The organism is Lentzea sp. NPDC055074 (assembly GCF_053608005.1).
The window spans coordinates 1-57,671 of the sequence record NZ_JBSGUQ010000025.1; the positions used below are offsets into that span (position 1 = coordinate 1).

Here is a 57,671-nt window from a genome sequence, read left to right on the forward strand (position 1 = left end):
AAACACCCGGTCCCATTCCGAACCCGGTAGTTAAGCCCTTCTGCGCCGATGGTACTGCACTGGTTACGGTGTGGGAGAGTAGGTCGCCGCCGAACTTTACTTCCCTGAAGGGGCTTGTGATCGCGGGGCACAATTACAGTGCTTCGCTCACAGGCCCCTTTCAGCGTGTTCACAGTAGGAGGAATTGGTGTCTAGGTTCGGGGATCGTCCCGGCGACCGTCAGCGTGGCCAGGGAGACCGACCGCGCCGTTCCGAGGGTGGCCGTCCGGCAGGCGATCGGAAGTTCAGCAACAACTCCCAGCGCGGAGAAAGCTCCGGTGACCGCTCCACGAGCGGTGACCGTCGAGACAACCGCGCCGGCTCCAGCGACCGCGGTGGTTACCGTGGACAGGGTTCCAGCGACCGCAGCAGCTACCGCAAGGACGACTCCGGCGACCGCGGTGGCTACCGCGGAGACCGTTCGAGCGACCGCGGCGGCTCCAGCGATCGCGGCGGTTACCGCAAGAACGACTCGAGCGACCGCGGCGGCTACCGCGGGCAGGGTTCCGGCGAGCGCAGCGGTGGCTACCGGGGTTCCAGCGACCGTCCCGGCTACCGCAAGGACGACTCAGGTGACCGCGGTGGTTACCGAGGTCAGGGTTCGAGCGATCGCGGCGGCTTCCGGAAGAGCGAGTCCAGCGACCGTGGTGGTTACCGCGGTTCCAGTGACCGTCCCGGTTTCCGCAAGGACGACTCGGGCGATCGTGGTGGTTACCGCAAGAGCGAGTCCGGCGACCGCGGGGGCTTCCGCTCCGGCGAGCGCAGCGGATCGAGTGACCGTCCCGGCTACCGCAAGAGCGACTCGGGTGACCGTGGTGGGTACCGCGGTTCCAGCGATCGTGGCGGCTTCCGCAAGGACGACTCCGGTGACCGTGGCGGTTACCGCAAGAGCGACTCCGGCGACCGTGGTGGCTACCGGGGTTCCAGCGACCGTCCCGGTTTCCGCAAGGACGACTCGAACGACCGTGGCGGCTACCGTGGCCAGGGTTCGAGCGACCGTGGCGGTTACCGCAAGAGCGACTCCGGCGACCGTGGCGGGTACCGCGGTTCCAGCGACCGTCCTGGTTTCCGCAAGGACGACTCGGGCGATCGCGGTGGCTACCGCAAGAGCGAGTCCGGCGACCGTGGCGGCTTCCGCCGGGACGACTCCTCGGGTGACCGCGGTGGTTACCGGGGGCAGGGTTCCAGCGACCGCGGCGGGTTCCGCAAGAGCGAGTCCAGTGACCGTGGCGGTTACCGCAAGAGCGAGTCCAGCGACCGTGGCGGGTACCGGGGTTCCAGCGACCGTCCCGGTTTCCGCAAGGACGACTCGAACGACCGTGGCGGCTACCGCGGGCAGAGCTCGGGCGACCGCGGCGGTTACCGCAAGGACGACTCGGGTGACCGTGGTGGTCACCGGGGGCAGGGTTCCAGCGATCGTGGCGGTTACCGCAAGAGCGACTCGGGTGACCGTGGCGGGTACCGCCGCGACGACTCGAACAACCGCAACGACGAGCGGTCCGCTCCGCAGCGCGACGACCGTCGGGACGAGCGCAGCCGTGAGCGTGCGGCACGGTTCCAGGAGCGTCAGGCCGACCAGGAGAACACCGGCCAGGACGCCGTGACGCCGGCCGCCGAGCGCGCCGGGTACCGCCTGGGCGACGGTGCCGCGGCCACCCGTGCCGCCGCCGGCCGTGAGACGGCCGCCGACGACGCGGCCGCGGACGAGACCGCCGTCGAAGGCGACTCGGACGAGACCACGCCTGAGACGAAGACTGAGCCCCAGAGCGAGACCCAGGACGAGACCAAGGCCGAGGCCACGGTCGAGGCGGACGACGAGTCCCCTGCCCAGGGTGACGCGGTCGCCGTCGAGGCCGGCGGTGACGCCGAGCCGCGTGACGAGGCGCCCGCGCCCCGTGGCGGACGGCCCGAGCTTCCCGAGGAAGCCGACCTGTCGCTGCTCGACCCCGAGATCAAGCTCGAGCTGCGCAGCCTGCCCAAGGGGCTCGCGGAGATCATCGGCAGGCACCTGGCCGCGGCCGGGCTCCTGATCGACGAGGACCCGCAGCTGGCGCTGGAGCACGCCCGGTACGCGCGCAGCAAGGCGGCGCGGGTCGGTGTCGTGCGTGAGGCCGCCGGTCTGACCGCGTACTTCGCGGACGAGTGGGCCGAGGCGCTCAGCGAGCTGCGTGCCGCCCGCCGGATGATGACCGGCCCTGGACACCTGGCGATCATGGCCGACTGCGAGCGGGCCCTGGGCCGGCCGGAGCGGGCCATCGACCTCGCGAAGGACCCGGCGGTCAAGGACCTCAGCCAGGAGGACGAGATCGAGCTGCGGATCGTCGCGGCCGGTGCTCGCCGGGACATGGGGCAGCTCGACGCCGCCGTCGTGGCGTTGCAGGGGCCGGACCTCGACCCGGGGCAGCGTTCTCCCTACTCCGCGCGGCTCTTCTACGCTTATGCCGACAACCTGGCCGCGGCCGGCCGCATCGAGGAAGCCGTCAAGTGGTTCCTCAACGCCGCCGAGGCTGACGACGAAGGGGAGACGGACGCCGCCGAGCGCGCGTTCGAGCTGACCCAGGAGGAGACCCCGGAGCAGTGAGCGAGACGTTGGTCGACAGGTACGACGCGTTGCTGATCGATCTCGACGGCACCGTCTACCGCGGTGAAGAAGCCGTGCCCGGCGCTGCGGAAGCGATTGCGCAGGCCAGGAGCAAGGGCGTCGGCATCCGCTACGTCACCAACAACGCCTCCCGCTCACCGCAGATGGTCGCGGATCACCTCGTCGAGCTCGGGTTCGAGACGAACGTCGACGAGGTGAGCACCTCCTCCCAGGCGGGCGCGGCCATGCTGGCCGAACGCCTGCCGAAGCGCTCCACCGTGCTCGTGCTCGGCACCAAGGCCCTCGAGGCCGAGGTGTTCAAGCGCGGACTCATTCCGACCGACACCGCCGACGGCGCGGTGGCGGTCCTGCAGGGCCTGTCCATGGACCTCGGCTGGCGTGAGCTGGCCGAGGCAGCCGTGGCCATCCGCGGCGGCGCGCTGTGGGTGGCGTGCAACGTCGACGCCACCCTGCCCACCGAGCGCGGTCTGCTGCCCGGCAACGGCAGCCTCGTCGCGGCGCTCAAGGCCGCGACGGACCAGGAGCCGCTCGTCGCCGGCAAGCCCGCCACCCCGCTGCTGCAGCAGGCGGCGAAGGACCTCGGCGCGCACCGCCCGCTGGTGGTCGGCGACCGGCTCGACACCGACATCCTGGGCGCGGTCAACGCCGGGATGGACTCCCTGCTCGTGCTCACGGGTGTGTCGACCGAGCAGGAGGCGCAAGCGCTTCCGGATGAGCAAAAGCCCACGTATGTCGGCGCGGACCTGTCGGTCTTGCATCGGCTACCGTAAGACCGTGAGCTACCCCCTGCCCGGACCGCCGCCGAACCCGGCCGACGCCATCGAAGGCGCGCTGGAGCGGCTCGACGGGCTCGAGAACGTCCCCCTCGAGGAGCACGTGGGCCGGTTCGACGCCGTGCACGCGACGCTCACCGACGCGCTGTCGAGCATCGACAAGGTGTGATGCACAGTGCCTCGCAGGGTGCGGCTCGACGCCGAACTCGTGCGCAGGGGGCTCGCCAGGTCCCGTGAGCACGCAAGCCAGCTCGTCGCCGACGGACGCGTGAAGGTCCGCGGCACCGTCGCGACGAAACCCGCGACCGCCGTGGAGACCTCCGACGCGGTCGTCGTCAAGGACATCGGCAACGACCCGAACTGGGCCTCCCGCGGCGCGCACAAGCTCATCGGCGCGCTCGACGGCTTCCAGATCGACCCCACCGGCAGGCGTTGTCTCGACGCCGGCGCATCCACTGGCGGTTTCACCGACGTGCTGCTGCGCAAGGGCGCACGGCAGGTCGTCGCGGCCGACGTCGGCAGGGGTCTGCTCGACTGGAAGCTGCAGACCGACGACCGGGTCGTGGTGAAGGACAAGACCAACGTCCGCACCCTCACTCCCGAGGACATCGGCGGCAATGTTGAACTCGTGGTGGCCGATCTTTCGTTTATCTCGTTGAGGCTTGTGCTTCCCGCACTGGCCGCGTGCCTCGACGAGGAAGGCGATCTGCTGCCGATGGTCAAGCCGCAGTTCGAGGTCGGCAAGGAACGCCTGGGCTCCGGAGGCGTCGTGCGCGACCCGGAGCTGCGTGCCGAAGCCGTGCTCGACGTGACCAGGGCGGCGGCCGAACTGGGGCTGGCCGTGCACGGGGTCGTCGCGAGCCCGCTGCCCGGCCCGTCCGGCAACGTCGAATACTTCCTCTGGCTGCGCAAAGGCGATCCCGTCGATGCCGCAGAGATGGTGCGCACCGCCGTCGAAGAAGGGCCCCAATGAGGGAAGTCCTGCTGGTCGTCCACACCGGTCACCAGAGCAACATCGATCTCGCCCGTCAGGTGGCCGGCCGTCTCGCGGTCGGGGGCGTCACGACGAGGGTGCTCGACGACGAGGCGCGTGACCTCGGCCCGTCGTGCTGCACCAAGGTCGTGCCCGCCGACGACCACGCCGCCGAGGGCACCGAGCTGGTGCTGGTGCTGGGCGGTGACGGCACGCTGCTGCGCGGCGCCGAGCTCGCCCGCCCGGCACGGGTGCCGGTGCTGGGCGTGAACCTGGGCCGCGTCGGGTTCCTCGCGGAGGCCGACTCGGACGCGTTGCACGAGGCCGTCGGTCACGTGCTGGAACGCGACTACTTCGTGGAAGAGCGCATGACGCTCGACATCATCGCGAAGGTCAACGGCGACGTCGTCGCGCAGACGTGGGCGCTCAACGAGATCACCGTCGAGAAGCTGATCCGCGAACGCATCCTCGAGATCGTGGTCGAGGTCGACGGCCGGCCGGTGTCGGCGTTCGGCTGCGACGGCGTCATCTGTGCTACGCCGACGGGCTCGACGGCGTACGCGTTCTCGGCGGGCGGACCGGTCGTGTGGCCCGACGTGCAGGCGATCCTGGTGGTGCCGAGCAACGCGCACGCGCTGTTCGCCCGGCCGCTGGTCGTGTCGCCGAAGTCGCACGTGGCGTTCGAGATCGAGGCGACCGGGCACCCGGCGGCGCTGTCCGCGGACGGGCGGCGCACGTTCGAGCTGCCCGCGGGCGCGCGGATCGAGATCGTGGAGGGCGCGGTACCGCTCAAGGTCGTGCGGCTGCGCCAGGCACCGTTCACGGACCGGCTGGTCGAGAAGTTCGACCTACCGGTGAAGGGATGGCGGGGACCATCGGCAGGCTGACCGCGCCGCTCGGTGCGTCGGCACTCGCTCGTTATGGTGCCCGCGAGGAAATGTCGGACTCGACAAGTAAGGTTCGCCCTGTGCTGGCCGAGATGCGCATCAATGGCCTTGGCGTGATCGACGAGGCCACCCTTGAACTGGACCCCGGGTTCACCGTAGTCACCGGTGAGACGGGCGCGGGCAAGACCATGGTCGTGACCGGGTTGCACCTGCTGGGCGGTGGCCGAGCTGAGGCTTCGCGGGTCCGCACCGGAGCGGACAAGGCGGTGGTCGAGGGCCGCTTCCAGGCTCCGGCGGGCAGCCCTGCCGCGAAGGTGGCGGAGGAGGTCGGCGGAGAGGCGGACGAGGACGGGTCCCTGATCGCGATCCGCACCGTCGGCGCCGACGGCCGTTCGCGCGCCCACGTCGGTGGCCGCTCCGTGCCGGTCGGCGTGCTGTCCGAACTGGCGGAGCAGCTCATCGCCGTCCACGGGCAGAACGACCAGCTGCGGCTCATGCGGCCGACCGAGCAGCGCGGCGTGCTCGACCGCTTCGCCGGCGACGACGTGAGTTCTCCCCTGCGCGCCTATCAGGCCGTGCGCGAGGAGTGGCTGCGCGTCTCGGCCGAGCTGAAGGAACGCACGGAGCGTTCCCGCGAGCTGGCCAGAGAGGCCGACCTGCTGCGGCACGGCTTGACCGAGATCGACGCCGTCGACCCCAAGCTGGGCGAGGACGGCGAGCTCCACGACGAGGCCCGGCGGCTCGCGGACGCGGACCAGCTCCGCGAGGCGGCCCAGGGCGCGCAGTTCGCGGTGTCCGGCTCGCTGGAGGGCGACCCGGAGAACCCCGGCGCGCTCGGGCTGATCTCCGAGGCGGCGCGCAGGCTGTCCGCGTCGGAGGACCCGAAGCTGCGGGAGATGGAGCCGCGCCTGGTCGAGGCGGCGACGCTGCTGGCCGACGTCGGTGCGGAGATCTCCGGCTACCTCGACCACCTGGAAGCCGACCCCGGCCGGCTCGAGGCCGTGCTGCAGCGGCAGGCCGAGCTGAAGGCGCTGACCCGCAAGTACGCGGCCGACGTCGACGGCGTGATCGCCTGGGCCGAGGACGCGCGGACGAGGCTCGGCGGGCTGGACACGTCCGAAGAGGCGCTGACCGGCCTGGCCACCCGTCGCGACGAGCTGGCCGCCGAACTGGCGACGCTCGCCGGCCAGGTCACGGCCGCCCGTGTCGAGGCCGCGCTGGAGCTGGGCAAGGCCGTCACGGAGGAGCTCGACGGGCTCGCCATGCCGCACGCCTCGGTCGAGCTCGCGGTCCGTCCGCGGCACGCCGAGGCGGGCGACGCCCAGGCGCTGCCCGTCGGCCGGTCGATCCTGCACGCCGGGTCGTCCGGGGTGGACGACGTCGAGCTGCGGCTGATCTCGCACCCCGGCGCGCCCGCCCTGCCGGTGCACAAGGGTGCGTCCGGCGGTGAGCTGTCCCGGGTGATGCTGGCGCTCGAAGTGGTGCTGTCGCACTCGGATCCGGTGCCCACCCTGGTGTTCGACGAGGTCGACGCCGGTGTCGGTGGCCGGGCCGCGGTCGAGGTCGGCCGCAGGCTGGCTCGCCTCGCCCGGTCGCACCAGGTGATCGTGGTGACGCACCTGCCGCAGGTGGCCGCGTTCGCCGACCGGCACCTCGTGGTCGACAAGTCCGCGGACGGGACGTTCACGCGGTCCGCCGTGCGCAAGCTCGACGAGACGCAACGGGTCGTCGAGCTCGCCCGGATGCTCGCGGGCATGGACTCGACCGACACCGGCCGGGCCCACGCCGAGGAACTGCTCGCCGCGGCCAAGGCGGACAAGACCTCCGCTCCCGTGGTGCGGCGCCGCAAGAAGAAGAGCTGACCGGACCGGTCGCGTCCCTTCACGCCGAACCCGCCCAGGTTCGGCATGATGGGGACGTGACCGGATCACTGACCACGCGCCGGGTGTTCGGGGCGGTGCTCGTGTTCGTCGCGGCCGGTCTGGCCGTGGCGGCCACGTTCCTGACCTCCTTCTCCGTGCAGGTCGTGGCCAGAGGCCGGACGTTGCGCTTCGAGGCCAGCTCGTGGGCGGTCGGGCGGGACGACTTCCGCGAGTTCCTGGCGCTCGAAGCCCTGGAGCTCGGGGAGCCCGTGATCGGGGCCGCGCTCGTCCTGGCGCTGTCCGCGGTGCTCGCGTTCCGGGTTCCCGCGATGAGGCTCGGGTCGTTGCTCGGCGCCGGGTTGCTGGTCGGGGTCGCGTGGTCCTCCGTGGTCCGGGTGCAGGCGCTGGTGAAGGAGCTCGGCCGGCTCGACTCGCCCATCCCCATCGAGGTCCAGCAGGGCCCCGGTGTCACGCTGCTGATCGTGGCCGCCGGGATTGCCGTGGTGTCGGCCGTGCTGCACCAGGAACTGCCCAGGGCGGACCGGGCGGAACCCGCGGGGGACGGGGCCGTCATCCACCAGATCGACGACGAGCCGGACGACACGGACACCCCGCCGTACGGATATCCGGTGATCGTGGAGCCGAAGAGTGACTGATCGCCGCAAGATCGCGTGGGTGCTGCTGGCGCTGGGGGCCGTCCTGTCGGTGGTCGCGTCCCTCCAGGACGTGTTCAGCACGATCTACAAGGGGTTCGGGACCGACCTGATCTCCACCTCGACCCTGTGGGTCACCAACACCGAGCCCTCCGAGGCCGGCATCGGCCCGTCGGCGCTCTTCGCCGCCGGGTGGCCGGTGGTGCTGTCGGCGATCCTGATGGCCGTCGCGGTGGTGTTCCTGCTGCGGGAGCAGACCGCGTCCGTCGGACGGCCGCTCGCCATGGGCGCGGCCGGGATGCTGGCCGGGGTCGTGCTCCTCTTCACGGTCGAGGTGTGGGAGCTGAAGGAGATCATCGAATCCCAGTCGTCGAACGGTTCGACGAAGGACGAGGTGCACTTCCTCGGTGGCTTCTTCCTGCTGGTGATCGCGACCGTCGCCGGGCTCGCGGGTGCGGTGCTGGCGCAGAGGAGGAGCACGGAGCCGCTGGTCGAGGAAGACGACGAAGGGGACGGCGTGGTCGTGCACCAGCTCGACGGCGATGACGACACACCGCCGTTCGGCCTCGCGATCCCCCAGGACGAGCAGCGGGAGGCTCGGTGATCGGCAGACCGACGGCGATCGCGTTGATCGCGGCGGGAGTGGTGCTGACCGCCACAGCGATGGTGTTGCCGTGGTACTCGACGGCCTACGCGGGCGGTGTCGAGGTCGTGGTCCGGGCGTGGGGGACGGAGATCCTCAACAAACCCGGCGACTGGCCCGCCGGTGAGCTCTCGCCCTGGTACGGGGTGCCGGTCGTGGTGACGGCGCTGCTGCTCGTCGCCGGCGTGTGGATCACCCGCGCGGCGCTCGCGGGAGCGGCCGGGCAGATCGGTGCCGTGGGCGTGATCGCGGCGCTCGTGGTGTCGGAACGCGGGCACGCGCTCGAGCAGCAGGGCGACTTCGCGGTCGGGTTCGGGCTGGTGTTCCTCGCCGTCGGAACGCTGGTCGCACTCGCCGGAGCCGTTGCGGTGCAACGGGAGGCGGCGTGAGGAAGATCGTCGGACTGGTCCTGCTCGGACTCGCCGCCGCGGCCGCGGTCGGGGCCACGTTCCTGCCGTTCTCGGAACTGATGATCAGGCTCGCCCCGGGACAGCCGCAGACCGCGTACGTCACCACGGGGTGGAGTACGCAGTTCGGTGGCACGAAGGACGAGCACGGGCCGTTGTTCGCCATCCCGATCGTGCTGGCGGCCGCCGCGTTGCTCGTGGGGGCGCGGTGGCGAAAGGTCGCTTATGCCGGAGCCGCGGCACTCGCGGGTGTCACCGGAATGTTGTTCGTGTATTTGCTGAACGCGATCAGCTTTCACAAGGAGGGCAACATCGCGATCGACCCTGCGCTGGAAGCCGGGTTCGGCAACGGTATTTGGGTGCTGATAAGCGCAGTGGTCCTCGCGTTTGGAGCCGTAGTAGTTCACCCCGACGACTGACCACCTGGAATTGCACGGCGTGCCTCACCTGTCGCGTCCGCACCGTGAGTCACTATCGGCGCATGAAGCTTTCCGGGCTGCTGAGCCGCACCAACCACGAACTTCCCGGTGTCACGGGCGTCGCGCGGGTTGATCGGCGCGCGAGCGACCTGGTTCGGCGCGTCAGTGCCGGTGACGTCGCGGTCATGGACCTCGTCGACCTCGACCGGCGCACCGCCGAGGCGCTCGTCGCGGCCGAGGTCGTCGGCGTCGTGAACGCGTCGCCGTCCATTTCGGGGCGTTTTCCCAACCTCGGCCCGGAACTGCTCGTCGAGGCCGGCATTCCGCTGATCGACAACGTCGGCGCCGTCGCGCTGCGGGAGATCAAGGAAGGCGCGAAGATCCGGCTGCACGAAGGTGTGGTGTACGCCGGGGAACGCGAGCTCGCCACGGGGATCGAGCAGAACGCCGAAAGCATCGCCGACGCGATGATCGAGGCGAAGGCCGGCATGTCGGCACAACTGGAGGCGTTCTCCGCCAACACCATCGAGTTCCTGCGCCGCGAACGCGCGCTCGTCCTCGACGGCGTCGGCGTCCCCGAGGTGTACGTGCCGATGCGCGACCGGCAGGTGCTCGTCGTCGCCGGCGGCCCGTCGCACGCCGAGGAGCTGCGCAAGCTCCGCAAGTACATCCGCGAGTACCGGCCGGTGCTGATCGGCGTCGACACGGGCGCCGACACGCTGATCGACGCCGGGCTCAAGCCGGACATCATCGTCGGCGACCCCGACGGCATCGGCACCGCGTCACTGCGTGCGGCCGCCGAGGTCGTCGTCCCCGCGCAGACCGACGGCCACGCGCCGGGCCTGCAGCGGATCCAGGACCTCGGCATCGGCGCGGTGACCTTCCCCGCGTCGGGCAACGCGGAGGACCTCGCGTTGCTGCTCGCCGAAGCACACGGGGCGTCCCTGGTCGTCACGGTGGGGCTGCGCGCGACGCTGCGCGAGTTCCTCGACCGCGGGCACTCCGGTTCCAACCCCTCCACGTTCCTCACCCGGCTCAAGCTCGGCAGCAAGCTCGTCGACGGGGAGGCCGTCGCGACGTTGCACCGCAGCCGGGTCTCGCTGGGCGTGATCGTCCTGCTGGTGACCGCCGCGATCGTCGCCATGGCGGCGGCCCTCGCGGTGTCCGGCGTCGGTCACGTCTACGTCGACATCGTGGTCGACGGCTGGCACTCCGTCGTCAACTGGTTCAAGGGGTTGTTCTCGTGATCACGCTGCGCTACCACATAGTTTCGATCACCGCGGTGTTCCTCGCCCTGGCGGTCGGTGTCGTGCTGGGGTCGACCGCGATCAGCGGGCGGCTGCTCTCCGGGCTGAGCGACGAGAAGAACTCGTTGGCACAGCAGGTGAACGACCTCCAGAACGACCGCAACGCGTTGAACGCCAAGCTGACCGAGGCGGACAAGTTCGCCGCGTCCGTCGGCCCGCTCGCCGTCAACGACCGGCTCACCGACCGCACGGTCGTCATCGTGACCACGGCCGACGCCCGCCCGTCCGACCGCGACGCCCTCACCGGGCTGCTGAAGTCCGCGAGCGCCACCGTCACCGGCGAGATCCAGCTGACCGACGCGTTCGCCGACCCCTCGCGCGGTGACCAGCTGCGCGACCTCGTGGCACGGCTGCAGCCCGCCGGCTCGCAGCTGCCCACGGCCGCGGACCCCGGCACGCGCGCCGGTGGCCTCTTCGGGGCGTTGCTGCTGCTCAACTCGTCCACCAACGAGCCCCAGGCCACGGCCGACGAGACGGCGTCCGCCCTGTCAGGGCTGACGAACGCGGGGTTCGTGAAGGCGACCTCGGGCGTGAAGCCCGCGCAGCTCGCGATCGTGCTGACCGGCGGTGCCGCGATCGGTGACTCGGCCGCGGACCGGGCGTCGACCGTCGCGCGCTTCGCCACCCAGCTCGACCGGGCCGGCGCGGGCGTCGTGCTGGCCGGGGCGAACGGGTCCGCGAACGGCACGGGCGCGATCGGCGTGGTCCGCGCGGACACCGCCGCGACGTCGATCCTGTCGACGGTCGACAACTCCGACAGCCCGGCGGGCCAGGTCGTCGTGGTGATGGCGTTGCGCGAGCAGCTCGAGGGCCGATCCGGCCGGTACGGCGTCGCGGGCAACGCGGAGGCGTCCTCGCCGGGAATCGCGAGCTAGGCGCAGTCCTGCGAGTCTCGTCGGGCGAGAGCGGCGGCCGAGGGCCCCGGAAACGGCACCGCCGCAATGCCCGAACACGCCCGGTACGAGGTCATCGCGGCGGCACCGCTTCCGGGACTCTCACCCGCGTCTCTCACCTGACGAACTCGCGGGACAGCACCTAGTCGGTCGCCCAGTCGCCGGGAAGGCGCCGCGTCAGCAGTTCCAGCGCCTCCGGCGTGCGGGCCCGGGCCCAGAGCCACTCGCCGGCGTCCTCGCGCACGATCACGTCGTCGCTGACGAACCAGCGGGCGCCGGGACCGTGCAGCGGCAGCAGTGCGAAGTGCTCCTCCAGCAGGGAGATGTCCGCCTCGGACATCTCCCTGTCGGCTGTCACGGCCCCGTCGCGGAACAGGGCCTCGGACAGCACCAGCTCCACGCAGGCCGACGAGAAGTGCGGGAGCCAGGGTTCCCAGCCGCGTTCCGTCTCGTGCACGACGGCCGGGTCCGGGTCGTCGAGCGCCGCTCCCCACGACGTGACGGCGTGGACCTCGCGGCGGAAGACGACGACCTCGCCGGCCAGGCGGAGCTCGCTCGGGGTGAGCAGCCAGTCCTGGTTGCTCGTGAGGTCGGGGCGCTTGCCGAACAACGCGTAGGCGTCGCGCACCGCGCCCGGCAGCCGCACCCCGAGGCGGTCCTCGGCGGCGTCCAGGTCGGCGTGGTTCCAGCCGTCCCTCGCCTCGATCGGCTCGGCCCACGCGGCCGCGAAACCCTCGATGAACCGCCATGCGCCGGAGCGGTCGCGCACGGCTTTGGCGGCTGCCCCTGCCACGTCGAAGGTCACGTGACAACTTTTCCTGATGTCGGCCTGTGCCGGGGGAAGTTCGGCGAAACCCCTCACTGCGCCGATCGGGTGATGTGATCTGCCGGGTCGTGGTGCGCTGAGTGACCGGCGGCGTGTTAGCGTTATGGCCCGTGGATAGGGGGATCTACCCCCACGATTTTCACGGGAGCCCCGTTGGTGCAGCAGGCACGTACGACCAAGCACGTCTTCGTCACGGGAGGCGTCGCGTCCTCCCTGGGCAAGGGGCTCACGGCCTCCAGCCTCGGTCAGTTGCTCACCTCGCGCGGCCTGCGGGTGACGATGCAGAAGCTCGACCCGTACCTGAACGTGGACCCCGGCACGATGAACCCGTTCCAGCACGGCGAGGTCTTCGTGACCGACGACGGCGCGGAGACGGACCTCGACATCGGCCACTACGAGCGGTTCCTCGCGCGAGACCTGAGCGGCGAAGCCAACGTCACCACCGGACAGGTGTACTCCGAGGTGATCGCCAAGGAGCGCCGCGGCGAGTACCTGGGTGACACGGTCCAGGTGATCCCGCACATCACCGACGAGATCAAGCGCCGCATCCGGGCGATGGCCGAGCCGGACGCCGACGGCATCACGCCGGACGTCGTCATCACCGAGGTCGGTGGCACGGTCGGCGACATCGAGTCGCTGCCGTTCCTCGAGGCGGCCCGCCAGGTCCGTCACGACGTCGGCCGCGACAACGTCTTCTTCCTGCACGTCAGCCTGGTCCCGTACCTGGCGCCGTCCGGTGAGCTGAAGACCAAGCCCACGCAGCACTCCGTCGCGGCGCTGCGCAACATCGGCATCCAGCCCGACGCGATCGTGTGCCGCGCTGACCGGGAGATCCCGGACTCGCTCAAGCGCAAGATCGGCCTGATGTGCGACGTCGACACGGACGCCGTCGTCGCGGCCGTCGACGCGCCGTCGATCTACGACATCCCTAAGGTGTTGCACGCCGAGGGCCTGGACGCGTACGTCGTGCGCCGCCTCGACCTGCCGTTCCGCGATGTCGACTGGACCGTGTGGGGCGACCTGCTGGAGCGGGTGCACAACCCCTCCGAGACGGTGAAGATCGCGCTCGTCGGCAAGTACGTCGACCTGCCCGACGCGTACCTCTCGGTCACCGAGGCGCTGCGTGCGGGCGGGTTCGCGCACCACGCCAAGGTCGAGATCAAGTGGGTGCCGTCGGACGAGTGCCAGACGCCCGAGGGCGCCGCACGCGCGTTGTCCGGCATGGACGCCGTGCTGATCCCCGGCGGGTTCGGCGTGCGCGGTATCGAGGGCAAGGTCGGCGCGTTGAAGTACACCCGCACGCGCGGTGTGCCGACGCTGGGCCTGTGCCTCGGCCTGCAGTGCATGGTCATCGAGGCCGCGCGGAACCTCGCGGGCATCGACGACGCGAACTCGAGCGAGTTCGAGGAGGGCGGCACGCCGGTCATCTCGACGATGGCCGACCAGCAGGACGTCGTCGCCGGTCAGCGCGACATGGGCGGCACGATGCGCCTCGGTGCGTACATCGCGAAGCTCACGCCGGGGTCCGTCGTCGCGCAGGCGTACGGCGCGACCGAGGTGTCCGAGCGCCACCGCCACCGCTACGAGGTCAACAACGCGTACCGGGGCAAGCTCTCCGAGGCCGGCCTGGTGTTCTCCGGTGTCTCGCCGGACGGCCGCCTGGTCGAGTTCGTCGAGCTGCCGTCGGACGTGCACCCGTTCTACGCGGCCACGCAGGCGCACCCGGAGCTCAAGTCGCGTCCCACGAAGCCGCACCCGCTGTTCGCGGCGTTCGTGAAGGCCGCGATCGACTACCGCGTCGCCGACCGGCTGCCGCTGAAGGCCGGGGCGTCCCAGTGACGCGGCACGACTTCCGGACGGTCTCCAGCGAGGACCTGCACGTCGGCCGCGTGGTCGCGCTGCGGGTCGACGAGGTCGGCATGCCCGGTGGCGGCACGGCCAAGCGCGAGGTCGTCGAGCACATGGGCGCCGTCGCGGTCGTGGCCGTGGACTCGTCGGACCAGGTCGTGCTGATCCACCAGTACCGGCACCCGCTGGGCCGGCACCTCTGGGAGCTGCCGGCCGGGCTGCTCGACCACGACGGCGAGGAGCCGGTCGTCGGCGCGCGCCGGGAGCTGGCCGAGGAGGTCGGGCTCGACGCCGCGCGCTGGGACACGCTGGTCGACACCGCCGCGTCCCCGGGCTTCACCGACGAGGTCGTGCGCGTGTACCTGGCGCGCGAACTGTCCGAAGTGGACCGTGAGGTGCAGGGCGAGGAGGAGGCGGACCTGGAGATCCACCGCTTCGGAATCGACGAGGCCGTGCGGATGGTGCTGGCGGGGGAGATCGTGAACTCCTCGGCCGTCGCCGGGCTGCTGGCGGCGCGCGAGGTGCTGGCGGGGCGGGCCGACGCTCGTCCGGCCGACGCACCGTTCCGCGACAAGCCGACCCGGTTCGCCGCGCGCAAGAAGTAGGTTGGACCCATGCAGACGTCGACGGGTGCCTTCGCTCGCTTGAAGGCACCCGTCGGCGTTCTCGCCGCCGGGGCCGCCGGGGCGGTGCTGCTGCTGTTCGTCGACCCGAACCAGCCGGGCAACCTGCTGCCGAAGTGCCCGTTCCACTGGCTGACGGGGCTGAACTGCCCCGGATGCGGTGTCACGCGCATGCTGCACGCGTTGCTGCACGGCGATGTCGTCGGCGCGTTCCACTTCAACGCCGCGTTGTTCTTGCTGGGGCTGCCACTGGCCGTGTGGTTGTTCGCGCGGTGGACGCGCGACAAGTGGACTGGCGAACGGCGATCCGTGCCGAAGTCGGTCGGTGTCGCCGTTCTCGTCGTGGCCGCTGTGTGGGGTGTGGGGCGCAATCTCGCCGGGATCTAGTGGCGTGGCGCGGAAGGTTGCCAGGCGAATTCGCGGTCAGACGGGTGCATCGTGGTGCCGCCCCCACGTCCTCATACCGGACGTAGGGGGGCGGTGCCGCGAGGTGCCCTGCTGAGCGTGGATCACCCTGCAGGCCTTCCGTGCCACGCCACTAGTCCCGCAGCTTGCGGCCCTGGGCGTCCGTGCCGCCCTGCACCAGGATGATGATGCCGTCGACCAGCGACCAGATGCCGCAGCCGCCGCAGGTCAGCAGCTGGGCGACCGCGATGCCGACGTGGCCCGTGTAGAAGCGGCCGATGCCCAGGTTGCCCAGGAACAGCTGCAGCACGCCCGCGGCGATCTTCGACTTGTCCGACAGCGGCACGCCGGTGATCGGGTCGAAGCCGTACGGGGCCGCCGGGTTGCCGTAACCGGGCGGGACCATGCCGGGCTGCGGGACCGCGTACTGCGGCTGCGGCCCGGTGGGCGGCGGGTAGTACGGCTGGGTGGGCGGCGGCACGTAGCCGGGCGCGGCCGGGGGCACGGCGAACGGCACCGACGGCGGCGCGAGGAACGGCGGGTGCGGCTGCGGCAGGTCGCGGAAGAGCTCCGCGAGCTCGAAGTAGCTCTGGGCACCGGACGCGCGGTTCACGCGTTCCTGGTACTCGCCGATGTCGAGCCGCGCCATCGCGAAGTGGTCGTTGAGAGCGGTGATCGCTTCTTCGCGCTGCTGGTTGCCGATGCGCTGCTGTTCTGGCCCGAATGCGTCTGACACGGCTCGCACGGTATCCGATGCAGCAGATCGATATCGGGAATACGCTGCGACGATGTTGGTCGGTGTCCCAAAGGAGATCAAGAACCACGAGTACCGCGTGGCCATGACCCCCGCCGGGGTGATCGAGCTGGTGCGCCGCGGGCACTCCGTGGTCGTCGAGCACGACGCCGGCGCGGGCTCGTCGTTCCCCGACCCCGAGTACGTGGCGGCGGGCGCGCGGATCGCAGGTTCGGCCGACGAGGTGTGGGGCGCCGCGGAGCTGGTGCTGAAGGTCAAGGAGCCGATCGAGGCCGAGTACCACCGCATGCGCCGCGATCAGGTGCTGTTCACCTACCTGCACCTGGCGGCGTCGCCGTCGTGCACCGCGGCGGTCGCGGCGTCCGGGATCACCGCCATCGCGTACGAGACCGTGCAGCTCGCGGACGGGTCGTTGCCGTTGCTGGCGCCGATGAGCGAGATCGCCGGGCGGATGGCCGCGCAGGTCGGTGCGCACTGCCTGGAACGCGCGCAGGGCGAGCGCGGTGTGCTGCTGGGCGGTGCCCCCGGAGTCGCCGCGAGCAAGGTCGCGGTGATCGGCGCGGGCGTGGCCGGGATGAACGCGGCGACGATGGCCGTCGGCATGCAGGCCGAGGTGATCGTGCTCGACACCAACGTCAACCGGTTGCGGCAGATCGACTTCACCTACCGCGGGCACCTGCAGACCATCGCGTCGAACGTCTACGAGGTCGAGAAGGCCTGTCGCTGGGCGGATCTGGTCGTCGGCGCCGTGCTGGTGCCGGGTGCGAAGGCGCCGAAGCTCGTCAGCAACGACCTGGTGTCGCGGATGCGGCCGGGCAGCGTGCTCGTCGACATCGCGGTCGACCAGGGAGGCTGTTTCGAGGACACGAGGCCGACCACGCACGACGCGCCGACGTACCGCGTGCACGACTCCGTGTTCTACTGCGTCGCGAACATGCCCGGTGCCGTGCCGAACACGTCGACGTACGCGCTCACGAACGTGACGCTGCCGTACGTCATCGCGTTGGCGGACAAGGGTTTCGAACGTGCGGTCGCCGAGGACCCGGCTTTGGCGAAGGGCGTCAACGCCACGGCCGGGGAGATCGTCCTGGAAGGGCTGGCGTGATTTCTGAGTTGGTGGCGACCTATCTCGACCACCTCGCCGTGGAACGCGGCACCGCCCGCAACACGCTCGACTCCTACACCCGGGACCTGCGCCGCTACACCGAACACCTGGAATCGCTCGGTGTCACGGACTTGGGTGCCGTGACGGAGATCCAGGTGAGTGAGTTCCTGGCCGTGCTGCGCGAGAGCGGGCTCGCTACGTCTTCTGCCGCAAGGACGTTGGTCGCCGTGCGCGGTCTGCACCGTTTCGCACACCGTGAAGGTGTTGTGCCGCATGACGTCGCACGGGCCGTTCATCCGCCCTCGCCTCCGAAGAGGCTGCCGAAAGCATTGCCCATCAATGATGTTCTGACGCTGCTCGACACCGTGGGGAACCTCAGGGACAAAGCCCTTCTGGAGTTGCTGTACTCGACGGGAGCCCGCATCTCCGAGGTGGTCGGGCTCGACGTGGACGACATCGACGCGACCGAACGCACCGTGCTGCTCGACGGCAAGGGCGGCAAGCAGCGGCTCGTCCCGGTCGGGCGGCCGGCGTTGGCCGCGGTGGACGCGTACCTGGTCCGGGCGCGGCCCGCGCTGGCGGCGAAAGGCCGTGGCACGCCCGCGTTGTTCCTGAACGCGCGCGGCGGGAGGCTCTCGCGGCAGAGCGCGTGGACGGTGCTGAAGACCGCCGCGGAGGAGGCCGGGATCAGCGCCGCGGTGTCCCCTCACACGTTGCGACATTCGTTCGCCACCCATCTGCTCGAAGGGGGTGCTGACGTTCGGGTGGTGCAGGAACTCCTCGGGCACGCATCCGTTACGACCACTCAGGTGTACACACTGGTAACCGTTACGACTTTGAGGGAGGTCTACGCAACTGCCCACCCCAGAGCCACTGGAACATGAGGCTTCCACGGGTACGGTGGGCAGGTGCCGAACTTGGACGAGCCGTCCCCACAGGCCATCGATCTAGCCGCTGTGCTGCACGCGCTGAGTGACCCGACGAGGCTCGCGGTCGTGCGCCAGATCCAGTCGAGCGGCGAGCGGCTGTGCGGGGCCTTCGAGGTTGACGTAGCGAAGTCGACCCTCTCCCAGCACCTGCGCGTGTTGCGCGAAGCCGGCATCACACGAACACGATGCCGCGGCAACCAGCGCTGGGTCTCACTGCGTCGCGATGACCTGGACTTCCTCTTCCCGGGCCTGCTCGACGTGGTGCTGACAGCCGCAGACAGGCGAACACGAACGGATGTCACCGTCTAACTCAGTCTTGACAAACACCGGCGAGGCGCGTTGCCGCTCGCACGGGTGCGGCCTAGGCTGCGCCCCGAGAGACGACTACGACCAGTGAGGGAACGCCAGCCATGTCGACACCGGAGCACGTTTTCGCGCCCCGTGCCGATCTGAACCTGGCCCCGCACGCCGCGCCGGTGGACGACGTCGCCCACGAGCAGGTCGACGGAATCGGTCCGACCGGCCGCCCGCGCCGTCACATCCCGGACCCGCCGCCGCTGCTGCACCACGGCCCGGCGAAGATCCTGGCCGTCTGCAACCAGAAGGGCGGCGTCGGCAAGACGACGACGACCATCAACCTGGGCGCGGCGCTGGCCGAGTACGGCCGCCGCGTGCTGCTCGTCGACTTCGATCCGCAGGGCGCGCTCTCGGTGGGCCTCGGCGTGCACCCGCACCAGCTCGAGACCACGATCTACAACGTGATCATGGAGAACGACACCGCCGTTCCCGACGTGATCCGCAAGACCATGGTCGACGACATGGACCTGCTGCCGAGCAACATCGACCTGTCGGCGGCGGAGATCCAGCTCGTGTCGGAGGTGGGCCGCGAGCACACGCTCGTGCGCACCCTTCGTCCCGTGATCGACCACTACGACTACGTGCTGGTCGACTGCCAGCCCTCGCTCGGCCTGCTCACGGTGAACGCCCTCGCGGCCGCGGACGGTGTGCTGATCCCGCTGGAGTGCGAGTTCTTCTCGCTGCGCGGGGTGGCGCTGCTCATCGACACCATCGAGAAGGTCAAGGAACGCTTGAACCCCAAGCTCAACATCACCGGCATCCTCGCCACGATGTACGACCCGCGCACGCTGCACTCGCGCGAGGTCATGGCTCGCGTCGTCGAGGCGTTCGGCGAGATCGTGTTCGACTCGGTCATCAACCGCACGGTGCGCTTCCCGGAGACCACCGTGGCAGGCGAGCCGATCACCCGCTGGGCGCCGCGATCCGCCGGTGCCAACGCCTACCGCGCGCTGGCTCGCGAGGTGATCGCCCGGTGAACCGTCGCCCGTCACTGCCCGGGGCGGCGGAGCTCTTCCGGCTGACCGCCGCACCCGCCACCGAGGTCTCGTCCTCGGAGGAGGCCCCGCAGCAGCGCCGCGGCTCCGGCCGCACCAAGCACACCACGAAGATCACGGTCTACGTGTCCGACGAGGAACTGATGGCGCTGGAGCAGGCGCGGCTCGCGCTGCGCGGGTCCCACGGCCTGGGCGTCGACCGCGGCCGGGTGGTGCGCGAGGCGATCGCCATCGTGCTGGACGACCTCGAGACGCACGGGGACGCGTCGTTGCTGGTACGCAGGTTGCGCGAGCAGTGACCGAGGAAGCTCCTGCTGAAGTTGCTGCTCCGGACGATGGCAAGTTCAAGGTCAGGCTCACGAACTTCGAGGGTCCGTTCGACCTGCTGCTGCAGCTGATCTCGCAGCACACGCTCGACGTGACCGAGGTGGCCCTGCACACGGTCACCGACGACTTCATCGCGCACCTGCGCGGAATGGGCGACAAGTGGGACCTCGACGAGACCACCGAGTTCCTCGTCATCGCCGCCACGCTGCTCGACCTGAAGGCCGCCCGCCTGCTGCCCACCGGTGACGTCGAGGACGAGGACGACCTCGCGTTGCTCGAAGCACGCGACCTCCTGTTCGCCCGGCTGCTGCAGTACCGCGCGTACAAGCAGGTCGCGGCCCTGTTCGCCGAGCTGGAACAGGGCGCGTACCGCCGCTACCCGCGTTCGGTGTCGCTGGAACCGCGCTTCGAGGGCCTGCTGCCCGAGGTGATGCTGGGCGTCACGCCCGACAGGTTCGCCCTGATCGCGGCCGCCGCCTTCCGCCCGAAGCAGAAGCGCACGCTCTCGGTCGACCACATCCACCAGCACCGCGTGTCGATCCGCGAGACCGCGGACGTGCTGCGCGCCTTCATGATCGAGAAGGGCACCGCGTCGTTCTCGGAGATCGTCGCCGAGTGCACCGAGACCATGGAGGTCGTGGCGCGGTTCCTCGCGCTGCTGGAGCTCTACCGCGAGAAGTCGCTGGCCTTCGAGCAGGAGGACCCGCTCGGGCCGCTGCAGGTGACGTGGGTCGGCGGGACGTTGCAGGACGCGCAGGCGCAAGTGCATGCCGGCGATGAGGACGAGGACTACGGCGGTTGACTTTCTTCCTCGCCTGATCGGCAGGGAAGCCCATCGGGCTCGCGCCCGGCAGTTCCTGTTTCTTCACCCTTCGCAGGGAGGTTGTGACGGTTGCCTCACCGGTTCGTGCCGGGTCGGTCCTACACCGTCTCCACAGGCTGTGACCGCCAGCCCGGCGGCCAAGATGTTTTTCGCCGCGTTCACGTCACGATCCTGGATCGCGCCGCATCGGCACGCCCAGGTCCGAACGCTCAGCGGCATCGAACTGGTCAGCGTCCCGCAGGCCGAGCAGGCTTTGCTCGACGGGAACCACCGATCGATCGCGATCACTTCCCGGCCGTACCACGCGGCTTTGTATTCCAGCATGGACCGCAGCTGCGACCACGACGCGTCGGATATGGCACGCGCCAGTCGGCCACGGAGCATGCCGGAAACGTTCAAGTCCTCGATCACGATCGTTTGGTTCTCGCGAACGAGTCGAGTACTGAGCTTCTGCAGGAAGTCGCGCCGTTGATCGGTGATACGGGCGTATGCGCGCGCGACCCTGCGACGCGCCTTTTCCCGGTTGGCAGAACCCCTCTGCTTACGAGCCAGGGCACGTTGCGCTCTGGCGAGCCGCTGCCGGTTCTTTCTTTCGTGCCGTGGGTTGGTGATCTTTTCTCCGTTGGAGAGCGTGACCAACGCCGTCAGACCCGCGTCGACGCCCACAGCTCGAGTTGTGGGCACGTGGTGGTCTACAACAGTCTCCACCAGGATCGACACGAACCAGCGTCCGGCACTGTCCCTGGACACGGTGACAGTCGACGGTTCGACGCCTTCCGGAAGTGGCCGGGACCACCTGATCGCCAGTGGTTCAGGCAACTTCGCCAACAGCAGTCGGCCATCGCGCCAGCGAAACGCAGAGCGCGTGTACTCCGCCGAAGCCCGGGATTTCTTGCGCGACTTGAAACGCGGATGACGCGCACGTCGGGCGGAGAAATGACTGAATGCGCTCTGCAGGTGCCGCAACGTCTGCTGCAGCGGGACGCTGGACACCTCGCTCAGGAACGCCAGACCCTCGGTCTTCTTCCAGGCCGTGAGCATGGCCGAAGTGTCGCCATAGCTAATGAGCCGCCGTTCGTGTGCCCACGCCTCGGCGCGTGCCTCCAGAGCCTTGTTGTAGACCAGGCGCACACACCCGAACGTGCGCGACAGCTCGGTTGCTTGTGCGACGGTCGGATAGAAGCGGTATTTGAACGCCCGCTTCACTGGCCCCTTGCTCACGGTTTACATTCTTGCAGGCAACGATCTGGGGCAGATTCCGAGGGATCTGCCGGCTCCTGGTCATCAGGCTGGGATTTCCTCCAATTGGAGTTTCGATGAGCGAGCCACTGGTCGGGCCGGACGCGGCGGAGATCGAGAAGCCGGGACCGGCGTTCGACGGGGGCGAGGGCGCGGAGCCCGAGGTCGCGGAGCCCGAGGTCGCCACCGACGAGCCCGCTGACGCCGCCCTGTCCGACGCGGCCCCCGCGCCCGTCGTGCTCGACGGAGCCGCGATCGCCGCGGCGCTCACGCCCAAGGCCCGCAAGTCCGAGCGCAGGTCCGGGCGCAAGGCCGCGAAGCCCGAACCCGAGTCGGACGCCGCCCTCGACGACGCCGCGCCCGCCCCGGTCGTGCTCGACGAGCCCCACGAGCCCCACGAGCCCGAGGTTCCCGAGACCTCCGAAGCCGACGCCGAGGACGCCGCCGCCCTGGAGGCCCAGCTCCTCGCCGCCGCCCCCGACGAGGCCATCGAGGACAGCGGCCTGCCCGACCTCACCGACGACGCCGTCTTCGAGGCCGCGATCGAGTCGGTCCTGCTCGTCGTCGACAGCCCGATCGCCGAGGACGCCCTCGGCAGCGCGCTGGAGCAGCCGGTGAAGCGAGTCAAGCAGGCACTCCGTAGACTCTCCACCCGGTACACCGAGTCCGGCAGCGGCATCGACCTGCGCAGGGCGGGGGACGGCTGGCGGTTCTACACGCGAGACCGCTTCGCCCCGTTCGTGGAGAAGTTGCTGCTCGACGGCCAGCGCGCGAAACTCACCCGCGCGGCTCTGGAGACGCTCGCGGTGATCGCCTACCGGCAGCCCGTCACGAGGGCGCGGATCGCGGCGGTTCGCGGCGTCAACGTGGACGGTGTGATCCGGACCCTGGTCGCACGGGGGCTCATCGAGGAGACGGGCACCGACAGCGACACGGGTGGGATCCTGTACCGCACGACCGAACTGTTCCTGGAGCGGTTGGGGCTGTCCTCTCTGAGCGACCTGCCGCCAATCGCCCCGCTGCTGCCCGAAGTGGATGCGATCGACGATGTCTGAGAACGAGGGCGTGCGCCTGCAGAAGGTGCTCGCGCAGGCGGGGATCGCCTCGCGCCGCGCTTCCGAAGAGCTGATCGAGCAGGGGCGGGTGCAGGTCGACGGCAAGGTCGTGACCGAGCAGGGGCGGCGGATCGACCCCGAGACCGCGGTCGTGCACGTCGACGGGCTGCGGGTGCAGATCCGCGAGGACGTCGTCACGATCGCGCTCAACAAGCCGTACGGGATGCTCTCCACGATGGAGGACGACCTGGGCCGCCCGTGCGTGGGCGACCTGGTGCGCAACCGCAAGGAGCGGCTCTTCCACGTCGGGCGTCTCGACGCCGAGACCGAGGGCCTGCTGCTGCTCACGAACGACGGCGAGCTCGCGCACCGGTTGATGCACCCGAGCTACAACGTCAAGAAGACCTACCTCGCCGAGGTCCCCGGCCCGGTCGAGAAGGGTCTCAACAAGAAGCTCAAGGCGGGCATCGAGCTGGAGGACGGACCGGTCAAGGTCGACTCCTTCAAGCTCATCAGCGCCGTGCCCGGCAAGGCGCTGGTCGAGATCGTGCTGCACGAGGGTCGCAAACACATCGTCCGCCGTCTCATGGAGACCGCCGGGTACCCGGTGCAGTCGCTCGTCCGCGTCGCGGTCGGCGATGTCTCGCTCGGCAACCAGCGTCCCGGTTCGATGCGGGTGCTGAACCGCCAGGAGGTCGGCGGGCTGTACAAGCTCGTCGGTCTCTGATCGAACGCTGAACCCCGCACGCCCCTCCAGCCCCCACAGCCGGAGGGGCGAACTGCGGTGAACGCTCATCCACCTTGCGACGAGAACGCTACGGCGACGACGTTGTAAGGGGTCGGAAGTGGGCATTGAACAACAAGGTGTAGACAACCGGTCTCAGGGGGAGATCGACATGCCACGCACCGAACGTCCGCTGGAGTGCGAGGACACCGAGCTCGGCCGGTTCGCGGCCGACCTCAGGAGACTGCGCGAGAAGGCGGGCACACCGTCCTACCGCGTGCTCGCGTCACGCGCGCACTACTCGGCGGCGACGCTGTCCGACGCGGCCGGTGGCAAGAAGCTCCCGAGCCTCGCGGTCACGCTCGCCTACGTCGTCGCCTGCGAGGGCGACGAGCAGGAGTGGGAACGGCGCTGGCGCGACATCGCGGCCCCGCCGGAGCCGACGGGTGAAGCGCCGTACGTGGGCCTCAAGGCGTTCCAGGAAGAGGACGCCGACCGGTTCCACGGTCGCGAGAAGCTCACGGCGAAGCTGCTCGACCTCACCCGCACCCGCCCGTTCGCCGGTGTCTTCGGCGCGAGCGGTTCGGGCAAGTCGTCGCTGCTGCGCGCCGGGCTGATGCCGCACCTGCGGCAGGCGTTGATCTTCACGCCCGGTGCCCACCCGCTCGACGAGTGCGCCGTCCGCCTCGCGCAGGTCACCGGGCATTCCGCGGTGGTCGTGCGCAGCGAGCTCACCGACCCCACGGCGCTGGGTCTGATGATCCGGCAGCACGACGAGGACCTGGTCCTGGTCGTCGACCAGTTCGAGGAGGTCTTCACCCTCGCGGGCCCCGAGCAGCGCGACTGGTTCGTGCAGGCCCTGATGAGCGCCCCGCACGTGGTCATCGGTGTGCGGGCCGACTTCTACGGCCACGTCGGCCGCCACCCGGACCTGGTCGAGGCGCTGGAGGGCGGTCAGCTCCTCGTCGGGCCTCTGACCACGGACGAGCTGCGCCGCGCCATCGTCGAACCGGCCCAGCACGTCGGTGCCACCGTCGAGTCCGCCCTGGTCACGCGTCTGGTCGCCGACGTCGTGGGCCAGGCCGCCGCCCTGCCGCTCGTCCAGCACGCGCTGGTCGAGACGTGGCACCGCCGGCGCGGCATGACGCTCTCGCTCGTCGGCTACGAGGAGGCGGGCGGGGTCGAGCACGCCATCGCGCGCACCGCGGAGTCCGTGTACGAGCAGCTCACCGAGGAGCAGCGGCGGACCACCAGACGGACGTTCCTGCGGTTGATCGCCCTGGGCGACGGCACCGAGGACACGAAGCGCCGCGCGAACAGGGAAGCCCTCGACGCCGAGGTCCTGGAACGTCTGGCGAACGCCCGCCTGGTCACACTCACCGAGCAGCACGCCGAGCTCACGCACGAGGCGTTGATCCGCTCGTGGCCGCGCCTGCGCGACTGGATCGCCGAGGACCGCGAGGCGTTGCGCGCGCACCACCGGCTCACCGAGGCCGCGCACGAGTGGAAGGGCGACACCGACCTCCTCTACAAGGGCGCGCGCCTGGCCCAGGCCGAGGAGCTGAGCGCGGACTCGCTGACCGAGCCCGAACGCGCGTTCCTCGCCGCGAGCCAGGCGGAGGGCCGTCGCCGCGTCCGTCGCGCCCGTGCGGTCATCGGCGTCCTCTCGGTGCTCGTGCTGCTGCTGGCGGGCACCGCGGTGTTCGCGGTCACCAAGACCCAGGAAGCGACACGGCAACGCAACGACGCCCTGGTCGGCCGAGCCGTGGCGGAGGTGATGCGGCTGGTTCCGTCGAATCGGGAACAGTCCGCACGTCTCGCTCTCGCCGCGTACGCCGTGATGCCCGGCCCTCTGACGCGGGACGCGATGCTGAACGCCGACGCGGCCAGGCTGGCGAGGTCGGTGTCGTCGAGGTCCGGGCCCGGCGGGGCGATGCTCGCGATGCCGACGGAGGGCGACCTGCTCGTCGCCGCGGACGCCAGGGGACCCGCGAAGGTGGTGAGCAGGACCAACGCGAGTGTGACGTCCCCGGGAATGGGGAGCAGGGTCGTGTACGTCCTGCTCAGCGACGACGACCGGCGGCTGTTCACGACCGAGGAGTCGGGGGAGACCGGCATCTGGGACCTCACCGACCCGATGCTCCCGAAGCAGCTCGGCGCGCTGCCCCGCCCCGAGCACTGGAGCGGGTTCAGCATCAACCGCGACGGCACCCTGGCCGTCACGGTCGAGATGCTCGGCCGTGGCTCGCGTGCGCGGGCGTCCGTCTGGGACCTGCGGGACCCGGCACGTCCGGTGGAGACCCGGCTGCCGGGGGACGCGGTGCTGAGTGCCGCCATGGCCCCGACCGGCCGTGAGGTCGTGCTGCTGGTGCGCGACGGTTCCACCGAGACCGCGGAGGCGCAGGTCTGGGCCATCGCCGACGGCGAACCGCGGGTGCGCACGAGGACGGTGGTGCCCGCCAGGACTCTCGGCGTGGAGATCGCCTACAGCGGGCGCCTGATGGCGGTGCGGACGCAGCACGAGATCGTCGTCTGGGACGTGTCCGGTGCCCGGCCGCAGGAGTGGGCGAAGGTGCCGCGGCTGCCCGGCGACATGATCGCGTTCGCCTTCAGCCCGGACGACCGGCAGCTCGCGGTGCTCGGCCAGTCCACCTACGACGCCTGGGACATCGGGGAGAAGGGCGACGCGGTCGTCGCGGGCTCGTTCGGCGGCTTCCGCGGACCGGCGACCGGACTGCGCTACCGGGCGAGGGAGAAGACCTTCGGCATGATCGACGCGGGTCCTGCCACCTGGGAGCTGAGCACCGACGTCGAGAAGGTCCGGCGCGGGCTCTGCCGCGAGCCGAACGTCGTGCTGTCCGACGACGAGTGGCAGCGCCACTTCCCCGGTGTGGACCGCGTTCCCGTCTGCTGACTGCTCGAGGGTGCGTGAGCCGTGGGTGGCACGTGCGCGGGCCACCCACGGCCACTCCGGCGCCGGTTCGGGGCGCGAGCACCGGGTCTTCCCCGTAGTTGCGTCCAGGTCGACGTTAGGGCGAACGGGTTGTTCACGGTCATGTGTTGGCCGCTGAACAAAGTTCTCTGAACAATGACGGGATGCCGAGACGGGAACGCCCTCTCGACGAGGGCGAGAGCGGTCTCCTGCGGTTCGCGGCGGATCTGCGCCGGCTGCGGGAGCGTGCGGGCAGCCCCACCTACCGGGAACTGAGCCGGCGGGCGCACTACTCGGCGGCGGCGTTGTCGGAGGCGGCCGGCGGGCGCAAGCTGCCGAGCCTCGCGGTGACCAAGGCGTACGCCAAGGCCTGCGACGCCGATCCGGAGGAGTGGGCGCGGCGGTGGCGGGCCGTCGTCGAGTCGGAACCCCATGCCGCCGAAGACAGTCCGTACGTCGGGCTCGCGATGTTCCAGCCCGACGACGCACCGAAGTTCTTCGGACGCGAGCGGTTGACGGCGGAGCTGCTCGGCACGAAGAACCGCCTCACCGGTGTGTTCGGACCGTCCGGTGTGGGCAAGTCCTCGTTGCTGCGCGCGGGTTTGATCGCCCGCACGCGCGAACCCGTGCTGCTGTTCACGCCCGGCGCGAACCCCGTGGAGGAGTGCGCGCTCGCGCTCGCCCGGCTCACCGGTGGCGAGGCGGTCGCGCTCGCCGACGCCCTGTCGGACCCGGCCGAACTCCGGCGCAGGCACGGACATCTCGTGGTCGTGGACCAGTTCGAGGAGCTGTTCACGTTGTGCCGCAACGAGGAGCTCCGCCAGTGGTTGATCACGGCACTCCTCGGCTGCTCGAAGGTCGTCCTCGGCGTCCGCGCCGACTACTACGGACACTGCGCGCGCCACCCCGATCTGGTCGAGGCGCTCGAAGGCTCCCAGCTCCTCGTCGGTCCCATGACGCCCGACGAGCTCCGGCTCGCCATCACCGAACCCGCCGCGGTCGTCGGGGCCAAGGTCGAGACCTCCCTGCTGGCGAGGCTCATGGCGGACGCGGTGGGGCAGGCCGCGGTGCTGCCGTTGCTGTCGCACGCGCTCGCGCAGACCTGGCAGCACCGGCGCGGCATGACGCTGACCCTCGCCGGGTACGAGGAGGTCGGCGGTCTCGACCACGCCGTCGCCCGCACCGCGCAGGACGTGTTCGACGGCCTCTCGCCGGAAGGGCGGGAGCAGGCGAAGCGGATCCTGCTGCGGCTCGTCACCGCCGACGACACCAAACGCCGCGTGCACCACGCCGAGCTGGAAGCCGACGACGAGGTGTTGTTCGCACTGGCCGCCGCACGGCTCGTCGTGATCGACCGCGACGGCGTCGAGCTGGCGCACGAGGCCCTGATCCGCGGCTGGCCCACGTTCCAGCGCTGGGTCGAGGAGGACCGCGCGAACATCAAGGCGCAGCGCGAGCTCACGCACGCCACGCAGACCTGGGAGTCGCTCGACCACGACGCCGGCGCGCTGTGGCGGGGCCGCCGTCTCGCGAACGTCCCGGAAGGACTGTCGCTCAACGCCGGGGAACGCGCGTTCCTCGCCGCGAGCCTGGCCGCGGAGCGGGAGGTCTCGGCCAGCGCCCGGAGACGCACCCGCCGTCAACGCCAGCTGCTCGCCGCGCTCGTCGCCCTCGTGGTCGTCGCCGCCACCTCCACCGTCTTCGCGCTGCGGGCGAGCATCGCCGCCGACGAGCAACGCGCCAACGCCGCCGTGCTGAGCGCCGTCGGGGAGGCCGCCGCACTGCGGTCCACGAACCCCGCCCTGGCCCAGCAGGTCGCGCTCGCCGCCTACCAGCTCGTGCCGCTGCCCCAGGCGCGCAACGGGTTGCGGCAGGAGGACGTGCCGTCCCAGGTGCTGCGCGAGGCCCAGACCGAGGTCACCGCGCTCGTCGTCGGCCCGACCCAGCAGCAGGTCGCCACCGGGCACAGCGACGGCACGGTCGTGCTGACGGCGCTGGACGACCTGCCGTCCCCGCGCACCTCGTACGACGCGACGAGGCACGCCACCGCCGTCACCGCGCTCGCGATGGACTCGACCGGCGGCCTCATAGCGTCCGCCGCCGAGGACGGCACCGTGCACGTCGTCGACGTCTCTCTCGGCAAGCCCCGCGAACTGGCCGTGCCTCCCGTGCGCGCCACCGCGATCGCCTGGCAGGGCAGCACTCTCGTCACCACCGATGCGGACGGCGCGCTGAGCTTCTGGACCGACCTGCGCCGCGAACGCCCGAGGCTCCTCACCACCGTCCAGCTCGGTCTCGGTCCGCTGGAGGGCATGTCGTTCCGCCCGGACGGCCAGGTGCTCGCCGCCGTCACCACCGGCCACGCCGTGCACCTGGCCGACGTGACCGACCCGCGCGACGTCAAGCTCCTGTCGCTGACCAGGGAGTTCGCCGGCAGCGCCCAGTTCGCCGGCGCGGGCGAGCTCATGACCACCGCGGGCACGACCGTCCACCTCTGGGACACCACCGACCCGCGCGCCCCGGTCCTGCGCGCCGCGATCCGGTCCGGCGGAGGCGAGGTCACGTCCGCCCGGCTCGGCGCGGGCCGGGTCGCGATCGCCACCGATGACGGCCTGGTGCGCCTCTGGCGGCTCGGTGATGGCGAACCGGTCGAGCAGGCCCTGCTGCGCGGGCACACCGGGCCGGTCACCGCGGTCGGCCTGACGCCCCAGGGCGACGACGTCGTCACGGGCGGTGCGGACCGGGCGGTGCGGCTGTGGAACGCCGACCCGCGCGACCCGGCGGTGCGGATCTGCGAGCAGGCCTTTCCCCGGATGAGCGGCGAGGAATGGGAGCAGTACTTCGCCGGAATCGACTTCACGCCGCCGTGCCGCGACTGAAGCCGCAGGTCCTCCCAGGTGGAACGATCACGAAGAGCAGGTCGGGGTGGTGGCTTGTTAGCGGTCCGTTAGACGGGGGGCGAACCTCTGGTGGACAATCCGGCCAGGAGGCGGCATGCCAAGAGGGGAACGTCCGCTCGGCCCGGAGGACACCGCGCTGCTGCGGTTCGCCGGTGACCTGCGCAGACTGCGTGACCAGGCAGGCAAACCGAGCTACCGCGAGCTGGCCCGGCGTGCGAACTACTCGCCGACCGCGTTGTCCGACGCGGCCGGTGGGCGCAAGCTGCCGTCGCTCGCACTGACGCTCGCGTTCGTGCGGGCGTGCGAGGCCGATCCGGCCTCCTGGACGAAGCGGTGGCGCGAGCTCGCCGCCGAGCACACCCAGCCGCTGCACCCGAACACGCCGTACCCCGGCGGCGAGCCGTTCACCGAGGACGACGCGAAGCGGTTCTTCGGCCGCGAGTGCCTCGTCGAGCAGGTCGTCGAGGCGGTCAAGGCCAAGCCCCTCACCGTGGTCCTCGGCGCCTCCGGGTCGGGCCGGACGTCGCTGCTGCGCGCCGGTCTGCTGCCCGAGCTGGACGACGCCGTGCTGGTCGTGCCGGGCCAGGACCCGATGGGCGCCCTCGCCGAGGCCCTCGCGGGTGTCTTCGAGAACACCACCGCGGACCGGCTGGCGCAGGAGTTCCGGGAGGATCCCGACCACCTCCGGCTGCGGATCCGCCAGCACCGTCCGGGCCTCGTGCTGCTCGTCGACGACTTCGAGGAGGCACTGGACGACGCCGAGTTCGTCGCCGCCGTCACCCGCTGCCCCCACGTCGTGCTCTCGGTGCGTGCCGACGCGCGGAGGCGCTGGCTCGACCTGGGCGTCGAGGGCACCGAGATCACCATCGAGCCGATGAGCGCGGACCAGCTGCGCCGCGCCATCACCGAACCCGCCGCCAAGATCGGCGCGACCGTCGAGACCGCGGTGATCGCGCGACTGGTCGCCGACGCCGCGAACCAGCACGCGCTGCCGCTCGTCCAGCAGGCGCTCGTCGAGACGTGGCGGCGCAAGCGCGGCATGACGCTCTCGCTCGCGGGCTTCGAGGAGTCCGGCGGCATCGAGCAGGTCGTCGCACGCTCCGCGGAGACCTTCCTCGCGACCCTCGGCGAGGCCGGCGAACGCGCCGCCAGGCAGCTGTTCCTGAGGCTCGTCTCCGTGCAGCGCAACGGGATCGCGCAACGCCGCACCCGTCTGCTGGACGTCGACGCCCGCCTGCTCGGCCTGCTCGTGAAGGCCAGGCTCGTGACGCTCACCGAGGACGGGGCCGAGCTCACCCACGACGCCGTGCTGCGCTGGCCGACGCTCGCCGCCTGGATCGACGAGGACCGCGAGAACCTCAGGACGCACCAGCAGCTCGTCACGGCGATCGAGCTGTGGGAGGCGAGCGACCGCGACCCGCTGGCGCTCTACCGGGGCGTGCGGCTGCGCAAGGCCAAGGAGCTCGGCGAGTTCCTGACGGTCAAGGAACGCCAGTTCGTCGCCAGGAGCGCCAAGCGCGAGACGCGCCGCTCGACGGCGTTGGTCGCGGTCGCGGCGGTGCTGCTCGCGCTGGTGCCGGGCACCGTCGTCTACGCCCTCGCGAACGAACGCAAGATCACCGAGATGAACGCGAGCGCGCTCGGCGGCAAGGCCCTGTCGCAGTCCGAGGCGCTGCTGGAGCAACGGCGTCCGTACGCGGACAAGTACGCGCTGGTCGGTTACGACGTCAGCCCGTCGGCCGAGTCCGAGAAGGTGCTGCGGCTCGCGAGCGCCGTCGCGCGCGGCATCCCGTTCACCGGCACGCCCAAGGACGACGCGGACGTGGTCGTCGCCCCGCGCGGGGAGATGGCGGCGGTGACCGACGCGGACGGCACCGACCGGATGTGGACCATCGACGAGGACAAGGCGTCGCCGGGCAAGAAGTTCGCCGACCGCCATCGGGTCGTGAAGCTCGCCGAACGCCGTGCCGTCACGAGGGACTTCAACGGCCAGGAACACCTGTGGGCCGTCGGCGACGCGAACGACATCACCTACCTCACGGCGTTGCCCAGCCGGTTCCGGACGCTGGACATCAGCCCGGACGGCTCGCGGCTCGTCGGCAAGGTCGGTGCCGCGGTCGAGGTCGGGCTGCCGACACCGGACGAGTCCGAGTACGCGGAGCTCTACGACCTGAGCGACCCGCGCAACCCCCGCAAGCTGCCGATGCCGGTGAACAACCCCGGCACCGTCGCGCTGAGCCAGGACGGCCGCGAGCTCGCGACCGGCGTCTGGGACCAGGTCACCGGCACCACGACGATCGAGTTCTGGAGCATCGGCGGCACCGTCGAGTCCGCCGGTCCGCCGATGTCCCAGCACGCCTACGTCCGCGGCATCACCTACAGCGGCGACGGGCGCTGGCTCGCCGTAGAGCACTCCTCGCCGGAATCGATCGTCGAGGTGTGGCAGCGCGTGCCGAGCGGAACGCCCGTGCTGCGCGCACGGCTCGACACGGCGTTGCGGGCCGGCGCCCGTGTCACGTTCTCCGACGACGGCCGCGTGGCCGTGGTCAGGGACAACGTCTTCGAGGTGCAGCAGCTCTACACGAACGACCGCCCCGCGGACCGGCTCGTGTACGTCGTCGGTCACGGCAACTCGACTCGGGCGGTCTACCGGCCGCAGAACCGCGACTTCCTCGTGCGCAGCGGGGGCCAGGACCCCGAGCTGCTGCCCTACGACCTCGACACCGGACGCATCATCAAGAGGATGTGTGAAAAAGACGGTGCGAGGCTCACGGACTCCGAATGGGCGAAGAGCTTCGGCGAAGTGGAGCGCAGAGAGGTCTGCTGAACCGACGTCATGTGACGAAACAAGCCGGAGTTGAGCGAGCACGCATTGTGAACTGGAGATCCACTCTCTAGGGTGACCGAGTGCGTGCGTTCACAAGGGGACTCATCGGCATAGCCGGGTTCCTCGCGCTCTGGGAACTGCTAGGGCGCTCACCCCTCATACCTGCACACGCGCTTCCGCCACCGTCCGCAGTGTTCGGTGAGCTCGTGACGCAGTTGACTTCTCCAGAGTTCCTCAGTCATGTCGTGGCAACGGTTTTGGCGGTGCTGATCGCCATCGGGATCGCCATCGCCATCGCGGTGCCGAGTGGACTGGTGCTCGGCAGCGTCCCTGCCGTACGCCACGCCACTCGGGCGGTCATCGAGTTCCTGCGCCCGATCCCTTCTGTGGCACTGATTCCGCTCGCGCTCGTGGTCCTGGGTTTCGGCCCGGAAACGAAGATCACGCTCGCGGTCTACGCGGCACTGTGGCCGATCTTGTTCAACACCATTTACGCGCTCGACGAACTGGACCCGCTGCTCGTTGAGACGTCACGGGTTTTCGGCACCGGACGTGCCGGTGTGCTGTTCCGGGTGGCGTTGCCGAGCGCGTTGCCGTTCGTCCTCACCGGAATCCGGCTCGCGGCGACCACCGCGCTGATCGTGATGGTGAGCGTGGAGCTCATGGCCGGCGCCCAGATCGGGCTCGGCTACTTCATCATGGAGGCCCGCAGCGGGCCCGGCCGGATGGACCAGGTGCTGGTCGGCACCGTGGTCGCGGGCGCGATCGGCGTCCTGCTGAACAACGGTCTCGAGCGCGTCCGCCGGCGTTGGGTGGCCTGGTGAACAAGTTCCTTCAACGGTGGACCGTGTTCGCCGGTCTGATCGTCGTGTGGCAGGTCGCCGGGATGCTGGCCGAGGACCCGTTCTTCCCGCCGCCGTCCGACATCGTGACGGCGGCCTGGGAGTGGTGGGTTCTCGAACCGGAGAACATCACCGAGCACATCCTGCCGTCGATCGGCCGGCTGCTGTCGGGCTGGGCGATCGCGGCCGTCATCGGCATCTCACTGGGCCTGCTGCTCGGTCGCTCCGACCGGGCGATGGAGTACGCGGGACCGCTGCTGGTGTTCATGCGCTCGATCCCGCCGCCCGCGCTGGTGCCGGTGTTCCTCCTGCTGTTCAGGGGCGGGACCTCGATGCAGCTCGCGACGATCGTCTTCGGCGTGATCTGGCCGGTGCTGCTGAACACCGTGGACGGCGCCCGTTCCGTCGACGTGACCAAAGTGGACACTTCCGCCGTTTTCCGGATCCCGCGTCACCAGTGGATTCTGGGCGTCGTGCTGCCCGCCGCCTCCCCGAAGATCTTCGCGGGGCTGCGGGTGTCGCTCTCCCTGTCCCTGGTGCTGATGGTCATCTCCGAGCTCGTGGGCACGGACAACGGCATCGGCTCGCAGCTCATGGTGGCGCAACGCGAGTTCGACTACACGCGCATGTGGGCCGGCATCGTCCTGTTGGGCGTGCTCGGCTACGGACTCAACACCGTGCTTCTGGCGGTGGAACGCAGAGCTCTGGCTTGGCAACCAAGGAGCAGGGATGAGCAACATGCTTGAGGTGGCCGACCTAGGCCACACCTACGGCGACTACGAGGCCATCGGCGGCCTCACGTTCACCGTGCGCGCCGGAGAGTTGGTGTGTGTGGTCGGGCCCTCCGGCTGCGGCAAGTCCACACTGCTGCGCACGATCTCGGGACTCATCGAGCCTTCCCGCGGCGACGTGTCCCTCAACGGTTCCCACCTCGCGGTGGTGTTCCAGGACTACCAGCGTTCGTTGTTCCCGTGGCTCACCGTGCAGGGCAACGTGGAGTTCCCGCTGCGCTCCCTGCCGCGTGCGGAACGCCGCGCGCGTGCCGCCGAGGCCCTGTCGTGGGTCGGCCTGTCCGGCGCCGCGAAGAAGCGGCCGTGGCAGCTTTCCGGTGGCATGCAACAGCGTGTGGCGATCGCGCGCGCTCTGGCGTACCGGCCGGCGTTGCTGTTGATGGACGAGCCGTTCGCGTCCGTCGACGCGCAGACCCGTTTCGAGCTGGAGGACCTGTTGCTGCGCGTGCGCCGCGAGCACGACACGACGGTTCTCGTGGTCACGCACGACATCGACGAGTCGGTGTACCTGGGTGACCGCATCCTGGTGCTCTCCGGCTCGCCCGCGAAGCTGGTGGCGGACCTCGAGGTGCCGCTGCCCGCGGAGCGCGACCAGGTGACCACGCGCACCGACGAGGCGTTCGTGGCGCTGCGGTCGAAGGTGGCGCGGTTGCTGAACGTCGGCGGCAAGCAGACGCTCGACGTCGAGAAGTGGGCTGCGGCGGAACGGGAATCGCTGAGCGAGACCGTCTCGACCTGACAGTCGTTCGAAGGACAACTGAGCCCCGGACCGTCGCGGTCCGGGGCTCAGCTGCGTTCTCAGTGCCCGCAGGAGGGTTTGGGCACTGCGAGAGGGATCCGGACACCCGCTCTCGGGGGCAGAGCGCTCAGCGCCGGTTCCCGGGGTTCTGCGCGGCGATCAGAAGTGCAGGTTCAGGTCGCCGTTGCCGATGTTGTTGCCGATGCCGTCGTGCAGCAGGTCGATGTCGCCGATCTTGACGTCGTCGAGGACCTGGCCGAGGTCGGTGTGCACGTCGCCGACCTGAGCGACGTCCTGCACGACTTTGTCGCTGACGTCCAGGACGTCCTTCACGTCGACGTCGCTGACGACGTTCTTGACCAGCACGTCGGTGTCCACGACGTCCTTCACGAGCACGTCCGCGTCGAGGTCCTCGACCAGCACGTCGGTGACACCGTGCACGTCCGCCACGTTCGCCACGTCGGTGACGGTCGCGATGTCGGTGACGTTCGCGACGACCTCGTTGGCGTTCACCGCGTCGAGGGTGCCGGTGACGTCGCCGATGCCGTCGAAGTCCGTGACCAGCGCGGTGACGGTGGCGGGGGAGGCGATGTCGGCGATGCCGGAGACGCTCTCCAGGTTGCCCGTGATGAGCTTGAGGCTGTCCACGGCGGTGATGTCGCCCGCCTGCGCCAGGACCTGGTCGATGGCGTCGATCTTCACGACGGACGCGCTGTCGAGCACCAGGGGCAGGATCTCGTGGACGTCGACCGGGGAGATGTCACCCAGACCGGCGGCCTCGAGGGTGCCTTCCGGGTCGAGCTGGAACGCCTCACGGGCGTCCAGGTCGCCGAGCAGGTCGAGGGTGAAGTCGTGCAGCGTCTGCTGGGTGCCCATGGGAACTCAAGCTCCTGATACGTGGAACGGGGGGTGTCGTGATGAACCGTATGGATGAACGACACCCCCCAGCATCGGGAGTTGGCCCCAGATTGTGACGTGCCGAGGTCCCTAGGGGAACAGCGTCACTCGTTAGGGGTACCGGGTTTTCACCCGTCAGGGCTGATCTTTTCCCATCAGGGACCGACGTAGTTCTCCGCGAACGTGGCGCGGTAGGCGGGGGACTCCGCCAGGTGCTCCAGCCTCGCCTGGGCCAACCGTCCGAAGAACGGGGAGCTCACGTCAGTGTGGATCATGTTCACCATCCACTGCGAGAACTCCTGCGCCCGCCAAATGCGACGGAGGCAGTCTTCCGAGTAGGTCTTGAGCCCGGTCTCGGATCCGGTGCCGTAGAAGTCGATAAGCGCACGTCCGAAGGTTGCGGCGTCGTTCATGGCGAGGTTCATGCCCTTGGCTCCGACCGGAGTGATGATGTGTGCTGCGTCACCCAGCAGGTAGAGCCGGCCGTAGGACATCGGTTCGACCACATGGCTGCGCATGTCGAGCACGCGCTTCTCGATGATCTTTCCCTCGGTCAGGGTCCATGAAGATTCATGTAGTGCGAAGCGCTTGTGCAGCGCTTCCCAGACCTGTTCGTCGGACCAATCCGAGGGCTTTGTTCCGACCGGTACCTGCAAATAGAAGCGGGATACCGTGGCGGACCTCAACATGTGTCCGGCGAAACCGTCCTCGTGCAGCGCGTAAATGGTGGCTTTAGTCGATGGCGGAGCCTCCGCGAGAATGGTCAGCCACTCGATCCCGTGGTGGTGCGTGAATTCTTTCAGCGTGCCCTCGGGAATGGAGGTCCGGCTCACCCCGTGGAACCCGTCACATCCGGCGACGAAGTCGCTCGTGATGGTCTCGCGGGTGCCGTCTGCGCTGGTGAAGGCCACCGAGGGGCTCGAGGACGTGAGGTCGTGCAACTCCACGTCGCTGACCTCGAACCGGATGTCACCTCCGCTGTCCACAAATCCGGCGATGAGGTCCTTGACCACTTCCTGCTGGGGGTACACGAAGTGTTCGCGACCTCCGTAGAGGTCGCTGTACGAGACCTGGAACGCCCTGCCGCTCACGCGGAATTCACACGTTCCGTGACGGTCTGCTTCCATCAGCAAACGATCTGCCAGACCGAGTGACTCCAACATGGTCACGGAGCGGTGCTCCAGGACTCCTGCCCGTGGTCGTGTTTCCACCTGGGCTCGACTAGCTTTTTCGATCACGATGCAGTCGATGCCTGACTGCTGGATCAAGTTTGCCAAGGTCAGACCGGCCGGCCCAGCGCCGACAACGGTCACGGAGCGCTTCAACTGGGGTTCTCCTAGCCCTAGACCTGCTGTGCTTAGATGCTCACCGCAGGTAGTGGACTTGAACCTGCTCGTGTCGGTCAACTGGGGTCTTTTGGAGCAGCGTCATTACTCTGAGTGGTTGACCGTCGCGATCATTCCCCGCAACGACGACACCGCTCCGACAGGAGAGTGCTCCCGATGACTCGCAGAGTCCGCCGTCTGACCATCCGTGGCATCGCCCTTGCCACGCTGCTCGCCACAGTGGCGAGCTGTGGTGCGCTCGGCGGCAAAGAGCAGGCACCCCCGGCCGATGCGAACAGCAGCGGTCCGGTCGAGAAGGCCAAGATCACCCTGGGGGTCCTCCCGATCCTCGACGTGGCCTCCGTCCACGTGGCGATCAAGAAGGGCTACTTCAAGGCCGAAGGCCTCGAGGTCGACCTGAAGGTCATCCAGGGTGGGGCCGCGGCCATCCCCGGCCTGGTCAGCAAGGACCTGGACTTCTCGTTCGGCAACTGGGTCTCGTTCTTCGCCGCCCAGGCGAAGGACGCGGCCAAGGCCGTCGACGGCCTCAAGCTCATCTCGGACGGCTACCAGGCGAAGCCGGACATGTTCCTGATCTTGGCGGCCGGTGACTCGGCCATCAAGAGTCCTGCCGACCTCGCCGGCAAGACGATCGCGATCAACACGTTCAAGAACATCGCGGAGCTCACCGCCAAGGCCACGCTCGAGGCCGCGAACGTGGACGTGAACTCGGTCAAGTTCAAGGAGATGCCGTTCCCGGACATGCAGGCGGCGGTCGCGAACAAGACCGTTGACGCAGCCTTCATGGTCGAGCCGTTCATCACCCGCGCCCAGCGGGCCGCCGGTCAGATCAAGGTGCTGGACGCCGCGTCCGGCCCGACCGACAACATCCCGATCGCGGGTTACGCGACCACCGGCGCCTTCGCCAAGGAGAACCCCAAGACCGTCGCCGCCTTCCAGCGCGCGATGGCCAAGGGCCAGGCCGATGCGACCGACCGCCCCACGGTCGAGCCGCTGCTGGTGGAGTACGCCAAGGTCGACAAGGAAACCGCAGGTCTCGTCCACTTCGGTGCCTTCCCGACCTCGCTCGACGCGACGCGCCTGCAGCGCGTCGTCCAGCTGATGCAGCGCTACGGGATGCTGGACAAGGAGCTCGACGTCAAGCCGATGCTCGTCCAGCCCTCCGGCAGTTGACGAACAGCGCGGGTGACTGTGATCAGGCCGTGATCGCGGTCACCCGCGCGATCGTTTCCTCCAGATGAATTATCGCGCGAGGGCCGTTTAGCCGCGCAGGTCTAAGTTGTTGATTCTCGAACCACTGTTTTGTCGTCCGAACGGCGGTATGAGAACAGCGCGTTTTACTCCAAGATCCACCAGGTTTGCAGCTATTAAACGGGCGGGGAGTGTTGACGGTGCGCGGTCGTGAGGACCAGCGAGGCATCGACCGGTTCCGCCTACGCAACTGGCGGTTGCGGAGCAAGCTCGCAGTGGTGTTGCTAGTTCCGGCCCTGAGCACCGCGACTCTCGCGGGCCTGAGGCTGAACACCCAGCTCGACGACGTCGAACTCTTCGACAGCGTCCAGCGCGAGCTCGCCGTGAGCCACCAGGCCGCGAAGGTGGAGAACGCTCTACAGGTCGAACGTGACTGGGCAGTCCAGTGTGTGGCCGCCGGCCGGCAGAACGCGTGCCCCGAGCACGCCGCCCGCAACGGCCTGACCGACACGGAACTGGGCAAATATCGGGATTCGGGCGCGACGGCCACGGCCTTGAGCGCGCCCCTGCAAGAAGCTTTCACCAAGTCGCTGCAGTCCCTCGACGGACTGGCGAGCTTGCGCATCACCGTGCTGAGCACCAAGTACCCCGACGTCGCGGTGGTCAGCGCCTACAACCAGATCATCGCGTCGCTCACGCAGGTGCACCGCGCTGCGATCTCGAGCCTCAGCGAGCCGGAGATCGTTCCGCTGGCGACCGCCGCACAGGCGCTCTACAGCGCGCAGGAACAGCTCGGCCAGCAGAACGCGATCCTGACTTCCACCGCACTGCGCCGGAACTTCGCTCCCGGTGCGGCGGACGAGCTGCGTGCCGCGCAGTCCCGTCTGGACGCGGCGTTCACGGAGTTCAACGACGTGACGTCGCCGGCGAACCGGCAGAAGTTCCAGGACATCGTGTCCGGTTCGTCCGTGGACGGTCGCAACCGGCTCGTGAAGCTCGCGCTCTCGCAGGACGCGGCCGGCAAGCCGGTGTCGATCACGGACGCCGAGGTCCTCAAGATCGGTCAGGACACCGCGAACCAGGTTCGCAAGGTCGCGGCCGACCTGGAGGGCCAGGCCGACGCGACGACCACCCGCCTCGCCTCCGAGGCGCGTGGTTCCGCGTGGCGCGACGCCGCACTGGTCGCCATCTCGCTGCTGATCGCGTTCGGTCTCATGGCGATGGTCGCGCAGTCCATGCTCCGGCCGCTGCGCGTGCTGCGCCGCAGCGCCCTGGACGTGGCGCGCAACCAGCTGCCCGAGGCGATCAAGCGCATTCGTTCGCACCGCGAGCCGGAACGGGCCGCCGAAGAGGCGATCGTCCCGGTGCCGATCAACACGACCGAGGAAGTCGGTCAGGTCGCGCGGGCGTTCGACCTCGTGCAGCGCGAAGCCGTCCGCCTCGCCGTCGAGCAGGTGGCACTGCGCGCGAACGTCAACGACATGTTCATCAACCTGTCGCGTCGTTCGCAGGCGTTGGTGGAGCGGCAGATCAGCGTGATCGACCGGCTCGAGCAGGACGAGCAGGACCCGGACCACCTGGCGTCGCTGTTCGAGCTCGACCACCTCGCGACGCAGATGCGCCGCAACAGCGAGAACCTGCTGGTGCTCTCGGGCACGACGGTCAACCGCCGGGTCACCCGCCCGGTCGCGATCGCCGAGGTCCTCGGTGCCGCGGTCTCCGAGGTCGAGAAGTACGCGCGCGTCCAGATCGCGCCGACGCCGGAGCTCATGGTGCAGGGCCGCGTGGTCAACGACCTCGCGCACCTCGTCGCCGAGCTGCTGGACAACGCCACGGCGTTCTCCAAGCCCAGCACCAAGGTCACGGTGCGGACGATAGAGACTCGCAAGGGCGAGGTCGCGATCCGCATCCACGACCGCGGTGTCGGCATGCAGGAGAACGACGTCGTCGAGTTCAACGCGAAGCTCGCCGAGCCGCCGGAGGTCGACGTCTCGGTGGCCCGCGAGATGGGCCTGTACGTGGTCGGTCAGCTCGCGAAGCGCCACGAGATCCGCGTGACGCTCGGGAACAACGACGACATAGAGGGTGGCGTCACCGCACAGGTGATCCTGCCGGTCTCCTTGCTGCACAAGGGATCCGCGCCCGCTCTGCCGTTGCCCGCCGCGCCGGCGCCGTCCGCGGCCGAGTCGACCAACCCGGGCGAGGTCCTGTCCGGTGTGCCGAAGTGGACTCCCGAGCACCCGGTCCTCGCACCGGGGCCCGCCACGGAGGACGACAACTCCGGGCGGCACCGCATCGAGCAGACGTCCACCGACGGCCTGTTCACCGCGCGGATCGAGGCGTCCGAGGACGCCGCCGAGGACGGGTACTCCTACGAGCCGCCCGTCGAACGTCCCGCCGACCCCGCCACGGAGATCTTCCCGGCGATCGTCGACGAGCCGTTGATCTCGCACGACGACCTGTCGAGGTGGTTCCAGACCCCCTCGGCGCCCGAACCCTCCACGAGGGACGTTCCGTCAGCGGAGCCGGAACGTGCTGCCCCGTTCGGGGAAGCGGACGACGTGGAGCCCGCCACCGTGAACGGCCTGCCCAAGCGGCACCGTTCGGCGGACACCGTGAAGATCGAGGCACCGACGGCGGTGCCGCGCGCGGTCGCCGACTACGCCGAGTCCGACTGGGGCGCGTCGGACGAAGGCTGGAAGGCCGCGGGTGCGCTCGACAAGGGCACTCCCGCGACGACCACGGAGAACGGTCTGCCCAAGCGCGTCCCGAAGGCGCGCCTGGTTCCCGGTTCGCTGCCGAAGCCTTCGTCGCCGGCACCCCAGCTGGCGACCGCCGCCGCCGTCCCCGGCCGGTCGGCCGACCGGCTGCGCCAGCGGTTCGCCACGTACCAGAAGGGTGTCCAGATGGGTCGCGAGTCGCTCTTCGACTCCGCCGTCGGCGGCATCCCCGTGATCGCAGAAAGGGAACGCCAGTGACCACCGCGACTGAGGAACTGGACAACTTCAGCTGGCTGGTCGAGGACTTCGTCAGCAGGGTCGCCGGTGTCGCGCACGCGATCGTCGTCTCCGCGGACGGCCTGTTGCTCGCATCGTCGGACCGGCTGCCGCACGACCGCGCCGAGCAGCTCGCCGCCGTCTCGTCGGGACTGGTCTCGCTGAACCTCGGAGCGGCGCGCTGCTTCGAGGCCGGTGAGGTCAAGCAGACCGTCGTCGAGATGGAACGCGGCTATCTTTTCCTGATGTCCATCAGCGACGGGTCCTGCCTCGCCGTGCTCGCCGCACCCAACTGCGACATCGGCCTCATCGGCTACGCGATGACCCGGTTGGTGGAAAGGGTCGGTCTCCAGCTCACGCCGGAGATCAGAGCCCAGCTGCACGTCTCCATGCGAGCCTGAGTAGAGAGAAGTTCCCATGAGCAACGGTGCTCCGGGTCGTCCGGGGTCACCTGGGGTCGACCTGACCGCGACCTCGGCGAAGATCGTCGTCGCGGGCGGCTTCGGTGTCGGCAAGACGACGTTCGTGGGGTCGGTCTCCGAGATCACCCCGCTGACGACCGAGGCCGTGATGACGCAGGCCTCGGTGGGTGTCGACGACCTGTCCCACGTGCCGGACAAGGTGACCACGACGGTGGCCATGGACTTCGGCCGTGTGTCGCTGGACAAGGACCTGATCCTGTACCTGTTCGGCACGCCCGGCCAGCACCGGTTCTGGTTCATGTGGGACGACCTGGTCCGCGGTGCCATCGGTGCCGTGGTCATGGTCGACACCCGCAGGATCGACGAGGCGTTCGCGCCCATCGACTTCTTCGAGGACCGGGACCTCCCGTACGTGATCGCGGTGAACTGCTTCGACGGCCTCATGCACCACCGGGCCGAGGAGATCAGGGACGCGTTGACGATCAGCTCCGCGGTGCCGATCATCCCGTGCGACGCGCGGAACAGGCAGTCGACGAAGCAGATCCTGATCGCGTTGGTGGAGCACGCGTTGCGCCAGCCTTCGTTCGCCTAGTACCTCCGCTCCCGCGGAAAACGGGGCCGGCGCCTTGTGCGCCGGCCCTTTTCGCGTTCGGCCTTCCGGTCCATCAGAGCCAGTCGCGTGTGAACAGTTATTCGCCCATCCGGCCGCGGCCTGTTCGTGGCCGATCGTTGCCGGAAATCCAGTAGTAGGGCACGTTTCCGCTCCCTGAGCCGCACGTCGGAGGGTGTGGGCGGGTCGATCACCTACGAACGCTCTTGATCGTGCCAGCGCTGCTTCACACTTGACTCTTCTTGTGCGCCAACGGCTCGGCGATACAGTCGGGGTGCAATTACCCTGCATTGCGAGGAGATTCCTGTGTCCCTGCGCAAAACAATTGCCGTGGCGGCCAGTGTCGTCGGCCTCTCGGTCGGCCTCATCGGCACCGCGGAGGCCGCGCCCCGCATCGTCACCTACAACTCGAGCAACACCGGCGAGTTCCAGGCCGCGATCGACAAGGGCGCGCAGATCTGGAACGCCAGCGTGGTGAACGTGCAGTTCCGCAAGGTCACCGGCGCTGCGAACGTGACGGTGAGCGTGGACAACCAGTGGCCCCGGGCCTACGTGACGAGCCTCGGCCGCGGCCGGTGGGTCATGGGCCGCCAGGCGGTCAACGAGGGCCACGACACCGTGCGCATCTCGTCCCACGAGTTCGGCCACCTGCTCGGCCTGCCCGACCGCAGGACGGGTCTGTGCACCGACCTGATGTCCGGCGCCAGCGCCGGCACGTCGTGCAAGAACCCCAACCCGAACGCCAGGGAGAAGTCCGAGGTCGAGGCGAACTTCCGCACGATGGTGACGGTCAAGGCCACGACGTTCGAGGACGCCGCCTAACCCGCTGTGGAGCGGTTGTGGTCTCCCTGACGGCCACAACCGCTCATCGCGTCACCACGAGGTCCACGCCGAGCGCCTGGAGCTCGTCCGGGTCGCCCGGTCCGCCGAGCACGTGCACGCCGGCCGACCGCAGCAGCGGCACCATCAGCGCGAGTCCCTGGCGCGCCAGGCGTTCCGACGGAGGCCGCGCCAGCCGGACTCCCCACACCGGACTGCGGTCCACAGTGGACAAGCCGGCGAAGCCCCCGCCGAACTCGTGCAGCAGCACGCGCACTCCCATGTCGTGCAGCACCTCGAGGTTCTCCTCGCCGTCCGGCATCGACCGAACGTCGAGCGCCAGGAACAGCGACGAGGCCGGGAAGGAACCGGCCCGCAACGTGGACCGCACGTGCGCCGTCAGGTCCGGGTCCCGCGACTGGTCCCGCGACAACCGGATCAGCACCGGCTCACCCCGCGAACTCGCGTCCTGCAGCACGAGCCGCCCGAGCCGCGAGGCCAGCCCGAGGGCGTCCGCGTACGCGACGACGTCGTCGTGCCGGGTGGCACCCCAGCGCAGCGACGCCTCCACGAAGGCGTGCGATCCCGAGATCCACGACACCGGTGTGTACTCCACGGAGATCTCGCCGTTCTCGAAGGCGCCGGGCATCGCCGCGATCCGCGCGAACCGGGTGCGGTCGGCGGCGTCGGCCTCGTGGTCGTAGACGCCCCACTGCCTCTTGCCGACGGCCTCGGCTCTGCGCAACGTCGAATGCGCGCGCCGCAGCAAGGCCGTCGGATCCACGCCGGGGCCGGAGGTGCGCACGAAACCGATCGACGTCGACACCGCGACGCCCGCGCCCTCCAGGTACACCGGCTCGGACAGTTCCTCGTCGATCAGCGCAGCCAGTGCCGCCACGTCGGGCGAGCCGTGGATCAGCACGACGAACTCGTCGCCGCCGACCCGCGCGACCACGGCGTCGGGCAGCACGAACCGCAACCGGCGCGCCACCTCGACCAGCACCGCGTCGCCCGCCGCGTACCCGAGGCCGTCGTTGACGATCGTGAGGCTGTCGACGTCGAGGTAGCCCAGCGTGTACGGCTCGCCGGTCGCGAGCGCGGACTCCAGCTTGTCGGTGAACGACGCGCGGTTCGGCAGCCCGGTCAGCAGGTCCGTCAGCGACTGGTGCCGCAGCCACTCCTGGAGCATGCGCTGCTCGGTGACGTCCTCGATCAGCGCGACGTGGAACTTCGGCAGCCCGTCCGCGCCGCGCAGCACCGACAGCACGACGTTCGCCCACACCGTGTCCCCGTCGCCGCGGGCCAGTTCCCACTCGCGCCGGTCGGTGTCCACAGAGGACGCGGCCATCCGGTGACACGCCGCGGCCAGTGCGATCGCGTCCGGCTCGGCGAAGAGCTCCTTCGGCATCTCCTCGTGGCCGAGGATGGCGGCCAGCGCGTCGTTCGCCTCCACGACCGTGCCGTGCAGGTCGAAGATCGCGATGCCCACCGCCGTCGTCGCGAACACCTGGGCGAACCGGGTCTCGCTGTCGTGCAGGTCGCGCTGGGCGTCCTCGACCGCCTTCAGCAGTGAGTTCTTGACCTTCTCCTGCTCAGCGAACAACTGGTCGCGCGTCGCCCGCACGTACCCGGCCGCGAGCGCGCCGAGCACCTCGGGCGGGAACTCCGGCCCGAGCACCTCGAGCGTGCGCCGCAACGAGTCGGGGCCGGTGAAACTCTTGCGCACCAGCCATTCGCCGATCGCCACCGACGCCTGCCCAGCACGGAGCCGGGCGGCGTGCTCCTCGAGGTGCTGCGTCAGCTTGCGCCGTGACATCGGCGAGTACGCGCTCTCGATCAGAACAGCCGCCCAGCGCTGTGCGAGGGGCGAGGGCGACATCAGGGCTTGCGACCCACCGCGGCGTAGAGGTTCGCCTTCGACGGTTCGTCGCCGACGTCCTCGGGCGACTCCGGCCGCCACTGCGGCGTGAACACGATGCCGGGCTCCACGACCTCCGTGCCCGTCAGCATGTCCGCGACCTGGTCCTTGGTGCGCGGGGTGATCGGCTCCGCGGTCTTCGCGAAGATCTCCTTACCGGCCGCCATGGCCGCGGGCATGCTGTCCGCGGTGAAGTGCGACAGCGCCAGGTACGAGCCGGACGAGAGCGCTTCGACGTAACGGGACAGCACGCCCCAGGGGTCGTCCTCGTCGGGGATGAACTGCAGGACACCGACGACCAGGAGCCCGATCGGCTGCGAGAAGTCGAGGTGCTGCCGGGCCTGCGCCACGACCTTCTCCGGTTCGCGCAGGTCGGCCAGCAGCGCCGTCACGTTCGGCTCGCCGGCCAGCATCAGCTCGGCGTGCGTGATCGCGACGGGCTCGAAGTCGACGTACACGACTTTCGACTCGCGGTCGACCTCGTGCGCCACCTCGTGGACGTTGCCGACCGTCGGGATGCCCGAACCGAGGTCGAGGAACTGCCGGATGCCGAGGTCCGCCAGCTCCAGCACGGCACGGCGCAGGTAGGCGCGGTTGAGCCGTGCCATGCCCCGCACCGGGAGGACCTTGATCAGGGCTTCCGCCGTCGCGCGGTCGGCCTCGAAGTTGTGCCCACCGCCGAGCAGGTAGTCGTAGATCCTGGCGGAACTGGGGACGTCGACGTTGACGCCCTCCGGTACCCAGCTGACTCGATCGACCACGGCGACACACCTCTCGCGATGCGAATTAGGAGCGTCGACAACCCTACTGGCCGAGGTTGTAGGCCGAACGAGGGAATTGCGGTGTCACGCGAATAAGAGTCAGAGGATGAACCAATCGGTGCAACCGTGTGCGAACCGGAACTTCACCGGTCCTCGCGGCGCGACCCCCATCACGAACATCCCCAGTTCGTCGACCGCCGCGGTCTCGTGGTCGCCGCCCGGCGTCACCAGGGTGACCGAGCCGGACGCCGGCATCAGCTGACCGGTGACCCCCGCCGCCGACACCTCGACCTGCAGCATCACGCCCTCGGCGTCGAACACCAGCTGCCGCGCCGTCGCCGTCGACCGCGCACGGGCGAACAGCGTGTCGTCCAGCACCGAGTCGTACGACGTGATGAGCAGCAGCTCCTCGTCGATGGTCCGCCAGGTGAACGCGGCCTTGGCGGCCTCGACGAACTCCGGCGGAACCTCGTCCTGAGGTGTGCTCAACGCGTCGCGCAAGGCGTCGAGCAGTACTTCGTCACTGTCCCAGTCGTGCCGCACCTAGCACACCTCCTCTCTTCACCGGAGACCCCAGGAACGCTGAGATCGCTGGGGTTTTCCGCAACTTCTCCAGGCAACGTATCCGCGTCGGGCCGATGCTGCCGACCGGCATCGCGAGCTCTTCGCTCACGACCTGGTAGCTCGGCGGCGGGTCCGTCATCAGCTTCTGCAGCAACCGCTTGCACTGGTCCGTGAGCTCGGCGAACCCGTCTCGCAACGCCTGCCGCCGCTCCACTGCCAGCAGGTCCGCCTCGACGTCCGCGTCCACCTGCTCCGACTCCAGCGCGTCCGATTCGGACAGTGGGTCGTACAGGTGCGTGCGCTGCTGCACGCGCAGCACGCGCAGACACTCGTTGCGGGTCGTCGTCATGATCCAGCCGGGCAACGCCTCCGGCTCGCGCAGCCGTCCGATCTGCTCCACGAGCCGCAGCCACAGCGTCTGGTTCACGTCGGCCGCGTCCGACGGGCGCAGCCGGTGCTTGTAGATCACCGACACCACCAGCGGCGTGTAACGGTCCACGATCTCGTTCCACGCCGACTGGTCGCCCTCGGCCGCCGCGCTCACGAGCGCGGCGATCGGGGAGGCTGAGGTCACGTCGACTCCTTGCGGTCACAACTGGCGGAGGCCGAGGTTGCCTCCCAGATACAACTATTTGACGAAAATTCCGTACCCGGGGTGGAACTCCGCACCGGTCAGCAGCTTGTCACGCGCCTGACGTGCGTCGATGCCCTCCGAGACCATGGTCGCGGCGATCCTGCCGGTGACCAGGGGAGCGGCGAACGACGTGCCGTACCACTCCGCCCACAGCGCGAACGGCGTGGCGGAGGCCTCGCCGGGCAGCTGCCACTCGCCCTTGAGGTAGGTCGAGGCGCGGTTGCCGATCGCGCAGGCGTCGACCCAGTGGCCGAAGTTCGAGTAGAAGGCGGGGCCGATCGAGCCGTCCCGTTCCTGCTGGGCGGCGGCGACGGCGGTGACCCCGCACAGCGCCGCGGGCCAGCTCGGCCGCTGCGTGCCCTGGTTGCCGGCCGAGGCGACCACGACGATGTCGTCCGGCAGCGCCTCGATGGTGCGGCGCAGCGGTTCGGAGGCCACGTCGTCCTCGGTGAAGCAGCCGAGCGACAGGTTGAGCACGTTGACCTTCTTGCGGCCCAGCTCGGTGATCTTGCGGCAGATCCGTTCCTCGTCGCCGAAGCCGTTCGGGTCGAGGCCGACCTCCGGGTCGAACGTGACGCCGGGGGCCGCGTTCTGGATGACGCCCGCGACGAACGTGCCGTGCCCGCCCTGCAGCGCGAAGTTGTCGCCGCTCGCGTAGGCCGGGTCGACGTCGTCGGCCTCCTTGGCGTAGCGGCCGCCGAACCAGTCGGAGTGCTCGCTGTCGGCGCCCTGCGAGATGCCCGTGTCGATGATGCCGACGCGGACGTCCTTGAGGCGCTCGTCGAACTTCGGCGCGGAGACCGGGTCCGTCGGGTGGGGGCGGTCGCCCGGGTTGCCCATGACGAGGCCGCCGTGGCCGACGATCACGTGGTGCGGCTGCACGAGCGGCACGCGCTCGTTCGGCCAGTTCCGCTGGTCGCGCAACAGGCGGACAATGCGGGGAATGTCCTCCGCGTTGTTCGGCAACGTCAATCGCGCCAATCCGGCGAATCCCTCGCCGGGCCGTGCGATGATGTTGTTTTCCCTGAGCTTTTCGACGACCCGTTGTTGATCCTCGGCGCCGACGAGCAACTGTCCGGGACGATAAAGGAATTCACGCCCGCGTTCGGCGTGGAAGCTGATGGTCTTGTCCTCGGCGATGAGCTGCAGGAAAGCTCTTTGGTAAAGCTCCGCGCTTTCTGGCGTTTTCGACACCACGGCCTCACTAAAGCAGCGTTGACGGGCACCCCGACCGAGCTTGATCAAGCTACCACAGCGGATAAAGTGTTGCCGTGACCGACTTTTGTGCGGAGGACGCGCTGGAGGCCAGGCAGCGCAACCCGCGCGCGGCCGTGGAGATGGCCCGCGCGGTCCTCCGCACGACGGAAGATCGTGCGGAATGGTCCATCGCCGAGCGCGCGATCGGCCTCGCGCTGCGGGAGATGCACGACTTCCCGGGCGCGGCGCGGCACCTGCGCCGCTCGATCAGGATCGCGTCCGAGGCCTCGCTGCCCCGGTTGGCCGCGCTCGCCCAGATGAGCCTCGCGTGGGTGCTCGCCTACACGGGCAAGCAGAAGGCCGCGCTGACGTTGCTGGACGACGCCATGCCGTCGCTGACGGGCGCGGACTCGGTGGCGGCGTTGATGCAGCGCGGTGTCGTCTTCCACTACCTGACCCGCTACGACGACGCGCAGCGCGACTACACCGCGGCCATCGCGGGCGCCCGTCGCGTGGGGGACCAACTGGTCGAGGCGCGCGCTTTGAACAACCGCGGCCTCGTGCGCGCGTACGTGGGGAACATGCGTGAGGCGTCGGCCGACTTCTCGCTGGCGGCGTCCCTGCTCGGAGAGCTCGGCCAGGAGCTCGGTGTCGCCGACGTGCACTGGAACGGCGGCATCATGGCGACCCGAGGCGGTGACGTGCCCGCCGCGCTGACGCTGTTCGACAAGGCCGAGGAGGTCTACCGCCGCCTCGACGTGATGCGGCCGGTGCTGCTGGTCAACCGGCTGGAGCTGCTCGTCTCGGTGCCGCTGCTGGACGAGGCCCGCGCCGCGGCCGACCGCGCGATCATCGAGCTGAAGGAGCTGAAGAACCCTCTGGGCGTCTCGGAGGCCCTGTACTTCCGCGCCCGCATCGCGTTGCTGGACGACGACCCGGACGCGGCCAACGCGTTCGCGGCCGAGGCGCGCCGCCGGTTCCGCCGGGAGCAACGCCTGCTGTGGGCGGCCGGCGCGCGTTTCCTGGAGCTGCACGCGGCCGTGCTGCGCGGCGACCGCTCCCGTCCCCTGCGCCTCGCCTTGTCGCGGGTGGCGTCCGAGCTGGACGCGATGGACTGGCGGCTGCCCGCGCTGGAGGCCCGCATCGACGCCGGCCTGGTCGCCGCGGATCTGGGACATCGCGCCCGTGCCATCACCGAGCTCACCGCGGCGGCGGGTGCGCGGGTGCGCGGCCCGGCCGGTCTGCGGGTGCGCGGCTGGTACGCGGAGGCGTTGCGCCGCAAGCTCTCCGGCGACGTGCGGGGGACCTCGTCGGCGCTGCGGCGGGGGATCGGGCTGCTGGACGAGTACCGGGTGTCGCTGGGCGCCGCCGAACTGAGGGCGTCCGCCGGGGTGCAGGGCCAGGCCCTCGCACTGGAGGGCCTAAGGCTGGCCGTGGCCTCGGGCAACGCCTCGCGCGTGCTGTCGTGGACCGAGAGCTGGCGCGCGGGCGCGTTGCGGATGAAGTCCGTGTCGCCGCCCGACGACCCGCGCCTGGAGGACGCGCTGGCGTCGTTGCGCGCGGTCTCCGCCGACGTGGAGTCCGCGGTGCTCGCCGGGAGACCCGCCGGAACGCTGCGCGCCAAGCTCGTGCGCGCCGAGCAGCGCGTCCGCGACCTGACCAGGCTGATGTCGGGCGAGGTCGCCGTCTTCAAGCCGCCGCCGGTCGCGTCCCTGTCCGCCGCCCTGGGGGCGTCGGCGCTGATCGAGTTCGTGGAGGACGACGGCACGCTCATGGCCGTGGTCCTGGCCGGCGGCCGTTCGTCGCTGCACTCCCTGGGTGCGGTCGAGGGCGTGGTCCGCGAGATCCGCCTGCTGCGCTTCGCCCTGCACCGCCTCGTGACCCTGCCCCCGCAGCTGCCGAACCTGGCCGTGGCCCGGTCGTCGGCCTCGCACGCCGCCGCGCTGCTGGCCCGCCGCCTGCTGGACCCGCTGGCCTCCCGCATCGACGGCCGCCCGCTGGTGGTCGTCCCGACCGGTGCCCTGAACGGCCTGCCGTGGGCGGTGCTGAACCGCCAGGTGACCGTCGCCCCGTCGGCCTCGGTCTGGCTGCGAGCCACGTCCGTTCCCGACGCCTCGGGTGAGGCGGTGCTGGCCGCCGGTCCGCGCATGGCCGCCGCCCCCGCCGAGATCAAGGCGATCAGCGCCCACGTGCCGGGCCGCGTCCTGGTCGGCACCGAGGCGACCGTGAGCGCCGTGGCGTCCGCAATGGACGGTGCCGCGCTCGCCCACATCGCCGCGCACGGCTCATTCCGCGTCGACACCCCGCTGTTCTCGGCCCTGGAACTCGCCGACGGGCCGTTGACCGTCTACGACATCGAACGCCTGCGCCGCCCGCCGACCCGCGTCGTGCTGTCGGCGTGCGACACCGGGCAGTCCGCGGTTCGGCCGGGAGACGAGTTGATGGGCTTCACGGCGGCGCTGCTGGGGCTGGGCACGCGGACGTTGATCGCGCCCGTGGTGCCGGTGCCGACCGACGGCACGGCTCCGGTGATGGTGGAGCTGCACCAGAAGCTCGCGGCCGGGATGGCTCCGGCCGAGGCTCTGGCGGCGGTGCAACGGGCCTCGGCCGACGATGCTGCTTACGCGGCTGCCGTCGGGTTCGTGTGCTTCGGCGCGGGTTAGGCCTGGAGCCAGGCCCTCAGCTTCGGACTCGTGGCAGCCTCGACGGCCCGCGCCCGCATACCGACCTTCACCAGCTTGTCCGCGGCCTCGACCCCTTTGCCGGCCCGGTCGTGGTGATCACGCACCACGTCCAGCCACAGTTCGACGGCGTGGTGGAGCATGCCCTCGTCAACGAACAGATCGGCGATGTCCAGCCGGTCCCACAGGGTCAGGCCCGACTCCCTGACCTTCGTCACGATCAGGTCGGCGTGCCGCGCCCCGCTGACGTCGAGCACGGTCGCGACGCAGTCGGCGACCTCGTGAGAGCCCAGCGAACGCTGGAAGGCGTCGACGGCGAGTTCGGACGCTTCCTCCGAACGGCTGGCCGTGTGCAACATGCCGGCTATCTCGAGGGCGATCTCGACTTCGTGCCTCGCTGTTCGGATCAACCGGTCGAGCAACTCGACGCCCTGGGCGGCCAGGTCTGCGAGATCTGCGCCGCGGAAGAACTCGATCGACGAGGCGGGGTCGAACGAATCGGTCAGCAAGCTGTTCAGAAGGTCGGCGCTGTGCTCGTGATGGCCGAAGCTGTCGAGCACTCCCGCGCCTACGGCACGGTGCAGGGGCGACCCGGCAGCCGCGATCGCGTACACCTCTTTGCCACGGGCCCCCAGGTCGAGCGCTCCGATCAGCACCTTGCGGAACTCCGCCGCGCCCTCGGTGCGGCCGTGCAGTGCCCGCGTCGAGAGATCCGACGGGATCGTGCGGTGCTTCGTGGTCATCAGGAAGTCGATGAGATCGACCGGACGAAGGGAGGGACGGTTGCGCACCAGGTCGTCGGCCTCGTCCGGAAACCAGGTGACCATCAACTCGCATGCCCGGAGGAACTGCGAGTCGCTCGCTGCGGGGGAGTTCGCCACCTCCCTGTCGAAGTTCTCCACGCCGCTCGTCCGCTCCGCGACGATCAGCACGTGCTCCAACGAGAGTGCACGTGCTCGGGAGATGGCATCCGCGATCCGCGCGGGGCCAGGGCTGTCGTCGAGCAGTACGGCCACGGCGGCGGCAAACACCTTGGTGTCCACTGAGGACTTCTCCAGGACCAGGTCGGCCGCCCAGCGCGCCTCGTCCGTGCATTCCAGCGCCGTCGCCAGGCCGATGAAGGAGTCCCAGGTCTGAGGAGGGGTGTCGGCGGCGCCACCGATGTGAGGAATCCGCAAGCTGCCCAGAACCAGCGGGTCCGCTTTCAGGCGTCGCGTCAAAAGGCGCAGCAGGTGGCGTGCGGATTCCTTCCTGTCCAGGTCGAAGCTCAAGATGTCGATGATCGTGAGCTCGACGACGTAGTTGTCGCTCGCTCTCACCATTTCCAGCAGGAGCTGCTCCGCGAGGTCGGCGCCGTTCGGCACCATCTCCGCGAGCCCCGCGGCGATGGCGCTCAACGCGTTCGTGTCGCCCAGGTCGGCGTGATTCCGCAGCCAGGCCACCGCCTGGTCTGCCGAGTCGAGGTGTCCGAGGGCGATGGTGCAGCCGATCCGCACGACGGCCGGCAGGTCGGTGTTGTCCCGCAACGCACGCAGCCGTGGCAGGAGCAGGCGGGCGACCGACTCGTTGTCGAGGCTCGCCAGCACCCTGCCGATGCGGCGGGCCTCCTGCCACGGCTTCTCGCGGACACCGTTGGCCAGCACCAGTTCCACCAGCCGGTCGACTACCTCGCCGGAGCGCTGCGGGGTGATGGCCACGTCCTCGGCCAGCAGACGTCCGGCCAGCAGTACGTGCTTCACGCCGCCGGCCAGCAGCCGCTCGACGACGAGATCGAGGTCGTGGCCGGGCTCGCGCCCCCAGAGCACGAACGTGAACAGCACCGAGGTCTCCCGCGCCGCCTGCATGCCCAGTTCAACCCACTCGTCGAGGCCGGGGAACTCTGCCGGGATGGCCGCCGCCCGCTTCCGGGCGGCGAGGAACTCGGCGAAGGAGTGGTGCAGGAACCTCGGTCCCGCTTCGCCGCGCACGAACAGTCCGGTGCTCATCAACACCGCCATCACGTCCTCCGTGCGGGCCGGCAAGGCGTCTTGCAGCAACCCCTCCCCCGACTCCAGGCGCTCCACCGCGATCTGCTCGACGATCGCCGTGCGTCCCCCGTAGAGCCACTCGATCTGCTTGACCCGAGCCGGGTCGTCGGCGTGGGCCTTGCGGAGTTCGGCGAGTGCGTTGCGGCCGTTCGCCCTGTCGTCCAGCAGGTAGCTGATGAAGCGGTCGTACAGGTCGGCGCGGTTGTGGGGGAGTTTGCGGTTCGGCTCCAGGGTGTTCGCGATGGCCGCGATCGTGGCCAGCAAGGGGTTGCGGACGAGTTCGCGAAGGCGGCCGTCGTGCACCTGGCTGACGAACTCGGCCGCGCGGTCCTTCGCGTTGGTCGGGTTCTGGGCGCGGAACCAGGCCGAGGCGAAGTCCTGCAGTTCGACCGGACCGAACGGCTGGATGGTGAACGAGTCGACCAACCCCGCGAGCTTCTGCAGCTCGTCCGGAGGCAGCGGGCGGGTCGTGATCACCAGGCGGTGTTCGCCACCCCGGCGCATGCGGCTGACCAGAGCGTCGATCACACGGGAGCGGCGTCCGGGTTCGGCAATCTCGTCCAGACCGTCGACGAAGACGAGCCAGCGGGCGCCGAGCGCGCGTTTCGCGAACAGGTCTGGCTTGAGGGTGGCGTTGAGCCTGCGGTCGCGGACCGCGTTGGCGAGCAGTTCGCTCCACGGCAGGTCGTCGGCGAGCGCCTTCGCCGGGATGCGCAGCGGCATCACGGGTTCCGGCAACGGCGGGTCGGCGCTCGGGTCGAGCCACTCGGTGGCGAGGCGCTGGACGTACATCTGGCCCAGCGTCGACTTGCCCGCGCCCGGTTCGCCGGTCACGAGGAGGTGGTTCGAGTGCGCGAGCACCTCGCCGATCGGAAACGAGCGGTCGCCCTGCTCGCGTTCGGTCTCGCGGACGCTCTGCTGGACGTAGACGCGGGTCAGTTCCGGCTGCCGGACGCCGAGCAGGCGGTAGGGGAGGGTCTCGGCCGCGTCGCGTTGTACGTGCAGGAGGTCTTCCAGTTCGGTCGTGAGGTCCGGCCTGTCCTGCCACGAGGTCAGCGGCGGGTACGGGACGTCGGTGCTGTGCACGTGGAGCGTGCCGATCTCGTGTGCCTGGACGACGTGGCCGTGCACCGTGCTGCGGTTGACCTCGTTGTGCATGGGAATGGTTCTACCGGACGAACGCCGGAACCAGGCCGTTTCCAGACGCGGACGCGAGCCGGGCCGTGGCCGCGTGGGTGGTAGCGCTCAGGGCATTCCAGAACGTCCGCGTTTCGCTTATGGTTGCTCGCCATGACAACGAGGTCGTGGTGGGGCTGGGGCACCGTCGAGGACGCCGTCACCCCGGAGGAACGCCGTGCGCTGGTCGAACGGGTCCGGGCGGTGCTGCCGGACGCGGACCTGACGTTCCACGAGCCGCCCGATCCCGCCGCGCTCGACGTGCCCGCGTCGCGCATCGAGCCGGGCGAGCTCTTCTCGACCGACCCCGTCGACCGCCTCGCGCACGCCCGCGGCCAGGCCTACCGCGACGTCACCCGCAACCTCGCGGGCGAGATCGGGCAGGTGCCGGACGCGGTGGCCCGGCCGCGCACCGAGCAGGACGTCGTCGACGTGCTCGACTGGTGCGCGAACAACGACGTGGCGGTGATTCCCTTCGGCGGCGGCACTTCCGTCGTCGGCGGGGTCGAGCCGCGTGACCTGGGGCGGGTCGTGACGCTGGACCTCGGCGGGCTGGACCAGGTGCTGGAGGTCGATCCGACGAGCCGGGCCGCGCGGATCCAGGCGGGGGTGCTGGGGCCGTCGCTGGAGGCCCAGCTCAAGCCGCACGGCCTGACGCTCCGGCACTTCCCGCAGTCGTTCGAGTTCTCGACGCTCGGCGGCTGGCTCGCCACGCGCGCCGGCGGTCACTACGCCACGCTCTACACGCACGTCGACGACCTGACCGAGTCGCTCAGGGTCGTGACGCCGCAAGGGATCTCCGAGTCGCGCCGGTTGCCGGGCTCGGGTGCGGGGCCGTCGCCGGACCGGCTCTTCCTCGGGTCCGAGGGCACCCTCGGCGTGATCACCGAGGCGTGGATGCGGCTGCAGGCGCCGCCCGTGCACCGGGCGGGCGCGTCGGTGCGGTTCGCGGACTGGGGCCGGGCCGTCGAGGCGACGCGGCTGATCGCGCAGTCCGGGCTGCACCCGACGAACTGCCGGCTGCTCGACCCCGCGGAGGCGTTCCTCAACGCCGGGTCGCCGAGCTCCGTGCTGGTGCTGGCGTTCGAGTCCGCCGATCACCCCGTCGACGCGCTGCTCGCCCGTGCGCTGGAGCTGTGCGGTGACGGCGAGGTCGTCGAGGGCGCGGCGCAGCAGTGGCGGAAGTCGTTCCTGCGCATGCCCTACCAGCGCGACGCGATGGCGCAGCACGCGATGATCACCGAGACGTTCGAGACGGCCTGCACCTGGGACCGCTTCCCCGCGTTGCACGCGGCGGTGACGGAGGCCGCGACCGAGGCGTTGCGGGAGGTGTGCGGCATTGGCGTCGTCACGTGCCGCTTCACCCACGTCTACCCGGACGGCCCCGCGCCCTACTACGGCGTCTACGCGCCGGGCCGCTGGGGCGGCCTCACCGCGCAGTGGGACGAGATCAAGGCCGCGGTGTCCGAGGCGCTGATCTCGTCGGGCGGCACGATCACGCACCACCACTCCGTCGGCCGCGACCACATGCCGTGGTACTCGCGGCAGCGCCCGGACGTCTTCGGCGCGGCCCTGGCCGGCGCCAAGTCCGCGCTGGACCCTCAGGGCCTGCTCAACCCCGGTGTCCTCACCACACGATCGACCTGAGGATCAGCGCCGCGATGAACACCACGGTGAACGCCAGGTCCAGCCCGAACCCGCCGAACCGCACGGGCGGCAGCACCTTGCGCACCGGCGCCAGCACGGGCTCGGTGACACCGTGCGTCACCCGGCGCACCTTCCACACCCAGTCGCCGCGCGCCTGCAGCGTGACCGCCCAGTCCACGATCATCCGGCCGATCATCACGAGGATGAACAGCGTCAACACCCAACCGACGATCCATCCGACCAAGCCGAACAAGATGTGCCTCCTCTTATGTCCTGTATGTCCATGAAGCCACAAGAAACTGAGAGGCGCCTGGCAACTCGCTGAGACAACATTCAGCACATGGCGTACGACGAGGGCCTGGCCCATCGCCTGGGCGAGTCGCTGGGCGACCTCCCGGACCTGGGCACGAAGAAGATGTTCGGCAGCCTGGTGTTCCTGTGGCGGGGAAACATGCTGGTAGGAGTGCTGGGATCGGACGTGATCGCGCGCGTCGGCCCGGAGGCGCAGGCCGACGCGCTGGCTCAGCCCGGTGCCCGCGTCTTCGACTTCACCGGGAAGCCGATGAAGGGCTGGGTGGTCGTCGACGGCGAGGCCGTGGCGGAGGACGAGGCGCTGGAGGACTGGATCGCGCGGTGCCGCGAGTTCGTGGAAGCGCTGCCGCCGAAGTGACGCTGGACGAGGTCCGCGCGGCACTGGAGGGGTGGCGCGGCATCACGGAGGTCGAGGCGCTCGGCGGCGTCGTGTTCGAGTGGGACGGTGACGCGGTGGCCGGCGTGGTGGACGGCGAACTGGTCGTCCGCGTCGAGGGCGGTGGCTGGGCGACCGCGACGGGCGACCTGCACGAGGCGCTCGGCCGCTCGTCCGACGTCGTGATCGACGAGTGCGTCGTGCGCTGGCACGGTGAGCTCCGCGCGGGCGGGGTCCCGGCGTACCAGGCCATGCTCGCCCTGGTCCGCCACGACCCCGAACGCGAGTCGTTGCAGCGCGTCCTGCTCACCGTCGTCGACGGCTCCGACCGGGACCTCGCCCACCTCGCGGTCACGTGCCTGGGCCACGTCGGCAGGATCGACCGCGAGGTGCTGCCCGAGGTGGTGCCGAGACTGCGGGCGCTGCTCGGCGACCCGCAGCTCGGCGGCAGGGCCGAGGACGCCCTCGGCGACATCGAGGACTTCGTGAAGTGACCGGTCAGAACCGCACCAGCGGGCCTCCCGTGAAGAACTCGTAGACGAAGTTCACGAAGAAGAACCCGAAGAACACCACGTTCAGCACCAGGATCACGTGGTGCCACCAGCGGGGCCTGGCCGGGCGCGGCAGCCGGGAGTTCAGGTACATCAACGCGAACGGGAACATCAGCGCGCCCAGGTTCGACATGTTCGCCGAGATCTGCACGAGCTCCACGGGCAGCGCGAGGTGCAGCGCGCCGGCGATGATCACCAGCACCAGGAGCATGAACGGGTAGTAGAACCGCCGCGGGTCGTCCTCGATCCGCTTGCGCAGCCGGGGCGAGACGGCGTGCATCGCGTCGGTGAAGTTGCGCACCAGCGCTTCGAAGATGCCGAGCTGCGTGGAGAACAGCACCAGCACGCCGACCACGAGCATCAGGTAGAACATGCCCTGGCCGTAGAGCAGGCCGAGCTGTTCGGCGGAGAACGTCGGCACGTTCGCCGCCGTCGGCTGCTCGCCCGACACCGCGACGATGTGCGCCATCAGCACGGTGGGCAACAGCATGCCGAGCATCGCGCCGACGAAGAACACCGCCCACTGGTCGATCAGCAGCAGCCGGTACCAGCGGCGCCAGAGCGACGCGTTCGCCGGAGTGTCCACAAAGGTCACACCGACCGGGCGCAGCTCCTGCTTGCCGCCGCGCATGCCCGCGATGAACCCGACGTGGTGGCCCATGCCGTAGCCCTTGTCGCGGTAGTGGCTCATCGCGTACCAGTTCAGCCCGGACGCCAGCGCCGTGAAGCCCGCGAGGCCGCCCAGTTGCGTCGCCGTGATGCCCTGCGGGGGAGCGGCCGGGGTCAGGAGGCCGCGGATTCCCTCCCACCACACGGAGAACGGCACGATCGAGATCGTCACGGCCAGCAGGACCAGCAGCAACGTGCCGACGAGCACCCAGTTCGTCAGCTCCAGGGCCCGGGACACCTTGCGGGCGCCCGCGGTGATCAGGAAGACCACGACGAGCAGCCCGATCGCGAGCAGCCGCACGTACTCGATCTCGTCGGGACGGTAGCCCCGGCCCGCGATCAGGGCGAAGAGCCCCTGTCCGGCGCCCGCCGCCCAGC

General features: G+C 69.9%; 52 protein-coding genes and 1 rRNA gene (1 of these 53 running past the window's edge). 40 read left to right on the forward strand and 13 right to left on the reverse strand.

From position 1 onward, the window contains the following. The 13 genes from rrf to ACWF7A_RS38720 all read left to right on the forward strand — a co-directional run. Positions 1-95: ribosomal RNA gene (gene rrf, locus ACWF7A_RS38660) — 5S ribosomal RNA — on the forward strand; the annotation flags it as partial. A gap of 92 nt (positions 96-187) precedes the next feature. Continuing rightward, positions 188-2,620 carry a hypothetical protein gene (locus ACWF7A_RS38665; RefSeq protein ID WP_452255459.1) on the forward strand — a complete coding sequence of 811 codons (2,433 nt, stop codon included), beginning with the start codon at positions 188-190 and terminating at the stop codon, positions 2,618-2,620. Continuing rightward, the gene (locus ACWF7A_RS38670) at positions 2,617-3,411 is read left to right on the forward strand and encodes an HAD-IIA family hydrolase (protein ID WP_452255460.1); all 795 of its coding nucleotides are present in this window, start codon (positions 2,617-2,619) and stop codon (positions 3,409-3,411) included. The genes ACWF7A_RS38665 and ACWF7A_RS38670 overlap by 4 nt, the downstream gene beginning before the upstream one ends. A gap of 4 nt (positions 3,412-3,415) precedes the next feature. Further along, complete coding sequence (locus ACWF7A_RS38675; protein ID WP_191300801.1) at positions 3,416-3,583, forward strand: hypothetical protein; 168 nt, start codon at positions 3,416-3,418, stop codon at positions 3,581-3,583. A gap of 6 nt (positions 3,584-3,589) precedes the next feature. Then, positions 3,590-4,387, forward strand: coding sequence for a TlyA family RNA methyltransferase (locus ACWF7A_RS38680; RefSeq protein WP_452255461.1), 798 nt, complete (start codon positions 3,590-3,592; stop codon positions 4,385-4,387). After that, complete coding sequence (locus tag ACWF7A_RS38685; protein WP_452255462.1) at positions 4,384-5,274, forward strand: NAD kinase; 891 nt, start codon at positions 4,384-4,386, stop codon at positions 5,272-5,274. The genes ACWF7A_RS38680 and ACWF7A_RS38685 overlap by 4 nt, the downstream gene beginning before the upstream one ends. Before the next feature lie 80 nt (positions 5,275-5,354). Continuing rightward, on the forward strand, positions 5,355-7,136 hold the full coding sequence (recN, locus tag ACWF7A_RS38690; protein ID WP_452255463.1) for a DNA repair protein RecN: 1,782 nt from the start codon (positions 5,355-5,357) through the stop codon (positions 7,134-7,136). Positions 7,137-7,192: 56 nt separating this feature from the next. Beyond that, positions 7,193-7,792 carry a hypothetical protein gene (locus tag ACWF7A_RS38695; RefSeq protein WP_452255464.1) on the forward strand — a complete coding sequence of 200 codons (600 nt, stop codon included), beginning with the start codon at positions 7,193-7,195 and terminating at the stop codon, positions 7,790-7,792. Next, positions 7,785-8,393 carry a hypothetical protein gene (locus ACWF7A_RS38700; RefSeq protein ID WP_452255465.1) on the forward strand — a complete coding sequence of 203 codons (609 nt, stop codon included), beginning with the start codon at positions 7,785-7,787 and terminating at the stop codon, positions 8,391-8,393. Before ACWF7A_RS38695 ends, ACWF7A_RS38700 begins: the two co-directional genes overlap by 8 nt. Further along, the gene (locus tag ACWF7A_RS38705; RefSeq protein WP_452255466.1) at positions 8,390-8,821 is read left to right on the forward strand and encodes a hypothetical protein; all 432 of its coding nucleotides are present in this window, start codon (positions 8,390-8,392) and stop codon (positions 8,819-8,821) included. The genes ACWF7A_RS38700 and ACWF7A_RS38705 overlap by 4 nt, the downstream gene beginning before the upstream one ends. Then, entirely contained in the window at positions 8,818-9,258 is a 441-nt protein-coding gene (locus ACWF7A_RS38710; protein ID WP_452255467.1) for a hypothetical protein, read from the forward strand. The genes ACWF7A_RS38705 and ACWF7A_RS38710 overlap by 4 nt, the downstream gene beginning before the upstream one ends. Positions 9,259-9,320: 62 nt before the next feature. Then, the gene (gene steA / locus ACWF7A_RS38715) at positions 9,321-10,505 is read left to right on the forward strand and encodes a putative cytokinetic ring protein SteA (RefSeq protein WP_452255468.1); all 1,185 of its coding nucleotides are present in this window, start codon (positions 9,321-9,323) and stop codon (positions 10,503-10,505) included. Further along, a complete protein-coding gene (locus ACWF7A_RS38720; protein ID WP_452255469.1) occupies positions 10,502-11,440 on the forward strand; it encodes a copper transporter in 939 nt (312 codons plus the stop codon). Before steA ends, ACWF7A_RS38720 begins: the two co-directional genes overlap by 4 nt. Positions 11,441-11,600: 160 nt before the next feature. Here ACWF7A_RS38720 and ACWF7A_RS38725 read toward each other — a convergent pair whose 3' ends face one another. Continuing rightward, on the reverse strand, positions 11,601-12,263 hold the full coding sequence (locus ACWF7A_RS38725) for a hypothetical protein (RefSeq protein ID WP_452255470.1): 663 nt from the start codon (positions 12,261-12,263) through the stop codon (positions 11,601-11,603). A gap of 177 nt (positions 12,264-12,440) precedes the next feature. Between ACWF7A_RS38725 and ACWF7A_RS38730 the strand changes: the two genes are divergently transcribed. From ACWF7A_RS38730 to ACWF7A_RS38740, 3 genes are read left to right on the forward strand one after another with little or no spacing between them, the layout of a single operon-like run. After that, on the forward strand, positions 12,441-14,123 hold the full coding sequence (locus tag ACWF7A_RS38730; RefSeq protein ID WP_452255471.1) for a CTP synthase: 1,683 nt from the start codon (positions 12,441-12,443) through the stop codon (positions 14,121-14,123). Beyond that, positions 14,120-14,737, forward strand: a complete 618-nt coding sequence (locus ACWF7A_RS38735; protein WP_452255472.1) for an NUDIX domain-containing protein — start codon at positions 14,120-14,122, stop codon at positions 14,735-14,737. Before ACWF7A_RS38730 ends, ACWF7A_RS38735 begins: the two co-directional genes overlap by 4 nt. 9 nt (positions 14,738-14,746) lie before the next feature. Beyond that, positions 14,747-15,142, forward strand: a complete 396-nt coding sequence (locus ACWF7A_RS38740) for a DUF2752 domain-containing protein (protein WP_452255473.1) — start codon at positions 14,747-14,749, stop codon at positions 15,140-15,142. Positions 15,143-15,293: 151 nt separating this feature from the next. Here the strand turns inward: ACWF7A_RS38740 and ACWF7A_RS38745 are convergent, their stop codons facing one another. Beyond that, positions 15,294-15,896 carry an NINE protein gene (locus ACWF7A_RS38745; protein WP_452255474.1) on the reverse strand — a complete coding sequence of 201 codons (603 nt, stop codon included), beginning with the start codon at positions 15,894-15,896 and terminating at the stop codon, positions 15,294-15,296. A 52-nt stretch (positions 15,897-15,948) separates the two neighbouring features. On the opposite strand from ACWF7A_RS38745, the gene ald reads away from it, so the two are divergent. The 6 genes from ald (at position 15,949) to ACWF7A_RS38775 (ending at position 20,429) form a co-directional block, all read left to right on the forward strand. After that, positions 15,949-17,019: an alanine dehydrogenase gene (gene ald / locus ACWF7A_RS38750; protein ID WP_452255475.1), complete on the forward strand. Its 1,071-nt coding sequence runs from the start codon at positions 15,949-15,951 to the stop codon at positions 17,017-17,019. Next, positions 17,016-17,903 carry a site-specific tyrosine recombinase XerD gene (gene xerD / locus ACWF7A_RS38755; RefSeq protein ID WP_452255476.1) on the forward strand — a complete coding sequence of 296 codons (888 nt, stop codon included), beginning with the start codon at positions 17,016-17,018 and terminating at the stop codon, positions 17,901-17,903. The genes ald and xerD overlap by 4 nt, the downstream gene beginning before the upstream one ends. Positions 17,904-17,927: 24 nt before the next feature. Then, entirely contained in the window at positions 17,928-18,257 is a 330-nt protein-coding gene (locus tag ACWF7A_RS38760; protein ID WP_452255477.1) for an ArsR/SmtB family transcription factor, read from the forward strand. A gap of 101 nt (positions 18,258-18,358) precedes the next feature. After that, complete coding sequence (locus ACWF7A_RS38765; RefSeq protein WP_452255478.1) at positions 18,359-19,282, forward strand: ParA family protein; 924 nt, start codon at positions 18,359-18,361, stop codon at positions 19,280-19,282. Beyond that, a complete protein-coding gene (locus ACWF7A_RS38770; RefSeq protein ID WP_452255479.1) occupies positions 19,279-19,599 on the forward strand; it encodes a hypothetical protein in 321 nt (106 codons plus the stop codon). The genes ACWF7A_RS38765 and ACWF7A_RS38770 overlap by 4 nt, the downstream gene beginning before the upstream one ends. Next, entirely contained in the window at positions 19,596-20,429 is an 834-nt protein-coding gene (locus ACWF7A_RS38775) for a segregation and condensation protein A (protein WP_452255480.1), read from the forward strand. Before ACWF7A_RS38770 ends, ACWF7A_RS38775 begins: the two co-directional genes overlap by 4 nt. 63 nt (positions 20,430-20,492) lie before the next feature. Here ACWF7A_RS38775 and ACWF7A_RS38780 read toward each other — a convergent pair whose 3' ends face one another. Beyond that, positions 20,493-21,671: an RNA-guided endonuclease InsQ/TnpB family protein gene (locus tag ACWF7A_RS38780; RefSeq protein WP_452255481.1), complete on the reverse strand. Its 1,179-nt coding sequence runs from the start codon at positions 21,669-21,671 to the stop codon at positions 20,493-20,495. Between the two features lie 95 nt (positions 21,672-21,766). Between ACWF7A_RS38780 and scpB the strand changes: the two genes are divergently transcribed. The 8 genes from scpB (at position 21,767) to ACWF7A_RS38820 (ending at position 34,499) form a co-directional block, all read left to right on the forward strand. After that, positions 21,767-22,744: an SMC-Scp complex subunit ScpB gene (gene scpB, locus ACWF7A_RS38785; protein WP_452255482.1), complete on the forward strand. Its 978-nt coding sequence runs from the start codon at positions 21,767-21,769 to the stop codon at positions 22,742-22,744. Continuing rightward, a complete protein-coding gene (locus ACWF7A_RS38790) occupies positions 22,737-23,471 on the forward strand; it encodes a pseudouridine synthase (protein ID WP_452255483.1) in 735 nt (244 codons plus the stop codon). Before scpB ends, ACWF7A_RS38790 begins: the two co-directional genes overlap by 8 nt. Positions 23,472-23,640: 169 nt before the next feature. Further along, positions 23,641-26,382, forward strand: a complete 2,742-nt coding sequence (locus ACWF7A_RS38795) for an nSTAND1 domain-containing NTPase (protein WP_452255484.1) — start codon at positions 23,641-23,643, stop codon at positions 26,380-26,382. A gap of 182 nt (positions 26,383-26,564) precedes the next feature. After that, positions 26,565-29,279 carry an nSTAND1 domain-containing NTPase gene (locus ACWF7A_RS38800; protein WP_452255485.1) on the forward strand — a complete coding sequence of 905 codons (2,715 nt, stop codon included), beginning with the start codon at positions 26,565-26,567 and terminating at the stop codon, positions 29,277-29,279. A 115-nt stretch (positions 29,280-29,394) separates the two neighbouring features. Further along, positions 29,395-32,127, forward strand: a complete 2,733-nt coding sequence (locus tag ACWF7A_RS38805; RefSeq protein ID WP_452255486.1) for an nSTAND1 domain-containing NTPase — start codon at positions 29,395-29,397, stop codon at positions 32,125-32,127. Positions 32,128-32,372: 245 nt separating this feature from the next. Then, on the forward strand, positions 32,373-32,951 hold the full coding sequence (locus tag ACWF7A_RS38810) for an ABC transporter permease (protein ID WP_452255487.1): 579 nt from the start codon (positions 32,373-32,375) through the stop codon (positions 32,949-32,951). Beyond that, a complete protein-coding gene (locus ACWF7A_RS38815) occupies positions 32,948-33,715 on the forward strand; it encodes an ABC transporter permease (RefSeq protein WP_452255488.1) in 768 nt (255 codons plus the stop codon). The genes ACWF7A_RS38810 and ACWF7A_RS38815 overlap by 4 nt, the downstream gene beginning before the upstream one ends. Next, positions 33,699-34,499, forward strand: a complete 801-nt coding sequence (locus ACWF7A_RS38820) for an ABC transporter ATP-binding protein (protein ID WP_452255489.1) — start codon at positions 33,699-33,701, stop codon at positions 34,497-34,499. The genes ACWF7A_RS38815 and ACWF7A_RS38820 overlap by 17 nt, the downstream gene beginning before the upstream one ends. 159 nt (positions 34,500-34,658) lie before the next feature. Here ACWF7A_RS38820 and ACWF7A_RS38825 read toward each other — a convergent pair whose 3' ends face one another. Both ACWF7A_RS38825 and ACWF7A_RS38830 read right to left on the reverse strand, forming a co-directional pair. Next, the gene (locus tag ACWF7A_RS38825) at positions 34,659-35,375 is read right to left on the reverse strand and encodes an IniB N-terminal domain-containing protein (RefSeq protein WP_452255490.1); all 717 of its coding nucleotides are present in this window, start codon (positions 35,373-35,375) and stop codon (positions 34,659-34,661) included. Between the two features lie 176 nt (positions 35,376-35,551). Further along, the gene (locus ACWF7A_RS38830; RefSeq protein WP_452255491.1) at positions 35,552-36,721 is read right to left on the reverse strand and encodes a 4-hydroxybenzoate 3-monooxygenase; all 1,170 of its coding nucleotides are present in this window, start codon (positions 36,719-36,721) and stop codon (positions 35,552-35,554) included. A gap of 177 nt (positions 36,722-36,898) precedes the next feature. Between ACWF7A_RS38830 and ACWF7A_RS38835 the strand changes: the two genes are divergently transcribed. From ACWF7A_RS38835 to ACWF7A_RS38855, 5 genes are all read left to right on the forward strand, one after another. Next, on the forward strand, positions 36,899-37,915 hold the full coding sequence (locus tag ACWF7A_RS38835; protein WP_452255492.1) for an ABC transporter substrate-binding protein: 1,017 nt from the start codon (positions 36,899-36,901) through the stop codon (positions 37,913-37,915). 218 nt (positions 37,916-38,133) lie between these two features. After that, positions 38,134-40,911: a sensor histidine kinase gene (locus ACWF7A_RS38840; protein WP_452255493.1), complete on the forward strand. Its 2,778-nt coding sequence runs from the start codon at positions 38,134-38,136 to the stop codon at positions 40,909-40,911. Beyond that, positions 40,908-41,330, forward strand: coding sequence for a roadblock/LC7 domain-containing protein (locus tag ACWF7A_RS38845; RefSeq protein ID WP_030468876.1), 423 nt, complete (start codon positions 40,908-40,910; stop codon positions 41,328-41,330). The genes ACWF7A_RS38840 and ACWF7A_RS38845 overlap by 4 nt, the downstream gene beginning before the upstream one ends. Positions 41,331-41,346: 16 nt before the next feature. Further along, the gene (locus ACWF7A_RS38850) at positions 41,347-41,943 is read left to right on the forward strand and encodes a GTP-binding protein (RefSeq protein ID WP_452255494.1); all 597 of its coding nucleotides are present in this window, start codon (positions 41,347-41,349) and stop codon (positions 41,941-41,943) included. Positions 41,944-42,267: 324 nt separating this feature from the next. Beyond that, positions 42,268-42,783 carry a snapalysin family zinc-dependent metalloprotease gene (locus ACWF7A_RS38855; RefSeq protein WP_452255495.1) on the forward strand — a complete coding sequence of 172 codons (516 nt, stop codon included), beginning with the start codon at positions 42,268-42,270 and terminating at the stop codon, positions 42,781-42,783. Between the two features lie 43 nt (positions 42,784-42,826). Here ACWF7A_RS38855 and ACWF7A_RS38860 read toward each other — a convergent pair whose 3' ends face one another. From ACWF7A_RS38860 to ACWF7A_RS38880, 5 genes are all read right to left on the reverse strand, one after another. Beyond that, on the reverse strand, positions 42,827-44,659 hold the full coding sequence (locus ACWF7A_RS38860; protein WP_452255496.1) for a diguanylate cyclase domain-containing protein: 1,833 nt from the start codon (positions 44,657-44,659) through the stop codon (positions 42,827-42,829). Then, positions 44,659-45,459 carry an SAM-dependent methyltransferase gene (locus tag ACWF7A_RS38865; RefSeq protein ID WP_452255497.1) on the reverse strand — a complete coding sequence of 267 codons (801 nt, stop codon included), beginning with the start codon at positions 45,457-45,459 and terminating at the stop codon, positions 44,659-44,661. Before ACWF7A_RS38865 ends, ACWF7A_RS38860 begins: the two co-directional genes overlap by 1 nt. Positions 45,460-45,558: 99 nt before the next feature. Next, positions 45,559-46,002: a hypothetical protein gene (locus tag ACWF7A_RS38870; RefSeq protein WP_452255498.1), complete on the reverse strand. Its 444-nt coding sequence runs from the start codon at positions 46,000-46,002 to the stop codon at positions 45,559-45,561. Next, a complete protein-coding gene (locus ACWF7A_RS38875; protein ID WP_452255499.1) occupies positions 45,980-46,597 on the reverse strand; it encodes an RNA polymerase sigma factor in 618 nt (205 codons plus the stop codon). The genes ACWF7A_RS38870 and ACWF7A_RS38875 overlap by 23 nt, the downstream gene beginning before the upstream one ends. 54 nt (positions 46,598-46,651) lie before the next feature. Continuing rightward, entirely contained in the window at positions 46,652-47,548 is an 897-nt protein-coding gene (locus tag ACWF7A_RS38880; RefSeq protein WP_452255500.1) for a S8 family peptidase, read from the reverse strand. On the opposite strand from ACWF7A_RS38880, the gene ACWF7A_RS38885 reads away from it, so the two are divergent. Both ACWF7A_RS38885 and ACWF7A_RS38890 read left to right on the forward strand, forming a co-directional pair. Then, positions 47,510-47,932, forward strand: a complete 423-nt coding sequence (locus ACWF7A_RS38885) for a hypothetical protein (protein WP_452255501.1) — start codon at positions 47,510-47,512, stop codon at positions 47,930-47,932. The genes ACWF7A_RS38880 and ACWF7A_RS38885 overlap by 39 nt on opposite strands. After that, entirely contained in the window at positions 47,929-50,517 is a 2,589-nt protein-coding gene (locus tag ACWF7A_RS38890; RefSeq protein ID WP_452255502.1) for a CHAT domain-containing protein, read from the forward strand. Before ACWF7A_RS38885 ends, ACWF7A_RS38890 begins: the two co-directional genes overlap by 4 nt. Here the strand turns inward: ACWF7A_RS38890 and ACWF7A_RS38895 are convergent. Then, a complete protein-coding gene (locus ACWF7A_RS38895; RefSeq protein WP_452255503.1) occupies positions 50,514-53,720 on the reverse strand; it encodes an NACHT domain-containing protein in 3,207 nt (1,068 codons plus the stop codon). The two genes, ACWF7A_RS38890 and ACWF7A_RS38895, sit on opposite strands and share 4 nt — an antisense overlap. Before the next feature lie 132 nt (positions 53,721-53,852). Here ACWF7A_RS38895 and ACWF7A_RS38900 point away from each other — a divergent pair, with 132 nt between their 5' ends. Beyond that, entirely contained in the window at positions 53,853-55,385 is a 1,533-nt protein-coding gene (locus tag ACWF7A_RS38900) for an FAD-binding oxidoreductase (RefSeq protein WP_452255504.1), read from the forward strand. Here ACWF7A_RS38900 and ACWF7A_RS38905 read toward each other — a convergent pair. Further along, positions 55,366-55,605, reverse strand: coding sequence for a YggT family protein (locus ACWF7A_RS38905; RefSeq protein WP_452255505.1), 240 nt, complete (start codon positions 55,603-55,605; stop codon positions 55,366-55,368). The two genes, ACWF7A_RS38900 and ACWF7A_RS38905, sit on opposite strands and share 20 nt — an antisense overlap. Before the next feature lie 120 nt (positions 55,606-55,725). On the opposite strand from ACWF7A_RS38905, the gene ACWF7A_RS38910 reads away from it, so the two are divergent. Both ACWF7A_RS38910 and ACWF7A_RS38915 read left to right on the forward strand, forming a co-directional pair. Beyond that, positions 55,726-56,055, forward strand: a complete 330-nt coding sequence (locus ACWF7A_RS38910; protein ID WP_452255506.1) for a TfoX/Sxy family protein — start codon at positions 55,726-55,728, stop codon at positions 56,053-56,055. Further along, positions 56,052-56,567, forward strand: a complete 516-nt coding sequence (locus ACWF7A_RS38915; RefSeq protein WP_452255507.1) for a hypothetical protein — start codon at positions 56,052-56,054, stop codon at positions 56,565-56,567. Before ACWF7A_RS38910 ends, ACWF7A_RS38915 begins: the two co-directional genes overlap by 4 nt. Before the next feature lie 4 nt (positions 56,568-56,571). Here ACWF7A_RS38915 and ACWF7A_RS38920 read toward each other — a convergent pair whose 3' ends face one another. Then, positions 56,572-57,671 carry the 3' portion of an Nramp family divalent metal transporter gene (locus ACWF7A_RS38920; RefSeq protein WP_452255508.1) on the reverse strand. It continues 379 nt past the right edge of the window, so the window shows 1,100 of its 1,479 coding nt (coding positions 380-1,479); its start codon lies beyond the right edge, outside the window; the stop codon is at positions 56,572-56,574.

What these genes read in the sequence shown, in the direction of transcription:
- ACWF7A_RS38685 (WP_452255462.1), top strand. Translation starts at nt 4,384, where the DNA reads ATGAGGGAAGTCCTGCTGGTCGTCCACACCGGTCACCAGAGCAACATC.
- steA (WP_452255468.1), top strand. Translation starts at nt 9,321, where the DNA reads ATGAAGCTTTCCGGGCTGCTGAGCCGCACCAACCACGAACTTCCCGGT.
- ACWF7A_RS38740 (WP_452255473.1), top strand. Translation starts at nt 14,747, where the DNA reads ATGCAGACGTCGACGGGTGCCTTCGCTCGCTTGAAGGCACCCGTCGGC.
- ald (WP_452255475.1), top strand. Translation starts at nt 15,949, where the DNA reads ATGTTGGTCGGTGTCCCAAAGGAGATCAAGAACCACGAGTACCGCGTG.
- ACWF7A_RS38765 (WP_452255478.1), top strand. Translation starts at nt 18,359, where the DNA reads ATGTCGACACCGGAGCACGTTTTCGCGCCCCGTGCCGATCTGAACCTG.
- scpB (WP_452255482.1), top strand. Translation starts at nt 21,767, where the DNA reads ATGAGCGAGCCACTGGTCGGGCCGGACGCGGCGGAGATCGAGAAGCCG.
- ACWF7A_RS38790 (WP_452255483.1), top strand. Translation starts at nt 22,737, where the DNA reads ATGTCTGAGAACGAGGGCGTGCGCCTGCAGAAGGTGCTCGCGCAGGCG.
- ACWF7A_RS38795 (WP_452255484.1), top strand. Translation starts at nt 23,641, where the DNA reads ATGCCACGCACCGAACGTCCGCTGGAGTGCGAGGACACCGAGCTCGGC.
- ACWF7A_RS38800 (WP_452255485.1), top strand. Translation starts at nt 26,565, where the DNA reads ATGCCGAGACGGGAACGCCCTCTCGACGAGGGCGAGAGCGGTCTCCTG.
- ACWF7A_RS38805 (WP_452255486.1), top strand. Translation starts at nt 29,395, where the DNA reads ATGCCAAGAGGGGAACGTCCGCTCGGCCCGGAGGACACCGCGCTGCTG.
- ACWF7A_RS38820 (WP_452255489.1), top strand. Translation starts at nt 33,699, where the DNA reads ATGAGCAACATGCTTGAGGTGGCCGACCTAGGCCACACCTACGGCGAC.
- ACWF7A_RS38825 (WP_452255490.1), bottom strand. Translation starts at nt 35,375, where the DNA reads ATGGGCACCCAGCAGACGCTGCACGACTTCACCCTCGACCTGCTCGGC.
- ACWF7A_RS38835 (WP_452255492.1), top strand. Translation starts at nt 36,899, where the DNA reads ATGACTCGCAGAGTCCGCCGTCTGACCATCCGTGGCATCGCCCTTGCC.
- ACWF7A_RS38850 (WP_452255494.1), top strand. Translation starts at nt 41,347, where the DNA reads ATGAGCAACGGTGCTCCGGGTCGTCCGGGGTCACCTGGGGTCGACCTG.
- ACWF7A_RS38860 (WP_452255496.1), bottom strand. Translation starts at nt 44,659, where the DNA reads ATGTCGCCCTCGCCCCTCGCACAGCGCTGGGCGGCTGTTCTGATCGAG.
- ACWF7A_RS38895 (WP_452255503.1), bottom strand. Translation starts at nt 53,720, where the DNA reads ATGCACAACGAGGTCAACCGCAGCACGGTGCACGGCCACGTCGTCCAG.
- ACWF7A_RS38900 (WP_452255504.1), top strand. Translation starts at nt 53,853, where the DNA reads ATGACAACGAGGTCGTGGTGGGGCTGGGGCACCGTCGAGGACGCCGTC.
- ACWF7A_RS38910 (WP_452255506.1), top strand. Translation starts at nt 55,726, where the DNA reads ATGGCGTACGACGAGGGCCTGGCCCATCGCCTGGGCGAGTCGCTGGGC.